The sequence below is a fragment of the Desulfomonilaceae bacterium genome (genome assembly GCA_041662605.1).
GTDB lineage: Bacteria > Desulfobacterota > Desulfomonilia > Desulfomonilales > Desulfomonilaceae > CAJBEZ01.
Genome location: JBAZSD010000006.1, coordinates 1 through 56,367 on the forward strand (window position 1 = coordinate 1; position 56,367 = coordinate 56,367).

The 56,367-nt window shown below is 46.4% G+C and carries 67 protein-coding genes (1 of these 67 only partly in view); 43 read left to right on the forward strand and 24 right to left on the reverse strand.

The genetic code is table 11. From position 1 onward, the window contains the following. The 4 genes from WC647_06490 to WC647_06505 all read left to right on the forward strand — a co-directional run. Positions 1–155, forward strand: a 155-nt coding sequence (locus tag WC647_06490; protein ID MFA6221945.1) for an IS5/IS1182 family transposase, incomplete at its 5' end; no start/stop codon positions are given. A gap of 434 nt (positions 156–589) precedes the next feature. Beyond that, positions 590–1,450 carry a sulfide/dihydroorotate dehydrogenase-like FAD/NAD-binding protein gene (locus tag WC647_06495; protein ID MFA6221946.1) on the forward strand — a complete coding sequence of 287 codons (861 nt, stop codon included), beginning with the start codon at positions 590–592 and terminating at the stop codon, positions 1,448–1,450. Beyond that, on the forward strand, positions 1,450–2,877 hold the full coding sequence (gene gltA / locus WC647_06500; GenBank protein ID MFA6221947.1) for an NADPH-dependent glutamate synthase: 1,428 nt from the start codon (positions 1,450–1,452) through the stop codon (positions 2,875–2,877). Before WC647_06495 ends, gltA begins: the two co-directional genes overlap by 1 nt. 99 nt (positions 2,878–2,976) lie before the next feature. Continuing rightward, positions 2,977–3,285 (forward strand): hypothetical protein, encoded by a 309-nt coding sequence (locus tag WC647_06505; GenBank protein MFA6221948.1) that lies wholly within the window; start codon positions 2,977–2,979, stop codon positions 3,283–3,285. Positions 3,286–3,360: 75 nt separating this feature from the next. Here the strand turns inward: WC647_06505 and hpt are convergent, their stop codons facing one another. The 3 genes from hpt to WC647_06520 form a co-directional block, all read right to left on the reverse strand. Further along, entirely contained in the window at positions 3,361–3,885 is a 525-nt protein-coding gene (gene hpt, locus WC647_06510) for a hypoxanthine phosphoribosyltransferase (protein ID MFA6221949.1), read from the reverse strand. 63 nt (positions 3,886–3,948) lie between these two features. Then, positions 3,949–5,004, reverse strand: a complete 1,056-nt coding sequence (gene tsaD, locus WC647_06515) for a tRNA (adenosine(37)-N6)-threonylcarbamoyltransferase complex transferase subunit TsaD (protein ID MFA6221950.1) — start codon at positions 5,002–5,004, stop codon at positions 3,949–3,951. Between the two features lie 17 nt (positions 5,005–5,021). Further along, a complete protein-coding gene (locus WC647_06520; protein ID MFA6221951.1) occupies positions 5,022–5,579 on the reverse strand; it encodes a hypothetical protein in 558 nt (185 codons plus the stop codon). Positions 5,580–5,733: 154 nt separating this feature from the next. Between WC647_06520 and WC647_06525 the strand changes: the two genes are divergently transcribed. The 5 genes from WC647_06525 to WC647_06545 all read left to right on the forward strand — a co-directional run bounded on the left by WC647_06525 (position 5,734) and on the right by WC647_06545 (position 8,997). Continuing rightward, a complete protein-coding gene (locus tag WC647_06525; protein MFA6221952.1) occupies positions 5,734–6,738 on the forward strand; it encodes a potassium channel protein in 1,005 nt (334 codons plus the stop codon). 21 nt (positions 6,739–6,759) lie between these two features. Then, positions 6,760–7,179 carry a hypothetical protein gene (locus tag WC647_06530; protein ID MFA6221953.1) on the forward strand — a complete coding sequence of 140 codons (420 nt, stop codon included), beginning with the start codon at positions 6,760–6,762 and terminating at the stop codon, positions 7,177–7,179. Positions 7,180–7,210: 31 nt separating this feature from the next. Then, a complete protein-coding gene (locus tag WC647_06535) occupies positions 7,211–7,972 on the forward strand; it encodes a gamma-glutamyl-gamma-aminobutyrate hydrolase family protein (protein ID MFA6221954.1) in 762 nt (253 codons plus the stop codon). Positions 7,973–8,041: 69 nt separating this feature from the next. Continuing rightward, positions 8,042–8,329, forward strand: coding sequence for a hypothetical protein (locus WC647_06540; protein MFA6221955.1), 288 nt, complete (start codon positions 8,042–8,044; stop codon positions 8,327–8,329). A gap of 134 nt (positions 8,330–8,463) precedes the next feature. Next, positions 8,464–8,997, forward strand: coding sequence for a hypothetical protein (locus tag WC647_06545; GenBank protein MFA6221956.1), 534 nt, complete (start codon positions 8,464–8,466; stop codon positions 8,995–8,997). A 113-nt stretch (positions 8,998–9,110) separates the two neighbouring features. On the opposite strand, the gene WC647_06550 is transcribed toward WC647_06545, so the two are convergent. Beyond that, a complete protein-coding gene (locus WC647_06550; protein ID MFA6221957.1) occupies positions 9,111–10,016 on the reverse strand; it encodes a hypothetical protein in 906 nt (301 codons plus the stop codon). A 262-nt stretch (positions 10,017–10,278) separates the two neighbouring features. On the opposite strand from WC647_06550, the gene WC647_06555 reads away from it, so the two are divergent. From WC647_06555 to WC647_06565, 3 genes are all read left to right on the forward strand, one after another. Beyond that, positions 10,279–10,629, forward strand: a complete 351-nt coding sequence (locus WC647_06555) for a hypothetical protein (protein ID MFA6221958.1) — start codon at positions 10,279–10,281, stop codon at positions 10,627–10,629. After that, the gene (locus tag WC647_06560) at positions 10,626–11,183 is read left to right on the forward strand and encodes a glutaredoxin domain-containing protein (protein MFA6221959.1); all 558 of its coding nucleotides are present in this window, start codon (positions 10,626–10,628) and stop codon (positions 11,181–11,183) included. The genes WC647_06555 and WC647_06560 overlap by 4 nt, the downstream gene beginning before the upstream one ends. 189 nt (positions 11,184–11,372) lie before the next feature. Continuing rightward, a complete protein-coding gene (locus WC647_06565) occupies positions 11,373–11,564 on the forward strand; it encodes a hypothetical protein (protein ID MFA6221960.1) in 192 nt (63 codons plus the stop codon). 294 nt (positions 11,565–11,858) lie between these two features. On the opposite strand, the gene WC647_06570 is transcribed toward WC647_06565, so the two are convergent. Further along, positions 11,859–13,133, reverse strand: a complete 1,275-nt coding sequence (locus WC647_06570; GenBank protein MFA6221961.1) for an AMP-binding protein — start codon at positions 13,131–13,133, stop codon at positions 11,859–11,861. 113 nt (positions 13,134–13,246) lie between these two features. Continuing rightward, positions 13,247–13,390, reverse strand: a complete 144-nt coding sequence (locus WC647_06575) for a methylmalonyl-CoA mutase family protein (protein ID MFA6221962.1) — start codon at positions 13,388–13,390, stop codon at positions 13,247–13,249. A gap of 241 nt (positions 13,391–13,631) precedes the next feature. On the opposite strand from WC647_06575, the gene WC647_06580 reads away from it, so the two are divergent. From WC647_06580 to WC647_06590, 3 genes are all read left to right on the forward strand, one after another. Then, positions 13,632–13,949 (forward strand): hypothetical protein, encoded by a 318-nt coding sequence (locus WC647_06580; GenBank protein MFA6221963.1) that lies wholly within the window; start codon positions 13,632–13,634, stop codon positions 13,947–13,949. A 47-nt stretch (positions 13,950–13,996) separates the two neighbouring features. Continuing rightward, positions 13,997–15,586, forward strand: a complete 1,590-nt coding sequence (locus WC647_06585; protein MFA6221964.1) for an AMP-binding protein — start codon at positions 13,997–13,999, stop codon at positions 15,584–15,586. 187 nt (positions 15,587–15,773) lie between these two features. Continuing rightward, positions 15,774–16,043 (forward strand): hypothetical protein, encoded by a 270-nt coding sequence (locus tag WC647_06590; protein MFA6221965.1) that lies wholly within the window; start codon positions 15,774–15,776, stop codon positions 16,041–16,043. A 47-nt stretch (positions 16,044–16,090) separates the two neighbouring features. Here the strand turns inward: WC647_06590 and WC647_06595 are convergent, their stop codons facing one another. The 4 genes from WC647_06595 to WC647_06610 are packed head-to-tail and all read right to left on the reverse strand — an operon-like array spanning position 16,091 to position 18,919. Further along, entirely contained in the window at positions 16,091–16,876 is a 786-nt protein-coding gene (locus WC647_06595) for a methyltransferase domain-containing protein (GenBank protein MFA6221966.1), read from the reverse strand. Beyond that, the gene (locus WC647_06600; protein MFA6221967.1) at positions 16,854–17,606 is read right to left on the reverse strand and encodes a cupin domain-containing protein; all 753 of its coding nucleotides are present in this window, start codon (positions 17,604–17,606) and stop codon (positions 16,854–16,856) included. The genes WC647_06595 and WC647_06600 overlap by 23 nt, the downstream gene beginning before the upstream one ends. A gap of 41 nt (positions 17,607–17,647) precedes the next feature. Continuing rightward, the gene (gene coaE / locus WC647_06605) at positions 17,648–18,322 is read right to left on the reverse strand and encodes a dephospho-CoA kinase (protein ID MFA6221968.1); all 675 of its coding nucleotides are present in this window, start codon (positions 18,320–18,322) and stop codon (positions 17,648–17,650) included. Between the two features lie 42 nt (positions 18,323–18,364). Beyond that, a complete protein-coding gene (locus WC647_06610) occupies positions 18,365–18,919 on the reverse strand; it encodes a hypothetical protein (protein ID MFA6221969.1) in 555 nt (184 codons plus the stop codon). 305 nt (positions 18,920–19,224) lie between these two features. On the opposite strand from WC647_06610, the gene WC647_06615 reads away from it, so the two are divergent. From WC647_06615 to WC647_06635, 5 genes are all read left to right on the forward strand, one after another. Further along, complete coding sequence (locus WC647_06615) at positions 19,225–19,575, forward strand: hypothetical protein (GenBank protein MFA6221970.1); 351 nt, start codon at positions 19,225–19,227, stop codon at positions 19,573–19,575. A 282-nt stretch (positions 19,576–19,857) separates the two neighbouring features. Further along, positions 19,858–21,438 carry a phosphoglycerate dehydrogenase gene (serA, locus tag WC647_06620; protein ID MFA6221971.1) on the forward strand — a complete coding sequence of 527 codons (1,581 nt, stop codon included), beginning with the start codon at positions 19,858–19,860 and terminating at the stop codon, positions 21,436–21,438. Between the two features lie 137 nt (positions 21,439–21,575). Further along, a complete protein-coding gene (locus WC647_06625; GenBank protein ID MFA6221972.1) occupies positions 21,576–22,193 on the forward strand; it encodes a DUF3786 domain-containing protein in 618 nt (205 codons plus the stop codon). 64 nt (positions 22,194–22,257) lie between these two features. After that, positions 22,258–23,028, forward strand: coding sequence for a carbon monoxide dehydrogenase accessory protein CooC (locus WC647_06630; GenBank protein ID MFA6221973.1), 771 nt, complete (start codon positions 22,258–22,260; stop codon positions 23,026–23,028). 102 nt (positions 23,029–23,130) lie between these two features. Further along, positions 23,131–24,012: a tetrahydrofolate dehydrogenase/cyclohydrolase catalytic domain-containing protein gene (locus WC647_06635; protein ID MFA6221974.1), complete on the forward strand. Its 882-nt coding sequence runs from the start codon at positions 23,131–23,133 to the stop codon at positions 24,010–24,012. Positions 24,013–24,162: 150 nt separating this feature from the next. On the opposite strand, the gene WC647_06640 is transcribed toward WC647_06635, so the two are convergent. From WC647_06640 to WC647_06660, 5 genes are all read right to left on the reverse strand, one after another. Next, positions 24,163–25,116 (reverse strand): bifunctional riboflavin kinase/FAD synthetase, encoded by a 954-nt coding sequence (locus WC647_06640; protein MFA6221975.1) that lies wholly within the window; start codon positions 25,114–25,116, stop codon positions 24,163–24,165. A gap of 146 nt (positions 25,117–25,262) precedes the next feature. Then, complete coding sequence (locus tag WC647_06645) at positions 25,263–25,676, reverse strand: hypothetical protein (protein MFA6221976.1); 414 nt, start codon at positions 25,674–25,676, stop codon at positions 25,263–25,265. Beyond that, complete coding sequence (locus WC647_06650; protein MFA6221977.1) at positions 25,673–26,188, reverse strand: HIT domain-containing protein; 516 nt, start codon at positions 26,186–26,188, stop codon at positions 25,673–25,675. The genes WC647_06645 and WC647_06650 overlap by 4 nt, the downstream gene beginning before the upstream one ends. 111 nt (positions 26,189–26,299) lie before the next feature. Beyond that, on the reverse strand, positions 26,300–26,797 hold the full coding sequence (locus tag WC647_06655) for a metallophosphoesterase family protein (GenBank protein MFA6221978.1): 498 nt from the start codon (positions 26,795–26,797) through the stop codon (positions 26,300–26,302). A gap of 11 nt (positions 26,798–26,808) precedes the next feature. Beyond that, on the reverse strand, positions 26,809–27,555 hold the full coding sequence (locus WC647_06660) for a hypothetical protein (protein ID MFA6221979.1): 747 nt from the start codon (positions 27,553–27,555) through the stop codon (positions 26,809–26,811). A 329-nt stretch (positions 27,556–27,884) separates the two neighbouring features. On the opposite strand from WC647_06660, the gene WC647_06665 reads away from it, so the two are divergent. Beyond that, positions 27,885–29,486: a B12-binding domain-containing radical SAM protein gene (locus WC647_06665; GenBank protein ID MFA6221980.1), complete on the forward strand. Its 1,602-nt coding sequence runs from the start codon at positions 27,885–27,887 to the stop codon at positions 29,484–29,486. 57 nt (positions 29,487–29,543) lie between these two features. Here WC647_06665 and WC647_06670 read toward each other — a convergent pair whose 3' ends face one another. From WC647_06670 to WC647_06680, 3 genes are all read right to left on the reverse strand, one after another. Beyond that, positions 29,544–30,779 (reverse strand): VCBS repeat-containing protein, encoded by a 1,236-nt coding sequence (locus WC647_06670; GenBank protein MFA6221981.1) that lies wholly within the window; start codon positions 30,777–30,779, stop codon positions 29,544–29,546. A 186-nt stretch (positions 30,780–30,965) separates the two neighbouring features. Then, positions 30,966–31,874, reverse strand: coding sequence for a cysteine synthase A (gene cysK / locus WC647_06675; protein MFA6221982.1), 909 nt, complete (start codon positions 31,872–31,874; stop codon positions 30,966–30,968). A 39-nt stretch (positions 31,875–31,913) separates the two neighbouring features. Beyond that, positions 31,914–32,381, reverse strand: coding sequence for an RrF2 family transcriptional regulator (locus tag WC647_06680; GenBank protein MFA6221983.1), 468 nt, complete (start codon positions 32,379–32,381; stop codon positions 31,914–31,916). Between the two features lie 383 nt (positions 32,382–32,764). Here WC647_06680 and WC647_06685 point away from each other — a divergent pair, with 383 nt between their 5' ends. The 10 genes from WC647_06685 to nagZ all read left to right on the forward strand — a co-directional run bounded on the left by WC647_06685 (position 32,765) and on the right by nagZ (position 41,270). Continuing rightward, the gene (locus tag WC647_06685; protein MFA6221984.1) at positions 32,765–32,854 is read left to right on the forward strand and encodes an AURKAIP1/COX24 domain-containing protein; all 90 of its coding nucleotides are present in this window, start codon (positions 32,765–32,767) and stop codon (positions 32,852–32,854) included. An 11-nt stretch (positions 32,855–32,865) separates the two neighbouring features. Further along, positions 32,866–33,408 (forward strand): hypothetical protein, encoded by a 543-nt coding sequence (locus tag WC647_06690; protein MFA6221985.1) that lies wholly within the window; start codon positions 32,866–32,868, stop codon positions 33,406–33,408. Positions 33,409–33,435: 27 nt separating this feature from the next. Then, positions 33,436–33,738 carry a zinc ribbon domain-containing protein gene (locus WC647_06695; GenBank protein MFA6221986.1) on the forward strand — a complete coding sequence of 101 codons (303 nt, stop codon included), beginning with the start codon at positions 33,436–33,438 and terminating at the stop codon, positions 33,736–33,738. 46 nt (positions 33,739–33,784) lie between these two features. Beyond that, on the forward strand, positions 33,785–34,195 hold the full coding sequence (gene mce / locus WC647_06700; protein ID MFA6221987.1) for a methylmalonyl-CoA epimerase: 411 nt from the start codon (positions 33,785–33,787) through the stop codon (positions 34,193–34,195). 268 nt (positions 34,196–34,463) lie between these two features. Further along, entirely contained in the window at positions 34,464–34,676 is a 213-nt protein-coding gene (locus WC647_06705) for a biotin/lipoyl-containing protein (protein MFA6221988.1), read from the forward strand. 269 nt (positions 34,677–34,945) lie between these two features. Beyond that, entirely contained in the window at positions 34,946–36,064 is a 1,119-nt protein-coding gene (locus WC647_06710) for an NADH:flavin oxidoreductase (GenBank protein ID MFA6221989.1), read from the forward strand. 136 nt (positions 36,065–36,200) lie between these two features. Further along, the gene (locus tag WC647_06715) at positions 36,201–37,862 is read left to right on the forward strand and encodes a methylmalonyl-CoA mutase family protein (GenBank protein MFA6221990.1); all 1,662 of its coding nucleotides are present in this window, start codon (positions 36,201–36,203) and stop codon (positions 37,860–37,862) included. A gap of 82 nt (positions 37,863–37,944) precedes the next feature. Continuing rightward, a complete protein-coding gene (locus WC647_06720) occupies positions 37,945–39,303 on the forward strand; it encodes a cytochrome c biogenesis protein ResB (GenBank protein MFA6221991.1) in 1,359 nt (452 codons plus the stop codon). Between the two features lie 48 nt (positions 39,304–39,351). Next, complete coding sequence (gene ccsB, locus WC647_06725) at positions 39,352–40,170, forward strand: c-type cytochrome biogenesis protein CcsB (GenBank protein MFA6221992.1); 819 nt, start codon at positions 39,352–39,354, stop codon at positions 40,168–40,170. Positions 40,171–40,202: 32 nt separating this feature from the next. Beyond that, positions 40,203–41,270 (forward strand): beta-N-acetylhexosaminidase, encoded by a 1,068-nt coding sequence (gene nagZ / locus WC647_06730; protein MFA6221993.1) that lies wholly within the window; start codon positions 40,203–40,205, stop codon positions 41,268–41,270. A gap of 82 nt (positions 41,271–41,352) precedes the next feature. Here the strand turns inward: nagZ and WC647_06735 are convergent, their stop codons facing one another. Beyond that, positions 41,353–41,625 (reverse strand): hypothetical protein, encoded by a 273-nt coding sequence (locus tag WC647_06735; GenBank protein ID MFA6221994.1) that lies wholly within the window; start codon positions 41,623–41,625, stop codon positions 41,353–41,355. Positions 41,626–41,883: 258 nt separating this feature from the next. Here WC647_06735 and WC647_06740 point away from each other — a divergent pair, with 258 nt between their 5' ends. From WC647_06740 to WC647_06750, 3 genes are all read left to right on the forward strand, one after another. Continuing rightward, positions 41,884–42,918 (forward strand): PDDEXK nuclease domain-containing protein, encoded by a 1,035-nt coding sequence (locus tag WC647_06740; protein ID MFA6221995.1) that lies wholly within the window; start codon positions 41,884–41,886, stop codon positions 42,916–42,918. Positions 42,919–43,160: 242 nt separating this feature from the next. Beyond that, positions 43,161–43,577, forward strand: coding sequence for a cupin domain-containing protein (locus WC647_06745; protein MFA6221996.1), 417 nt, complete (start codon positions 43,161–43,163; stop codon positions 43,575–43,577). A gap of 33 nt (positions 43,578–43,610) precedes the next feature. Next, positions 43,611–43,985 (forward strand): protease inhibitor I42 family protein, encoded by a 375-nt coding sequence (locus WC647_06750; protein ID MFA6221997.1) that lies wholly within the window; start codon positions 43,611–43,613, stop codon positions 43,983–43,985. A 52-nt stretch (positions 43,986–44,037) separates the two neighbouring features. Here WC647_06750 and WC647_06755 read toward each other — a convergent pair whose 3' ends face one another. The 5 genes from WC647_06755 to WC647_06775 all read right to left on the reverse strand — a co-directional run bounded on the left by WC647_06755 (position 44,038) and on the right by WC647_06775 (position 46,773). Continuing rightward, the gene (locus tag WC647_06755; protein MFA6221998.1) at positions 44,038–44,283 is read right to left on the reverse strand and encodes a hypothetical protein; all 246 of its coding nucleotides are present in this window, start codon (positions 44,281–44,283) and stop codon (positions 44,038–44,040) included. A gap of 116 nt (positions 44,284–44,399) precedes the next feature. Then, on the reverse strand, positions 44,400–44,714 hold the full coding sequence (locus WC647_06760) for a hypothetical protein (GenBank protein MFA6221999.1): 315 nt from the start codon (positions 44,712–44,714) through the stop codon (positions 44,400–44,402). A gap of 41 nt (positions 44,715–44,755) precedes the next feature. After that, a complete protein-coding gene (locus WC647_06765; GenBank protein MFA6222000.1) occupies positions 44,756–45,208 on the reverse strand; it encodes a transposase in 453 nt (150 codons plus the stop codon). Positions 45,209–45,807: 599 nt separating this feature from the next. Further along, entirely contained in the window at positions 45,808–45,975 is a 168-nt protein-coding gene (locus WC647_06770; GenBank protein ID MFA6222001.1) for a hypothetical protein, read from the reverse strand. 15 nt (positions 45,976–45,990) lie between these two features. Next, complete coding sequence (locus WC647_06775) at positions 45,991–46,773, reverse strand: DUF6569 family protein (protein ID MFA6222002.1); 783 nt, start codon at positions 46,771–46,773, stop codon at positions 45,991–45,993. Positions 46,774–47,083: 310 nt separating this feature from the next. On the opposite strand from WC647_06775, the gene WC647_06780 reads away from it, so the two are divergent. From WC647_06780 to nifE, 9 genes are all read left to right on the forward strand, one after another. Continuing rightward, positions 47,084–47,629 carry a hypothetical protein gene (locus tag WC647_06780; GenBank protein MFA6222003.1) on the forward strand — a complete coding sequence of 182 codons (546 nt, stop codon included), beginning with the start codon at positions 47,084–47,086 and terminating at the stop codon, positions 47,627–47,629. Positions 47,630–48,157: 528 nt separating this feature from the next. Then, complete coding sequence (locus tag WC647_06785; protein ID MFA6222004.1) at positions 48,158–49,708, forward strand: sigma 54-interacting transcriptional regulator; 1,551 nt, start codon at positions 48,158–48,160, stop codon at positions 49,706–49,708. Positions 49,709–50,198: 490 nt separating this feature from the next. Then, positions 50,199–51,017 (forward strand): nitrogenase iron protein, encoded by an 819-nt coding sequence (gene nifH, locus WC647_06790; protein MFA6222005.1) that lies wholly within the window; start codon positions 50,199–50,201, stop codon positions 51,015–51,017. Positions 51,018–51,064: 47 nt separating this feature from the next. Then, positions 51,065–51,421: a P-II family nitrogen regulator gene (locus WC647_06795; protein ID MFA6222006.1), complete on the forward strand. Its 357-nt coding sequence runs from the start codon at positions 51,065–51,067 to the stop codon at positions 51,419–51,421. Continuing rightward, the gene (locus WC647_06800) at positions 51,418–51,798 is read left to right on the forward strand and encodes a P-II family nitrogen regulator (protein MFA6222007.1); all 381 of its coding nucleotides are present in this window, start codon (positions 51,418–51,420) and stop codon (positions 51,796–51,798) included. Before WC647_06795 ends, WC647_06800 begins: the two co-directional genes overlap by 4 nt. 25 nt (positions 51,799–51,823) lie before the next feature. Then, a complete protein-coding gene (gene nifD, locus WC647_06805) occupies positions 51,824–53,476 on the forward strand; it encodes a nitrogenase molybdenum-iron protein alpha chain (protein ID MFA6222008.1) in 1,653 nt (550 codons plus the stop codon). A gap of 23 nt (positions 53,477–53,499) precedes the next feature. Then, a complete protein-coding gene (gene nifK, locus WC647_06810) occupies positions 53,500–54,876 on the forward strand; it encodes a nitrogenase molybdenum-iron protein subunit beta (GenBank protein ID MFA6222009.1) in 1,377 nt (458 codons plus the stop codon). A gap of 13 nt (positions 54,877–54,889) precedes the next feature. Then, positions 54,890–55,192, forward strand: a complete 303-nt coding sequence (locus WC647_06815; protein ID MFA6222010.1) for a (2Fe-2S) ferredoxin domain-containing protein — start codon at positions 54,890–54,892, stop codon at positions 55,190–55,192. A gap of 25 nt (positions 55,193–55,217) precedes the next feature. Beyond that, on the forward strand, positions 55,218–56,367 hold the 5' portion of the coding sequence (gene nifE / locus WC647_06820; protein ID MFA6222011.1) for a nitrogenase iron-molybdenum cofactor biosynthesis protein NifE. Its footprint extends 257 nt past the window's final position; only the first 1,150 of its 1,407 coding nucleotides appear in the window; the start codon lies at positions 55,218–55,220; the stop codon falls past the right edge of the window.

Genomic DNA, 56,367 nt, shown 5'->3' on the forward strand with positions numbered 1-56,367 from the left:
AAGAAAGAACAGCGGCGGAGCGGTTCTATAGTCGTTTAAAGGAAGAGTTCGGAGCAAACAACATTATGGTTCGAGGAGCCTTGAAGGTAAAGGCTCATTTAATGTTTGGTGTGATTGCGATCTTTGCGGACCAGTTGATCAAATTAGTAAACTGATCAGCTACAAACACAAACGAAGAAACGATCAACAGGATAGTCGCGCCTAGAAACAGAAAAATTGTGAGCTAAACCCACAAAATTTGAATGACTGATTATTTTGACCTATAAAATTGCCATAAAAGGCTTGATGGACCCTGAAAACACTAATTCCTAGGGGAGTTTTGCAAAAGGCTCAATTGGTTCGACAATTCATGCTAGTGAACTTGAAAGTCTGACAACGAGGGTTTGTTAGCCCTGTTTGGAAGAGAAATTTCACAAATATCTTGCTGCCCCGACATTAGAACTCAATTCAGCTCGATAAACTTGTTGCCCCATTTACTTTTGTTGTGGTAGAAATTTCAATAATAACTCTGCTTTCGACACTTCATACCAGCCGAGCGAGTTTTCCAGGAAAAAATTTCCGCGAATAGAAGTCCGAGGAGGTCAATTTCATGTTTGAAATTCTTGAAAAAGAACGCATAGGCCCGGGCGTGAATCGGGCAGTAATCTCGGCCCCCGAAATTGCAGCGGCCCATCGACCGGGCCAGTTCATCATATTGCGCACCCACAAGGATGGAGAGAGAATTCCCCTTACAGTTGCGGATAAGGATACGGAAAAGGGCACTATAACTCTTGTCTGGCAAGAAGTGGGCGCAACCACCTATTACATGAGCACTATGTGTATAGGGGAAAAATTTCAGGATATTTGTGGTCCCTTGGGAAAGCCCACACATATCGAAAATTTCGGCACAGTTGTCGGAGTTGGCGGTGGCATAGGCGTAGCCCCTCTTTACCCGATCACCAAAGGTTTGCATGACGCCGGAAACCATATGGTAAGCATCATCGGCGCCCGTACCGAAGGCCTGCTGATTATGACAGAGGACATCAGGAAGGTTAGTGACGAACTTATTATTTCAACCGACGATGGTTCGTTTGGGGTCCACGGGTTTGTAACCCAGGTTCTGCAAGGTCTTATCGACAAGGGAACCAAAATTGATCTTGTCGTGGCGATTGGACCAGTGCCAATGATGAAAGCTGTTTGCAATGTTACCAGGAAAGCCAGCCTTCCCACTGTAGTCAGCTTGAATCCGATCATGGTTGATGGCACTGGCATGTGTGGAGCATGTAGAGTTGAGGTTGCCGGTAAAACACTGTTCGGGTGTGTTGACGGTCCCGAGTTTGATGGCCTTCAGGTTGACTTCGACTTGCTGATGAAACGACTGGCCATGTACAAAGGGCCTGAGCTTATAGCCCTCAACAACTTCCGCGAAACACCGCGCGGTTGCCAGTGTACTTTCCCTGGAGGCGCATAATGAGCGATCTAGAACCTAAACCCACAAAAAAGCCTAAGATTCCTCGCCAGAAAATGCCTGAGCAGGATCCGATCCAGCGAGCCCATAATTTTTATGAAGTAGCTCTAGGATATGAAAACGATCTGGCTTTGTTGGAAGCAAGCCGCTGCCTTCAGTGCAAGAAACCGTCGTGCATGAAAGGCTGTCCTGTTGAAGTTGACATCCCTGATTTTATCCAACTGGTTAAGAGTGGTGACCTTATGGGCGCCGCATGGAAAATTAAGGAAAAAAACAGTTTGCCAAGGATAGCAGGAAGGGTTTGTCCTCAGGAAAGTCAGTGCGAATCAAAGTGTGTTGTGGGAGCCAAAGGCAAGGGTGAACCTTGCGCCATTGGAAGGCTCGAAAGGTACGTGGCCGATTACGCCGCTACTCATGACGACGGGAAGAGACCGGAACTTCCTAAACCAACCGGCTTGAAAGTCGGCGTAGTCGGTTCCGGTCCGGCCGGCCTGACTCTTGCTGGCGCTTTGATCAAAAAGGGAGTGGGGGTAACGGTTTTTGAGGCCTTACACGAACTTGGTGGCGTTCTCGTTTACGGCATCCCTGAATTTCGACTTCCTAAGGCAATCGTCCGTTCTGAGGTCGATGAGCTTAGAAAGTTGGGAGTTGAATTTAAAACCAACTGGGTCATCGGTCGGATAGAAACAGTTGATGATCTTCTTGAAAAGCGTAAGTACGATGGCGTATTTATTGGATCCGGAGCAGGCGCCCCGTTGTTTCTGAAAATACCAGGGGAAAACCTGAACGGTGTTTACTCGGCCAATGAGTTTTTGACCCGCGCTAATCTTATGAAAGCGTACATGTTCCCGCAAGCCGATACACCCGTGGCGAAAGGCCGCAGGGTTGTGGTTTTTGGCGGGGGTAATGTGGCGATGGATTCGGCTCGTACCGCCCTACGCCTCGGCGCCGAGGAAGTAACGATAGTTTATCGGCGCACAATGGACGAATTACCAGCTAGAACGGAAGAGGTGCATCACGCGATAGAAGAGGGAGTGAAATTCCAGCTTTTGAACTCCCCAACGGAAATCGTTGGAAACGACTCCGGCTGGGCGATAGCGGTAAACCTGCAAAAGATGCAGCTAGGAGAACCGGACGCTTCTGGACGTAGGCGGCCGGTGGCTATTCCAGGGGATACTGCTCAGATAGAGTGTGACACTATTATTGTCGCCATAGGAAACGGAGCGAATCCATTGGTCCCAACAAGCACCAAGAACCTGGAAACAAACAAATGGGGAAATATCGTCGCTGATCTGGAAACCGGCACGACTTCCCGTGATAGAGTTTGGGCCGGTGGTGACATTGTTACAGGAGCAGCGACAGTTATTTTGGCTATGGGCGCCGGTCGCAAGGCGGCTTTAGCAATGTTGAACACTTTTGGAATCAGTTGATCCGAGCAATCTAGTGACTAATCCCTGTTAATTCCGGGGCGGTTCTTGGGCTTTTCCAGATAGGAACCGCCTCGCTCTCTATGTCATAGTAGCAGTTTTATGGACTACAATTTATTGATTAAAGCTGGTTTTATGGGATTTGCCGCCTCAACCGGGGCGATTTGTATTGTCTTCTTAGTGACGGGAAATCTGCTGAAAATCACGAGGAGAAAATTCAGCAGCGTTTATTTGCTGGCAGGGGTCGTATCCTTTATCACTGTCTATCTACTACTTTATTTCAAGATAAGACCTTCTGAAATGGAGAACCCTCAATTTTTTTTGACTGGAGTAATTGGAGGATGGCTGGCGAGTATTCTGTTCGGGGTAACACAATTCAAAAATTTTCTTAGAAGTTTCCTTCAGCCTTGAGAAATATGGCTTCCATCACATTCAATCTCTTATCCTCATTCTTCATTAAGCTTTGATTGCTTCCTTGGCGACTATTCAATCTTCCAGTATATAAAGACCATTCAGGTTTCGAAATTCTTCACCACAGTCAAGTCCGTAACCAACAATAAAACCGTCTTCCACCTGAAAACCACAGTAATCCAGTTCTACAAATTTCTCTCTTCTAGCTTTCTTGTCTATCAGTGCGGCTGTTTTCAGAGAATTCGGGTTTCGGCTCTTCAGATATTCGCCGTATTGATGGAGAGTCAAGCCGGTATCAACTATATCGTCTACAAGGATCACATCTTTGCCTTCTATGGGCAGACTGACATCCATTATTATTTTCAGGTTTCCACTGGTCACTGTTTGATCTCCATATGACGAGATCCTGACGAAATCCACGTGACACGGTAGATTTATGTTTCTCGCAAGGTCCGCCATAAAAACAAACGCCCCTTTAAGTATTCCCACCAGCAGGATCGGTTTGTCCCCATAATCTTGGGATATTTGTTTACCCAGTTCCTTTACCCGCTCATCAATTTTCTTGTGACTAAATAATTCTTTCCTGGTCCTGGTGTTCATAAAGAATGCTCCAAAATTAATGTGGTCCGTTTGAAACAGTTCAATTGCCTGTTCCGCTTACCTTTACCAACGACTCTTAGCTCCAAACCCAAGCGAATCCGTCAAACCCTCTTTGAATAAGAAATAACCTCGCGCCGCTATCATTGCCCCATTGTCTGTGCACAAACGCGCCTGAGGTATCACAACGTCAACCCCCTTTTTAATACCCTCCGCCGTGATCCCTTCTCTTAACGCCGAATTAGCGGCTACGCCACCGCAAACAACAAGCCGAGGGATTTTAAGTGTCTGCGCAGCCGTAAAGAGCTTTCCGACCAGTGTGTCTATCACCGCTTCCTGAAAAGCTGCGGCTATCTTGCGAATCATGTCAAGATCGTCGGTTGACGGGTTCGAAGGAGCAATCTTGTGGAAACTCCCATGGACAGCATTATCCACGGAAGTTGCAAAAGTATTTTGGGCATGCCTCAGCACGGCGGTTTTCAATCCCGAGAACGAAAAATCCATATTTCCCGGCTCCATCAGGGCTCTAGGAAATCGAAGGCCGTTTGTGCAAACCCCTTCAGCCAGCTTCTCAATGACTGGTCCACCTGGATATCCCAACCCTAATAGTTTTGCCACCTTGTCATAGGCTTCACCGGCAGCGTCGTCGCGAGTCTTTCCTATTATTCGAATATCAAGCGGAGTCCGTACTTCGAACAAGCTCGTGTGGCCACCGGAAACAACCAATCCTATAAAAGGGAAAACAGGTCGATTATGTTCAAACCACGCGGCGAAAAGGTGTCCATGGAGATGATTGACCCCGCATATCGGTTTCCCGAGCGCCAGCGCTAAACCTTTGGCCGCGCCTATTCCTACCAGTAAAGAGCCTATCAGACCCGGTCCTCTTGTTACTGCTATTGCGTCGACATCGTTCAATTCCAGTGACGCATCGTTCAGGGCTTGTGAAATTACAACTGAGATAGCCTCGATATGTTTTCTCGACGCGAGTTCGGGAACCACCCCTCCAAATTCCTTGTGAATATCTATCTGAGAAACTACTACGTCAGAAAGAATGTTAGTTCCATCGGCCACAATCGCTGCAGCGGTTTCATCACAGGATGTCTCAATACCCAATACAATCATTTGAGAACTTTGGAGACTCATGCGCAATTTTTTGTTACCCAACGTTCCACATCGGACCACCCATGAAAACGGGCTGTGACCGGGGCTTCACAGCGTTTGTTCCAGGGTTGTATCATTAATCCGACGCCCACTCCTTCAGAAAGATAATCCCGCAAGTGTAATTCGTCGTCTTCGATGATAAATTTGGCGCCCGTTTCTTTCAAATAGACGCGTTTGTCACGCGAACCCCCTGTTACAATCATTTCCGGGGTCGTGGGGTTCCATGGCAACGCTTCAAGTTGACGTCTTGCGCTTTCCAGGTCTGACCTTCCTGTTATGAACAAGAGTGGCGATGCGGTTAGTTCATATACCATCTCAAGAGTCCGGACGGCTCCTTCGTATGAATCAATGCTTTCCATTGAATACATGTTGTCCACGGCTTCCAGTAACTGTTTAGGATTGAGGCCAAGTGGCTCAAGATCCCAAGTTAAAAGATCTGCAGGTGATATCTTTTTACCGGTTGCTTCGTTAAGATGACCCAGAATCATGTCTATTGACTTTAACACGACACCATCAACGTCAAAAGCTATTCTCATCTGTTGGACCTCGACCAAGTTCAGAATCAGTGTTCTTAAATTTAATTCCTTTGTTGAATTAATCCTAAAAGCCTTATACTAAATATTTGGTTCTAAATCACTGGGTTACAACTTTCCACGATCATTGAAGCTATTAACGGGAGAAAGACCGACCTTGAATCCGAATATTCTCTTGCGTTCAATCATAGGATTGGTCTCGGTCATAGTTTTCGGGACTATAGGCTATATTTGGATTGAGCATTGGTCCGTCATAGATGGGTTGTATATGACGGTAATCACCATATCTTCTATCGGATACGGGGAAGTCCACAAGCTTAGCGACACAGGACGTGTTTTCACTATGGGGCTGATCTTTGTCGGCTTTGGGGTGGTCGGTTATGTCTTGGTCGCCGCGAGCAGGTTGATAATTGAAGGCGAAGTACAAAAAATACTAACTAGGCGACGTTTCATGAAAGCAATAGAAAAAATTAAGGACCATTTTGTGATATGTGGTTTTGGCCGCATGGGAGCGTTCGTGTGTCAACAGTTCCATGCGAGAGGAATCCCATTTGTGGTCGTAGAAAATGATCAGGAGACACAATTGAGGATCATGGAAGCAGGTTATTTCCTGTCTCCCGGAGACGCCACTCAAGAGAGTGTGCTCCAGGGAGCAAACATAAAAACAGCCCGGGGGCTAGTCTCGGTACTGAATTCCGATGCTGCGAACGTTTACGTTGTGCTCACTGCGAGAGAATTAAATTCGAATTTGGAAATTATTGCTCGCGCCGGCGAAGAAAGCGCGCAAAAAAAGCTGATGAGAGCCGGAGCAAATCGCGTAATCAGCCCGTATCAGGTTGGGGGCATGAGAATGGTCATGGCTATACTAAAACCCGAAGTAATGAACTTTCTCGAAGTAGCGATGGATTATCGCGACCTCAACATAGAAATAGAGGAAATTAAGGTCTTAGAGGGCTCGGAGTACGTCGGAAAGGGGTTAATTGACACGGATATAAGGAAAGACTTAAATCTGATTGTTATCGCAGTGAAGAAGCCTAACGGCAAAATGGTCTTTAATCCTGGTCCGCGAACGGAAATTGAAGAGGGCGACACATTGATTGCAATGGGAGAGAAAAAGAGTCTGGAGATCCTTATGAAAAAATCCCGCTTACCAAGCTCATGAGAAATGTGATATAATTGAAACATGAGTGCAAAGTCATTAACAAAAACGGTGCTATATTTCGTTGTCTTCGTCCTGTTCGTTCTCGTTGGACTTCAGGAAGCGTCGGCCTATGATATCAGAGGCGTATGGGAGGGAAACGCAAAGGGTTCTATCTTCGGCGCTAAGGGGTCGGTCACGATTACGTCTCAACGGGGTGAGGAAATCGAGGGTGTTATTGAAGGGGGAAATATTTTTGGGCGCGTTAAATTTAAGATTAGCGGTAAAATTCAGGGAAATTTCATTTTTGGCGCCTTAGAGGGAAACTCATTTCAGGGATACATTTATCCGGATTGGTCCATCCGAGGTGTTTTCAAAGGCATAGACGGGGACAGTTACCAGGTTTTTCTCAAGCGACCATATAACTATTGGGGGATGCCTCAGGAGGGTTGGCCGTACAACTAAATATTGAGCCCGCCTGCGCTGTGGTAAGGTTGTGATAGCGACGACATTACACGGATTGATCATTGATATTGACCGCAAACACTCTGATGTCTCTCGATATAATGAACTCAGGTTGGGGATAGTTGATTCCATTCGTTTGCCAAAATCATCATGGGAAGCTGTGTCGATTGATGTCGGTTACATTCACTTTACAGACATCAAAAGCCATATAGGCGCAATAAATAGCTATGATTTTTTCATTCTCAGTCCACAAGGATCTCCGTGGAGTTCGTACAGGGGCGCGGAAATGGAAAGTCTTAACTTTCTGGCGCATTGGACACGCGAACTTATTGTCTGTAAGCGCGCCCCTTTCCTGGGGATCTGCGGCGGCCATCAATTCTTAGGAATGGCGTTCGGGGGAGAAGTAGGTTTCATAGATAACAACCTGAGGGACTTTTCGGCTGAAAAGTATCCTCCGGATTGCCTTGCGGAACGTGATCGTGTCAATATAACGACGGTTCACGATGACCCTATTTTAGATGGATTTCCACCGCATCCTACCGACTTGTTCGTAATGGAAAACCATGTTGAAGAAATAAAGACGGTTCCTCCGGGTTTTGTAAACCTTGCGTCTAGTAGACTGTCAAAGATACAGATCATGAGATTTCCAGGAAGAATTGTTTACGGAATGGCTTTTCACCCCGAACGCGGCTGGGGCCTAGATGACCAGAAAGAAGAAAACTCTGCTTGGCATGGTAGAATGATGCTGGCAAATTTTGTAAAGATGGTTTGCAGAGCGAAAGGCGTTCTATAATAGAATCGCATCGTCTAAATTGTTCTTTGTAGTCGTTCAATTCACAATTTGAATAAGAAAGGCCATCAGATGGAAGAACTCGAAAAAATAGCGATTAGACTTAAGCACTGGGCGGGACACAACCTCGAACACGCAAAAGCATACGAAGAGGTGGCGGAAAAGTTGACTAATTTAGGATTGGATGACGCGTCGAGGGATGTTCGTCAGGCTATAGAATTGAATTCGAAGGCTAACGAAAAATTCGCATCCGCTTTAGCCATGATAGAGTCCAGAGTTGGCCAGGTTTCAGAGTGTTGTAAAGATCATGGGTCCGGCCACTGTTGTTCGGATCATGACCATGGTCATCACTCACACTGAGATTTAAAAGCGAATAGTCTCAAGAATTCGGAATCAATTCTGCTATTCAGGGAATCTTTTACGTTGATAATTTATTTATTTAGGTGTCTTTTTTTACTGACGTGTTTCAGGTTTTGTGGCTGAAGGAGGGATGAATGGAAGCCAGAACTTTTGAAATGGAGTTTGCAAAATTTATTCAACGGTTTCACCAGGATATCAGAGACGCTTTTATAGATGACGCATTTCACAAAAGAGAAATCCTTTCGCACTACCAACTCGCGAAAGATATGCTTCAAGAACTGGCCGACAACGTGCTCTCAGAATTCACCACGAATATAGATAAAAAAACATCGGTAGAGACAATAGCGGACAGATATGTACAGCTAGGCATAAGATGCTGCGAAGATGGCTTGAGCTATTCTGAGATGGTAAGAGTCTTTATTCTACTAAAACGCCATACATGGCTTTTTTTTCAGGAAAGCAATTTTGCTGGACAGCCTTTTGACGTGAGATCCATCGTGGCTTTGAATAACAGGACCGCATTATTTTTTGACCGCGCCATGTACTATTTTTTGGTAGGGTTTGAGCAGACACAATCGGAAATTAAGACTGAACTCGATGATATGTATAATGTCTTCGTCGACAGGCTTTATCGGGACTTGAAAAATCGTCTCCAGCCTCAATCCTGAACCAGACTATTCGCTGCATTCTCTGTTGGGAATTGGCGCTGAAAAAGGGTAGCTAACCGCTACCCTTTTTCAGACTACTTGGAGGAAGACCCCACGGGAAGGATTGAACTCATTTATTGCACCACCTGCACGGTGTACCCGAATTTTTCGCCGTTCTCCACTCGATAGTCAACTTTAACTTTTTCACCCACTGCCGGCCTTCTGAAAGGTATAAACTTTGTCTTCAGACCGACTTTGACATTGACTACCTCGGCAGATTCGCCATCTTCAGAGCTTCTTACCGACAGGCTTTTTGGAGAGGATGCCACCACTTCGCCTAAGAGAGTCTTGACGGTTTTTTCTTCCTTGACCGGTTCCTCTTTGATTTCTTCTTTTACTTCCGGCTTTACTTTTTCAGGAGGAGTTGTCTTCGTAATCACCTTTTGTTCCGCAGGAGGGACTGGCTTTTTTGTAACCGGTTTTTTCACCGGCGCAGGCCCTGAGGGCTCGGTTCTTGTCGCGCCCTGCGGAGGAGTAACAGCCGAGGAATGTTTTGGAGCAGGCTCCTGTTTTCCCGGGGCCCAGTTTCGGTCATATACGTGGGCCGGCGGCTTTGTTGAACAAATTGGTTTAGGAGGACCGCACGAATCAGTTGTCGGACCCGCTTCTTCTCCTCCCACGGTGCGGCAGACAGTTCCTGAAGGTGGAGCTGGAGGATAACATTGAGCCGCAGCCGGTGTAGGAGAAAGACTTACTACTTTTGTGGCTTTCATATACCCGTCTTCGAGTATGAAATCCACAGCCACTATTTCACCGAGGCACGGCCTGCGGTTGGGCACATATTTCGTGCGCCAGCCAACGTTGACCTCTGCGCATTGACCATTGGACTTGACCGTCATCGATCTCCATCCGTGGTCTACCACGGCGCCTTTGAAGGTGCAAATGCGGTATGCGTCGGCAGAAACCGCTCCCATGACAACAATGGCCATCGTTAAGGAAATAATGGCCGCAAAATTGATAACAGATGTCTTCCCGGACATAGGGAACCTCCTCACTCGGGGGCGTAAGGATTTTCGCGCTGAATTTTCTGGATGGCGGCGAAAAAACCGTTACCAGCATCCTTATGCTGAAATTAGCCCTTGTAATAGTAGGTTATTGCTAAAATGTCAAGTAATTTAAAGCTGTCAATCGTATTTCATTGAATTACAATAATATTATCTATTAATATGCCATAACTGCACGGCATTGTCATTGTTTTGTCGTTATGCTATGTATTTAAAATCCTCTGTGGAGGCTCGATATATGGGTGTTTGCCGTGACGCCACTGAATGCGAAATAGAATTTGTCAAAGAGATGGCTGAAGGGCTCGGTAGTTCGGGGTTAATCCTGGACAACCTTTTGGAAAAGGCCTGTGTGGCCAGGATGATAGCCTTAGACCTTATTGAGAAATACCAAGCTTCTTCGCCGAACGCGCCTAATAGGCTGGTAGCCATTACCAACGAGCGTATCAAAGAGTATAACTCTTTAGTGGACAAAGCTGAAGAGGCTTTGAGGTGGCTCTTAATTCAACGAGAAGCTTGCGGTTTCAGAAACCACAAGAATGTTAGCCAGCACTATCCTATCCCTCTTAGGCTGCCCCTGATAAAAAGATGACCAATGCCTCACGTTTTAAAGCCATTCTAATATTAGTAGCCTGCCTGGCCTTCATAGCGGGCACGGTAGGTTCGGCGCCAGCCCAGAAATCATCAAAGGCGGGACCAGATATTGACAAGACGGTTGTTGTCACTGTGTTCACATCGTCAGAATGTCCATTTTGCGAAAACGTCAAAGAACTTGTGGATGACCTCAAGACAACACTTCCAATAAAAATTGAAATGTTCGACATAAACGAACCTGCAGATTATGATCTGTTTTCCAAAATCGAGGCGACCCACAAAGGGGAAAGATTCGCAGTACCCCTGATTATAGTCGGTGACACGGTGTTAATGGGTCAATCCCAAATTTTCAGCAAACTTGAGGACACCATAAGAAAAGCTGAGATTAATGGAACTTCCAAGAACGGCACAAAGCTCAACCATAAAAAGATTGCCGCTGATGAGGCGCCGTCAGGTCACGGCGCTCAATCTAATACGCATCAATTAGAATCTAACAAAATGAAGATAATAAATGATGACGCAAAAGCTGAACCTTCCCCGTCAATTAGATAAATAACACACAACCAAAACCGAACACTTGACTATATAGGATTATATGAATATATTCTTGACATACAAATTGTGAAGGGGTGCAACATGTTTTCAATAGATGAAGAATCAAAAAATTTTCTAAAAGACAAATTGGAGCCTAATCAATATCTCAGGATTTTCTTTGGCGGTCATGGTTGAGGCGGACCCAGCATGGGTTTGGCTCTGGATGAGCCTAAAGAAGGCGACGAACATTACACCGTAAACGAATTGCCTGTCATCGTTGATCCTTTCGCGATGAAAATGATTAAGGACTCCGGTGGGTTGAACATAAAAAACAGTATGTTCGGTCCTACGGCTGAACTGGCTGGCGCTGGGTGTGGAACAGGTTGTAGCTGCAGCTAGTGGGTTTAAAGATGCCAATTTTTGAATTTGTTTGTGAAGATTGTGGCCGGCAGTTTGAACGAATTTTCTTTATATCCGAGTGTGATGATCCCGCGCCTTGCCCGTCATGTGGTGGTGAACGAACAAAAAAGAGTTTTTCCGTTTTTTCTCACACAGGAATTGAGAAAAGCTTGAGTTCTTCTTGTGGATCTTCTGGATCCAAGGGCTTTTCTTGAGGATAGAAACCAAACGCCGTGAGCGTTATCTCTGATATAATAGGGACCCTCAAGGTCCCTATTATTCGTTATGCGGTTTTTAATCCCATTTCCGTCTATCTTCTATAATCTTTTGTTCATCGGTCAATGTTCCACTTTCAAGAATGCAAACGGAACCTTTGAGTTTTAATGAATCGCGAATCGTTGCTTCCACTTTTGACAGAAAACCCTCCGCTACGGCTCCTTTGAGTTCCACCTCAAGCTTCATTATGTCTTGATCACCAGGTCTTTCTACGACAAGACGCGCTTTGGCGATTTCCGGATGGGTTTCGACAACCTTCTGCACCTGTGAGGGATGAACAAACATGCCCTTGACTTTGGTAACCTGATCAACGCGACCCATGATTCGAGTTAAGCGTGGGGATTTTCTGCCGCAAGAGCATTCTTCTGTTGTAATGGCTGAGACATCCCCTGTCCCAAACCTCACCAGGGGATAAATCCTGTTGTTACAAGTAACTACGACCTCACCCGGTTCTCCTTCCGGCAGAGCCTTCCCGGAATCCGGATCTACAATTTCGACTATCACGTCGTAGTGAATATGCATTCCGTTGGTCGCAGGGCATTCATATGAAAGACACCCAACGTCGGCCGTCCCATATGCCTGACGCCCTATAATTCCATATTCTTCCAAAAATCGCTTACGCATTGACTCAGGCAACATCTCGGCCGCAAGGAAAGCTACCTCGAGCTTTAAGTCCTCCTTTGGCTTCAATCCAACTTCTTCAGCCTTTTTAAGGATAGCCATCAGAAAACTTGGAGTCCCGATATATCCAGTTACACCCAGCGCCTTTACAATCTGAACCTGCGTTTCCGTATTTCCAACACCGGTTGGAACGATGACGCCTCCCAACTCCACTATGCCCTCTTCGAACATATGCCCCGCAGGTGTGAGGTGGTATGCGAATGTGTTGACTACAATATCGCCAGCCCGAAATCCCACTGAATACAGGGCTGTTCTCCATCGCCAATAGTCACGCTCTGCTCCTACCGGATCGTAGATAGGACCAGGAGATTGATGAATCCTGGCAAGATTCGTCACCGGAACAGTCAAGAAGCCGCCAAATGGTGGATTTGATTTCTGCGCTTCAGAAAGATCCTTCTTCTTGGTTATTGGTAACTTTTGAAGATCCCCAACCGAATTTATGTCCGCAGGAATCTGTCCGAGGCTGTCCATACTTCTCCTCAGCGGTGTTCCTGAGGCATATGCGTGTTCAACCACTTCTTTGAGGAATTTCTCTTGATAAGCTTTCCTGTCTCCCGCCGAAAAAGCCTCCTTTTCGGTTAGAAAGCCTCTGTTTCGGTCCTCAGACGCCATACTTACCTCCATCCCCTGATTTATTTAACAAACTTGAAATGTTCTAATCCCTATGAAGCTGACTCAACTTCAAAGGGCGCCAATTCCTTAAAACAAATTCAGAATATGCTGGGCTATTGAAATTCTCCGAATACGTCTCGAAAAACGTCCGCCATTTCCCCCACTGTCGCATAAGCTTGGCAACATTCTACCAAAGCCGGCATTATCTTTTTCTTCGATCTCGCGACTCTTTCCAATTCGTGAAGCAAGCGCTTCACGTTTGATGAGCTTCTTTACAACTTGACCTGATTTAGCTCTTTTGCTGCTGGACATTGGTGTTGACACGGTTTCCAGGACCGCCTATGATACCGAAATGATTCATAGACAAACTGTTCTCAGTTAATCCGAAGAAATCAATTGTGTCAAGTTGAATGGGCTCCTCTTTGTGACTTCTCTCCGGCTCTGAATCTCCCAGACGTAGCCACTGTTTGGGCAAAACCGTTCTTTTGAGGAGAGCGTATGCTATTACCCACCTTTGATCACCATGCGCCTAAGTCGTTTCAAGAACTCGTCAAAATCAATGGCGATTTTGGGAGATCGGCAGTGATCATGCCTGGAGACCCCACTGTTATTAGAGCGGCTGAAGGCAAGGGGGAAGCCCTATATACTGTCGATTCGCCGGCGTCTCGATCCCTTGTTGGAAAGATTCTGCCTAGCCCTTATTCCCACACAGTAATTAATGAATATTATTCAGGATATGCCCAATATAGACGCCATAGGACATCGCAAGTCTGGCCCAGAAACAACTTGGGTCTGCTAGCCTGCGCGAGTCATTGAATTGTAGAGATGACTTGGGCCACATTTTATATTTCGAGGAGGATTTGATGACCGTTAGCAAGTGGATTCACATGGGGACTCTCTTGAGCCGGCAAGCGGAGCAGTATCCCGACAAGCTAGGTTGCCAGGACAAACACAAGGACCTTTCATTCAAACAGTGGAACGAAAGAAGCTGCCGGCTGGCGAACGCCCTGACTTCGATGGGATGTGGCCATGGAGACAGATTCGCGATAATAGCTTACAACCGGGTGGAATGGATGGAAATTTACGCTGGGTCCGCAAAAGGTGGACAAATCTGCGTACCTATAATGTTCAGATTGGCGGGACCTGAAATAGAATACATAACTAACGACGCCGGATGTAGGGTGTTTATTGTAGAGAAGCCTTTCGTCGACGCTATCAATTCCATCCGAGATAAGATATCCGCGCCGAAATCAAACTTTGTTTATCTTGGGGCCCCAGGTGACAATGTCCCCGATGGTTACGTCGGTTATGAAGAATGGCTGGCGTCAGCCAAAAGTTCCGAACCCAATGTCCTTGTAGATTCGAATGATCCTTGGACCTTTATGTACACTTCAGGCACCACCGGAAAACCTAAAGGCGTTGTGAGAACCCACGAAAGCTACCTTGCCATGTATTACCTGGACGTTGCCAACATGGGGATAAGACCTACGGACAAGGCTCTCATGGTCATGCCGATGTGCCATGTAAATTCTATTTATTATTCTTTTCCATACACTCTGATTTCCGCGCCGGTGTGCGTATATAATGAATCAAGTTTCAGCCCTGACGATTTCCTTACAACTGTCGAAAAATTCAGGATCACTTTTACTTCCCTGGTTCCGACACATTACATAATGATACTTTCTCTGCCGGATGAGTTGAAGAAACAATACGACGTCTCGAGCATGAGACAACTTCTGATCTCCTCAGCCCCAGCGCGAAAAGAGACTAAAGTCGCTATCCTTGAGTTCTTCAAAAACGCAGAATTGTGGGAGGCCTACGGTTCCACAGAAGCGGGACTTGTTACACTCTGTCGGCCGGAAGACCAACTTAGAAAACTTGGGACAATAGGACGCGAAATTTTTGGCATAGACCGAATCAAGGTCCTCGACGAAGAGGGAAATGAAGTTCCCGATGGACAGGTTGGAGAACTTTATGCGCGGACTCCGATGTTGTTCAAGGAATATTGGAATCTTCCCGAAAAAACCAAAGAGGTTTTCAGTGGAGAATGGTTCACAGCGGGCGATATGTGTTTCAGAGATCCTGAAGGATTTTATGTTCTGGTTGATCGCAAGGCCAATATGATCATAACCGGCGGAGAGAATGTGTTCCCATCGGAAGTTGAAAATGCCCTTGCATCTCACACTACGGTAAAAGATGTTGCAGTGATAGGCGTGCCCCATGAGAAATGGGGAGAATCCGTCCACGCTTTTATTATATTAAAATCTGGAGTAGACCCCTCTGATGGGCTAAAAGACGAGATCAGACGATTGGCCAAGACAAAAATAGCAGGATATAAGGTTCCGAAATCCATAGACTTTATCTCGGATGAAGACATGCCTCGAACAGGAACTGGAAAAATCCTTCATAGAGTGTTGAGAGAACAATATGGCTCCTGGAGTGACAATAAGTAATTTCTTACGTATATAATTTAGACCTTCTTCTGATTGAACAGAGTTTCATTAATCGATAGGATTCCGGAGGAAGCGGCTCAAAGCCGCTTCTTTTTTTGTGATTCACAGTTGCGGCTCATGGGCTGCTGTGGTATTTCTCACCTTGATTTCCGGCTTTGGAAGCACTCGCATATATTCGGGAGAAACAATGAGATTCACCATATTGCCCGCCATGCTCATGTTTACGTTTGCATTGCTGGTATTTCCTGATCACACAGTCGGCCAATCGGCGTCAAATTTGGAGACCCCGTCGTCGAAACAGGGACTCAGTCATCAAATGTTTCAGCCTGCTCCACGGAACGGTGACAAACAGCGAATATCAGAGAAAACTATTGAAGATATCAGGCGGCTCTATCTGGAAGCAGAGAAAGAAATAGAAGCGAAAAATCCATCCAAGGCTCACCAGCAAAAACAATAGCCCGAATTCAGGGAGGGCGGAACATACTAGCCTAGCTACTCGGATCTTTATTTACTGGCAGTAATGAGGTTCCAGCGAAACGCCAACTTGTCGCAGGATAAGTGGGAAAACAAAGTCTCCAGCATTTTCAATCGGTCTTCGTAACAAAGAGTAGGGTACAAGCCAGCCGACATAGCCTGAATCGAAAAGAATTCCTTCAACATTTCAACATCATATAAAAAATCTACAATATCAACCCTAACTGCGCTGAAAAGATTTTTCAAGGCAGCGATCAGGTTGTCAAGTTCGACTGGTTTTTTTTGACTGAGGTTGGTCTGGGCAGACTGGTCTGCGCGAACAAGGGCGTTTTCGTTATTATCGAAAACTCCTACCATAAAGGTTAACCCTAATGCCCCTCTTGGCTCGAGAAGGTCCTTGGCTTGGGACAAACTGGCCTGGTAATCAGGAATCAGAAATATAGATGCGCTATAAATAATCGCGTCCACTTTCTCGCTGACACATGCAGTGAGGTTACCAGCGTCCCCTTCTATGTACTTGAGCCTTTTCGAATCGGGATTGTTATTTCTCGCGACCTCCAGCATAGAAGGCGAATTGTCCAATCCCCAGATGATTGCGTCTGGAATCGCCTGAAGTATCTGCCTTGCGCTGGCTCCTGTTCCACATCCTATATCCAGGATCCGGGCATTCGACTGTATTTGCATCCTATCAAGGAGATTGGCGTTGAGTATTGAAAAGAATCCATATTTATTTTCAAAAATAAAATATTTGTCCGGACTCTGTTCAAAATTTCTCTTTACGGCGTCTTTAATCTTATGAATCTTTTTCTCGTCCATCTTTTTCCTTGGGAGCCTGATGTTCGGAACTTGGGGGCGGACAAGCCTTTTGAAAGACAGCGGGTATAATTACAACTCGCTCGAGGCTCCTTTTATAACTCGACTCGCTGTGATCATCACCATGTTTCCATGTCCGTAACATGTCTTTAGCCTGTTTTTTATCAATTTTCAGAATGTTCCGGAGTTGCCCCATGGTCACACATTGTTTTTCATATGCATATCGCGCCAGGGTCTCCAAAGGATATTCCCGCAATTTTTCAATAGGTACCCTCACCCCTACACCGGCAAGAAAACCGTGCAATTCGGAGTATGGGTCATTCCTCGTGGTATCTTTCGCAAGTTCCAGATCCAGTTTCCGTTCATTGGTGGTTTGAGATTGGCCACTAATGTAACCGGCTGAGCCATCTATAAAATCCTGCCTTATTGGTGAGAAAAAATCCACGGCCTCACAACCTTCCGGACCTGAAGAGACTGAGTGAGGAACCATTGAAGGTATCAGCAACATTTCATTGGGAAGCAGCGTTATTTCCCCACGTTCAGGAAAATGCAGGGTAATTTGTCCTTTTTGAACCGTTGTGAATTGTTCAGACTCGTGCTCATGCACTGGTATGGAGGAATTAGGAGCGATCTCGATTCTAACCGCCATCAGTTTCTTGCCCCAAATCATTTGACGGTTAATCTTGTCAGACAATTTCTCTTTACCTATGAGATCCCATGATCGCTTTTCCATTAATACGCCTCGCTGTTAAAGTCATGTGACGGCGCCAGCCGTCAGCGCTCCTGATTGAGCCGCTCTTCATCGAGCAACATAGACCTAAGTTTATCTACAATGCCGGATACTTGTTTTTCAGTTTGTTCCAGAGGACCACTGTTGTCAATTATGATGTCGGCTAAAGTTTTTTTCGATTCTATATCCATTTGCGCGTTTAGCCGGGATGACGCCTCGTCAGATGTAATCCCGTCTCTTTTCATCAACCGCTTCTTTTGAAGCTTTCGGGGAGTGTAAACCAAAATTATGATGTCGAAATCTGTTTCCCAGCCCGCTTCAAACAATAGCGGCACATTTACCACAACAATCAGATTTCCGTTTTTTTGATGCTCTTTTACAAGACGTTCCTTCTCACGTGATACTCTTGGGTGAATAATCGCCTCCAGAAGTCTTCTCTTGGAAGGATCGGAAAAAACTATCCTGGCTAGTTCTGGTCTGTTTAACGCGCCTTGTGGATCCACGACGGAACCACCGAATGTGGTCCTTATCTCGTTCAATCCCTTAGATCCGGGCTTGACTGCCTCGCGAGCAAGCTCATCAGCGCAAATAACAGGGATCCCGTGGTTCCTGAAAATACCACTGACAGCGCTCTTGCCGCTACCTATTCCCCCTGTAAGTCCTACTGTCAACGAGCGCCTAGCGCCCACATCATCATTTCTTTTTTGATTGGCTCTCATTATGGACCAGACCCACTATCCTTAATAATCTATCAAATTTGTTTAATCTTTCTTCTTCATTTCCTGCCAAGCAGCGTCCAAAGCTCGGTCAAGCTTTTTCCCAGTCTTCTGTATGGTCTCAAAAAGCTCTCCAACCCTATCTTTTAAGACCTTGGCCATTTCATCAGAATGTTCCTGAGCTTGCTTCACCCTGTTTTCGCCAATTCTCCCAAACGCCGTCCACTGTTTATCAAGAAGTTCCATGGCCTGATTAACGCACAAACTGAGCGTGTCCCTGCTTACCGCCCCGAGAGTCTTGAACCTATGTTTAAGGTCATTCAGGAAACTGTCCCAATCGAGATTTCTCTCGCGATCGAGAGTTTCCCACGCGTCCTTTATTTTAGTAGACGCTGTTTCTATGTCTACCACCGCCAACTTTCCGGAACGTTTGAGATTTCTTGCCGTTTGATCTACCGCGGAGAAAAATTCTTCCCTGGAAGAGCCCCAGCTCTTTTTGAGAAAAACCCGGATTTCTCCTAGCATAAAAACACCTATCGTTCCCAGGTTTGACATCAGTTCAGTCAAGGAATCTCTTACGTCAGGCACCTTCTTATCCATAGAAGCCTCCAAGAATATTCGTAAGGTTCATCAGTCGCTTAGACACCACAAGGCGTAATTTTGATTCAATCGTTTTGAGTCGCTCGTTAGACTTGGTTCTACAAGTACTACGCCGGCAACAGCTACGCAACAAATTTGATGTTTTTAGCCAAACTGCTGCGTTCCGCGAGCCACGTACGATCAACAAAAGAATTTAAACCGTGACTTTTTTCAAGAATTTATTATAATTTGTTAAGTTAACTGATTGGATCAGCTTTTGAATTCTTGTGAATAATAATTCGCGGCCCGAGGTGGTTTAAGAAGTCATGGGTTCAAACTCCAACGTGAAAATCCTGCAACCATCTGGAACTTTACCGCTTTTTGAGAAAGTGGATCATGAATTGACAGCGGGAAATGAGCTTCTGGATGAGGCCATAATCCTGGATGGGGATTCTGAGGGCTCCGGTTCTTTGTTCATTGAGGCAACCTTACTGGAAACGACATCCCCATCCGATGAAACGTCCCACGATAGCGCCGGCTCCGCTCCCCACATCGTTGCGCTAGAGCCCCTCCGAACCTACGTGGGGCTGGAAAGCGATATCTTACCAGCTCCTCTAATTCCTATGAGCTTGGCGGTCATTCTTTTCATGCTCATGATCACTTTTGGGAATGTCTGACAATTGCATCAACACATCCTGGAGAAGCTTCATCTATACGGACGGGAGCCGATTCTTGACATATAGTGGCCTTCTTGGTAAAAAAAAGCGGAGCGTTGTGACCGACTCATAGATCCTTACAAACAACTAGAGATTCCTGGACAAAGAACGGCTAGGTTAAGACGAGCGTGTTTCCTGGTTTTGGGAAAAGTGGAAACGTTTGTGCGAATGCCCTATAGTCGTGGGCTTTTCAATGCGCTCATGCCGTTGACTCATATTTTATAATAAGGGAGGAATGTCCCCGTGAAAGTCCTTGTATCGGACAATTTATCTGAGTTAGGCGTCCAAATTTTAAGGGACTCGCCTGGTATCGAAGTCGACGTGAAGGTTGGCTTGAGCCCGGAAGAACTAATCAAGACAATACCAGATTATCATGGTCTCGTGGTAAGAGGGGCGACAAAAGTAACCGCAGAAGTTATAGCCGCCGCTGATAACTTGAAAGTAGTAGGACGCGCGGGCACTGGTTTGGATAACGTGGACATTAGATCAGCATCCAAAAGGGGAATCGTTGTAATGAACACCCCCGGAGGAAATACGGTAACCACGGCGGAACATACCATATCCATGATGATGTCCCTGGTGCGTAATATCCCCCAGGCAAGCGTCTCAATGAAGCAGGGGAAATGGGAAAAAAAGAAATTCTCCGGATCGGAAATTTTCAACAAGACCCTTGGCGTCGTGGGATTGGGAAAGATCGGCGCTGTCGTCGCTGACAGGGCGATGGGCCTGGGAATGAAAGTGATCGCCTATGATCCTTTCTTGTCAGTTGACCAGGCAAAGCAAATGGGGGTCAAACTTGGCTCAATGGATGAAGTCTTCAAGGAATCGGACCTGATAACACTTCATGTTCCGTTGACTGACGAGACCAGAGCCCTAATAAGCGCTAAAAACATAGCCAAGATGAAGACCGGAGTCAGGATAATCAACTGCTCGAGAGGACCGGTGGTAAACGAAGAGGATCTTGCCGACGCAGTCGAATCCGGTAAAGTCGCAGGAGCTGCTCTGGACGTTTTCGCACAGGAACCTCCTGGTTTGAGTCGTTTAATTCAGCTCGATCGGGTTATATGCACACCCCACCTTGGAGCGTCAACCAGGGAGGCCCAGGATAACGTAGCTATTGCGGTTGCGAACCAGATCCGGGATTATCTCATTAATGGCACGATCCAGAATGCCGTGAACGCTCCTGCAGTATCTGGGGAGGCCTTGGAAAACCTTAAGCCTTATCTGGAACTGGCACAGCGTTTAGGATTGTTTCTGGGGACCATGGTTCAGACTGGCATTAAGACTGTGGAGGCGCAGTATTCCGGCGACGTCCTTGAAATGGAACTGAAGCCACTTACCACATGTTTTCTTACTGGTCTTCTCACGCCTATAATGCAAGACGACGTAAACCAGGTTAATGCCCCGATGGTTGCTGAAGAAAGAGGCATATTGGTGTCCGAGACCAGGGTTAGCCGTTCGGAGAATTTTATCTCTTTGCTGCGTTTTAGAGTGGTAACTCAAAATCGGGAACATGTTGTGGAAGGAACTTTGTTCGGCAAGTCTGAGCCCCGCATGGTCAGATACGGTCATTTTCGGGGAGAATTTGATCTCTCCGGCGAGTTGATCCTGATTCATGCCATGGACCAACCCGGTCTCATAGGTCAAGTCGGTTCCTCCATTGGTAACAGTGGAATAAACATTTCACATTTTCAATTCGCTCGTTATCAACCAGGCGGTGAAGCGCTACTGTTTCTGACTACGGATACCAAGGCCGACGATGTAGTTCTTGATAATTTGCAGGCGCTAAGTAACATTGTATCGGTTCGACGAATTACCATATAGAATCTTTGAATCAGGTTTGATTCCTGGCCGATGCCTTGTCTCGTCAACTCAGGTCCGGAATCTTCCTCGATTCCATTAGCTTAGTTCACTGAAGGTGTCAGGTTTATCAAATGTTGACAGTAAAAGACGTCAATAAAATGGACCTTCCTAAACAGGATAATTACGAAAGGGCTCTTGCGATTGGTCTCGAAAAGTTTGGGAGGAAGGATCCGAATTGGGTAGCTGAGAAATCGGGAGCGCATATTTTCGGTGGCAATCTCGTGATACCTCACCTGAACATGAATATCGTTCTAGATCTACAGACGCAGAAGTTCACAATTCAAGAGACAGGCCAGGAAGCTCCTATATGGTTGTCCATCCTGTGTGTCCATTATTTGATTTCCGCTGAAGGGAAAAAGCCCACGGGGAAACTCAAACATTTTAGAGAATTCAAGGAAGGGGTTTTTTACGAACCTGCATTTAACAGAAGGACAAAAGAAATTCTGATTGCCGTGTTCGGTCAGGACCCTGTTCCTATGTTGGAAGCGGGTAAGAGTCTCAATGGCAAGGTTCTTGACAGCGCCGACGCAGCGCTGGAATTATCATATTTCCCGTTCCTGCCGATCGTTTGCATGCTCTGGAAAGGTGACGAAGAATTTCCTCCAGAGGCCAGCGTCTTGTTTGATGAAACCGCGGAACTTTATTTCAGCGCGGAGGATATGGCGGTAGCCGCTCAAATGGCGGTCCTGGAGTTGATGAGACTCTCGAAAAGATAGTTTGCTTATAGCCGCAACCTAGCGGCTAAAATTCGTTGATTTTTTTGCTTGCTCTGAGGTCAAAATGAAAATTGCTGTCTCGGGTAAAGGAGGCGTGGGTAAAACTACGTTAAGCAGCCTTTTAGCGCGTTACTGGGCGAAAAAGGGATATCGGGTACTGGCTGTAGACGCTGATCCTGACGCAAATCTCGGTTCGGCGTTGGGAATCGACACTTCAGGTATTACCCCGATAGCCAAGATGGAAGATTTGATATTTGAGCGCACTGAATCGAAACCGGGGACGGTTGGTGGATTCTTCAAAATGAATCCAAAAGTTGACGACTTGCCGGAATCTTTAGGCAAGGACAAGGATGGCGTCAAACTCCTCGTAATGGGAACAGTAAAGAAGGGCGGTGGGGGCTGTATTTGTCCGGAGAGCGTGCTTCTCAAGGCGCTGATAAGCCATCTGGTCCTCTACGAGAAAGACCTGGTTATAATGGATATGGAGGCTGGCATAGAACACCTTGGACGTGGTACTGCTAGAGGAGTAGATACATTCCTGATAGTCGTTGAACCAGGGCAAAGAAGTATTGAAACCGCATCGAAAGTCCTCCAACTTACCCGAGACATCGGGCTCGCAAAAGTCGCCGCCGTCGGCAGCAAAGTCCGTAACAAAGAACAGGAAGAATTCCTAAGACAGAACTTGGGCGTAATTCCTTTGATCGGTATTATACCGTTTTCCGAGGAAATAGCCTTGGCAGATCTTGAAAATCGTCCGCCTTCTTTGGAGGACCCTGAAATTTTCTCCGCTATAGAACAAATAGCCACAACAATCGAGACCAATTCGGGAAAATAGTTCACAGGCGTCGAAAAACTCTTGCTGAAAACTTTAAGGCCGTCAAATCATCAAGAGCGGCCAGCAACGCGCATATAACCTAAAAACTCTAAGGAGGATCGCATGTCAGCCAAGATTATTAGCGGTAACGAAGTTTCTCAACAACTAAAAGATGAAATGAAGGAAGAGGTTGTCAAGCTAAAAGCTCAGGGACTGGAACCCTGCCTTGCGGTTATTCTGGTCGGAGAGGACCCAGCGTCAAAAGTATATGTACTGAACAAGAAAAAGGCATGCGAGTATATCGGTATCAAGTCCCTGGAAACCAGATTACCTGCGGCCACTACAACTGAAGAATTACTTAAGGTCATAGAGGGTTACAACAACGATAAAACGGTCCATGGCATTCTTTGCCAGTTACCTTTACCCAAGCATATTCCGGAAACTAAAATCTTGCGCTCTATTCTCCCTGAAAAAGACGTAGATTGCTTCCACCCCTTTAATGTCGGTCTTATAAGTATTGGTGAAGTTAGATTCCTTCCGTGTACCCCCGCCGGTGTTATAGAACTGATCAAAAGAGGCGGATTCGAGACATCCGGTAAGGACGTGGTGATTCTTGGAAGAAGCAATATTGTAGGCAGACCCCTATCAAACATGCTTGACCAGAGAGACATGAACGCGACTGTCACAATGTGTCATACCAAAACCAAGAACCTAAAAGGTCGTTGCCTGGAAGCTGACATCGTGATTGGCGCCATCGGCGTTCCAGAATTCTTGAAAGGTGACATGGTCAAAGAAGGGGCAGTGGTTATAGACGTAGGAATAAACAGAGTAGAAGCTCCCGGCACTGAAAAAGGATTCAAGCTGGTAGGAGATGTGGCGTTTAACGAAGTGAAAGAAAAAGCAGCGGCAATAACCCCGGTTCCAGGTGGAGTGGGGCCTATGACGATCGCAATGCTTATGAAGAATACCCTTACAGCGGCAAGAGAAGCTTTTTTTAAAAAATAGCCGGTTTTCACGTGATATTTGATGGAAGAAGCTAACCGACTCCCATCAACAATAAAAAACGCGGGCCGCACAGTGATTGTCGTTTCACAGCGTCCCGCGTTATTAGTTCTAAATTGTTGAGTTGAGCCCCTTGCAAAGCTCACTTATATCTCAAGCATAGGCTGTTGTATTATTTATACGTTTATCGGCAAGCTCGGATCGAGCGTTTTCCACATCCCTGCCTATTTGGGCTTTCAGTTCTTCCACCGAAGTGAACGCTCGCTCCGGTCGCAATCTTTTAACAAAGAAAAGCTTTATCGTAGATCCATAAATTTCACCTGAGAAATCAAGAAGATGGGCTTCAAAGGAAGTTCTGCGATCCTGAAAAGTGGGATTATTTCCTATGTTCATCACAGCCTTATAAATTCTGTCCTGAAATTCGCAAAAAACAGCATACACTCCGTCCGGGGGTCTTAATTTTCTGTCAGGTTTTATGTTCGCCGTCGGATATCCTAAACCCTTTCCCCTGTTGTGTCCGTGTATCACATTTCCCCGAATGGAAAACGGACGCCCCAGCATTTCGTTTGCTGCCTCTATTTTTCCGCTCATGAGAAGTTTACGGATCAGGGTTGATGATACGACTTCGCCTCCCACCCTGACCGAGGGAACGATATGGACGAAAAAACCCATTTCCTGTCCCATGCGTTTTAACTGAGATGCAGTTCCAGCTCGCCCACTCCCGAAGCGATAATTTTCACCAACGAAGAGATTTCTAATAGCCATCTCTTCTATGAGAGTATTCTCTACAAAATCCTCTGGAGTCTGCTTGGCGAATTCCTTTGTGAACTCAGCCAGTACCAGGACATCGATGCCAAGAGACTCGAGCAGGTCAGCCTTCTCTTGAGCGGTGGTGATTTGTGGAATTTCCGGGGCCTGGTTTAAAACCAACCGTGGATGGGGATCAAAAGTGTAAACGACCGCTTCTCTACCTTTGCTGTGGGCAGTTTCAACCGTACGTTTGAGAATTTCCTGGTGTCCCCGATGAACACCATCAAAATTACCTAAAGCTACCGAAGGATTGGAAAAGGTCTGAAATATTTTTTCGCGGACGCGAATAAGTTCCATAGTAAGTACCCGGCGTATATCGCCACCCTCCAGAAAACAGTTCTAAAATTGACTCGTGAAGAGAACGCCTCTCTTGTCCCGACGGATTGGTTTCCATCGCTGTGGTCCGTAGACTCTCTTCCAGGCACAAAGAGGACTAAGACTGTTTATGCGTCGGATGAAGGAGTGGAAGTGACTCCGGGCTCAATATCAGTCGAGGCGCGTTCCAATTCGACTATTCTGGAACTTTTCTCTTGAACGTCTTTTTGTAATCTCTGGTTCTCGGATTCCAACTGGCTAATCTTGGCGTTCAGGCCATCCACCTCACCAGAGTGTTGCCGATCAGTCTTTATCATGCGACGGCGTTCACGCACCCACTTTAGCTGTGTTATGAAATCCCCGACCGCTGCTATGATTATGCCCAGTGAAACACATATAGTGACCAATTCCCAGAAAGCCAGTTTGATCGGTTCTTTGAGTCCGAAATAATTTATAGTCAGTTCAACATCCTTGTTTTTCATAAATAAGGATATGATAAGTATCACGAAGGCCAGCTCTATTAGCCTTTTGATAAGTCTCATGACAGCTCCTGTTCTAGATTTGCGGGAAAAAGTTTATCAAACGTTTTAGAAAGTTTTTCGCGTGTTTTTCTTAAATGTTCCGGGATAACCCGAATATCGGCCAGCACCGCCATCAGGTTAGTGTCACCAGCCCAACGCGGCACAATATGATAGTGAAGGTGCTCAGCAATACCGGCCCCGGCGATGGACCCGACGTTTATCCCAATGTTAAAACCGTCCGGTTTCATGACCTTCCGAAGAACCTGCACAGCTTTACATACCTCTTGAATCAAAAGGCCGTTTTCTTCTCCGTTCAAATCGCATATTTCAGCGGCGTGTCGGTACGGGGCTACCAGCACATGTCCGTTATTATATGGAAATTTGTTCATTATTGTATAAGCTTGCACACCTCTGTGGACAATCAGATTTTCTTCATCCATAGTTGATTGGGGCTTATCACAGAAAATACAGCCGGCTTCTTTCTCCGCTCCTAGAATGTAATCGATACGCCATGGGGCCCAAATTTGTTCCATATCACATCTACTCTAACAAAGCCTATTGAGGCCGTTCCTACTTTCAAAGAACGTGTTTCACTTTATTAACTTATTAAAATACAACGAATGGAGTTCCGTTGAAAACCCTTTTCATCGATTCGTTGAAACTTTTATAAATTTTGCAAAGACCTCACCGTCGAGAATTTCTAAAATACCCACGTGTGACTCGTCAGAAAATACGTCATGACCGGCTGAACCGGGGTTGAACATCATGAATCCATTAATCTTTCCCCAGAACGGAACATGAGAATGGCCGTAAACGACCAAGTCCGGGGATTCATTTTCCAGCCTCGCCAAAATCCGTTCCTGGAGACCGTGTTTAGACCCCCAACCATGAATTAGAGCTATCCTCTTGGATTCAAGGGTTATCATTCTGAGTTGTGGAATTGATTCGGCTATCTGGAAATCATCCATGTTGCCGCAAACCGCAAGAGCGCCGCGTTCTTCCAGCCGATCAAGAACCGCCGCTGAAACAATGTCACCAGCATGCAAGATGTGGTCGACGTCTCGAAATATGTCGTCCAGTATATAGTTCAGGACAATATCGGGAACCTTCAGATGGGTGTCCGACAACACTCCTATCTTCATCTAGGACCACCTCACGAATCCCGTTCCCCTCGGTCTCCATCTGCACTGACAAGTAAGAAACTTCCTCCGACAACTATCTTGGGTCCGGCTATGATGATCAATCCACCCACGTCTGAATAGGCCTCAGCTCTATTTAAGGTGGATTTTATCGATTCTCCTGAGATCAATCTCATGCCGATGTCCTTTGCGAATGAGGCGGCCCAGCATGCGGACCTCGAAAGAATAGTAACAGCGTGAATCCCTCTGCCTGGAGAATACGTGGATATGCCAAAAACATTCTTAAGATTTTCGAGTTTGAGAATAAGATGTCCGTGAAACGGAGATCCTTCTGAATGAAGATGCACTTCAAGCGGCCCATTTGTGTGAATAAATGAATCTGCGCCGCTGCTCACAATGACGGTGTCCGACGATGGAGCCAGATCGCGGCCGACAAAGTCCGCCATGGCTCCACTCATACAACTCATTGGAGCCACACCTGTATTTCGACTCGACAGATCACAATACCTAACGATCTCCGGGGCTGATGAGTATATCTGTATGGGGCTCTGAGTTTCTCTCAACGCCGGATGTTGTCTGAGGTACTCTTCTATTTGGTAGCGGTAACGGAAAACCGACTCTTTCGCTTTGGCCGACAGATCAACTTGAGCTTGAATATGAATATTGGTCTCTCGTACATCCACGTTGAAGCTCACGGAATTGGGCAGCGGAATCCGGTTTTTGTAATCTTTTATCTCATATATATTTTGGACGGCAGGCATTGGAGTTCCCAAACCACATCGCTTTAATAATTAAACGAGACTCTTTTTAACACAAACAGAAGCTACCAAATACACATTTGGCGACAATCGGGATCAATCTCCCGTAACTAGGCAGAAGTCCTTGCATCGGCTCTGAAACCTAGTCCAACCTGCCGGGGATTATTAATGAGGCTCACGTTGCTGTCAAGGATAATTTCCTGCTGGTTCAAGCCAATTATAAACCTTTACTAAATGGTCCAAAATCTTAACAAACTATTTATACGAAGTTACTAGTTGATGTCTCTCAAAAGTTTTGTTAAGTTGGCTGATATTCATTTTCTGGACAATTAATGCGTGTTTTGTTGGTAAATCCTAGTCATTCCCAGACATTTTGGTCTTTTGACAAGGTCTTGGAAATGACCCGCAAGAAAGCGTTGCTGCCGCCTTTGGGCTTGTTGACGCTAGCCTCTCTATTGCCGAGCGACTGGAACGTCGAGCTTGTCGACATGGTGTTCCAGGAAATATCGGAATCACAATGGAATCAATCAGACTTGATAATGGTATCGGGGATGTCCGTCCAACAAGACGGAATTCTACAGGTGATAAAACAGGCGAAATGGCGTGGGAAAACGGTTGTTGTAGGGGGACCATGGTCATTCCATGTTCCTGAACAGGCTCTAGAGGCGGGAGCGGACCTTGTAATGAGAGGTGAAGCGGAGGTCCAAATTCAAAACCTTCTTGACGCCTTGAAGAAGAAGAATTTCGGACAAATCCTAGAGTCGGCTGAAAGGGCTGACATGACGAAGAGCCCTCCGCCCAGGTTCGACCTCTTAAACATGGGGGCCTACGTGGACATGGAGGTGCAATTCACTAGGGGCTGTCCGTTTAAATGTGAATTTTGCGATGTTACTTTGATGCTTGGTCGAAAGGTGCGCGCTAAAAAACCTGAACAAATCCTTCAGGAATTGGAACTTCTTTATAACTTGGGCTGGCGTCGTCTGGTTTTTTTTGTGGACGACAATTTTATAGGAAGCGGTCAAAAAACCAAGGAACTTTTGAAGGAATTGATTCCATGGATGGATGCAAGAAATCGGCCTTTCAATTTCTACACACAAGCGTCAGTAAACATGGCGGCTGATGACAAACTCATGCAAGACATGTATCTGGCTGGATTTCAGAGGGTTTTTCTAGGCGTTGAAACCCCTGACGAGGCATGTCTCAAAGATGCGGGAAAACTTCAAAATACCAACATAGACCTGAATGAAGTTTGTAAGAAGATTGCAGGGGGTGGGTTCCAGGTCATTGCCGGCGCTATCTTGGGATTTGATGAAGAAACGACAGGGGCTGGGTCACGTCTGATAAAATTCGCCGAGAAAAACCATATCCCGGAATTGTTCACCACCCTGCTTCAGGCGGGAAAAGGCACTGATCTGTGTGTGAGACTGGAGTCGGAAGATCGCCTGTTGACGATGGATGTAACCAATCTCAGCAATCAGACAGGCTTGGTAAATTTCGTACCCACCAGGCCTTTGGAAGAAATAGCCCATGAGTTTGTCTCGGTTTACGAAGAGCTGTATAAACCTGAAACATACATTGAAAGATCATATTACCATTTCAAGGGCATGAATCCTCCCCACGTCAAGAAACCCCTGAGGCTACCGTATTCTTGGGAAATCCGGGCCGTGGCCATCATGCTGTTCAGGAACAGTGTTGTATATCCAACGAGATTAAAGTTCTGGAAATATCTTCTCAAAGCTCTTTGGAACTTCCCGTCCAGATTTGACCGATATCTAGTCTCATTCGTCGTAGCGGAACATTATTATGACTTTAAGGATAAAATTCGAGAAGGAATCGAATCACAATTAGAAGCCTTGGGTCCAAAGATAAAGACCACCTGTTACACGAAACCCTGCGCCGCGCTCGAATGCGCTCCCGTAACGGAGAATGGATAATGGTCATGGCGACTTCGGGCGACGCGTAGAAGCGTCAATTCCTCCGGGACACACCGATCAATCATCTGACTCTTTAGCGCCTCCCTTTGCCATCTCGGAAACAAGGTAATCGATATCATAGACTTTTATCTGACTTCGAGACAGCAAGAAAGATAACCAGTCTGTCTTCTTGCGCTCCAGCACAATCAGCCTCTGGCCTGACATCCCGGACAAGGAATCGATAGCAAAGTCAGCCACCATCCCCTGTGCCTTAGGGGTGCTCCATTTTTCTTCGAGCGCGTCTCCGTTCCAGACCAGCCCCTTTATACGGCCCTCTTCAAGCATCTTGGTTCTGCTCAACATCCTCATGGTCGTCGAACTATGAGAAATTGTCAGGATCTGGGCGGGCGCCCCAAGGGATGGGCTCCACCAAAGGATCCGTGGACGGACGTAAATCGGATCCATGGCGAAATCTTTGCCTTTGTCACGCATCTCCTCAGGTCCGAACCAGCGCAAAATTATGTCGGATCCTCCATAGTAATTCTTGGAGACATACAATCGTTTTCCAAGAGGATTATAAATCCTGAGATGATCTTCTTTGTCGTAAACAGCTATTAGAGGCTTCCGTTTGCCTTCAAAATCCCCAATGGTAAAACCAAAAATCGGTATCTTGAGAGGAACGCCAAACCTGCCGGCAGACTCTATAGTCGTTCCCCGATCCTCCATTTGCTCTATGGGACCATCGTACATCTTGCTAAGGCCTTTTCTCTGGCCTAGAAGAATCGGACCACGCGTAGGATAGTTAATGACCCTTAAGAAGTATCCCACTCCGTCAACTGCGGAGATAAGAGTTCCGCCTTTGTATTCCAGAGCAAAAGAAGCCACTGATCCCCTATTTTGCGCGGTAACGTAAATTCTGGCATTACCGGTTTTTGCGATTTTCGCTACATCTATCGCTTTGATTTCCAGGCTACCAGCAGAATACTCAGTGACCAGAGTAAGGTTATTTTCTGAATATTTGTAAAGATAGATCGTTGATGGGCTAGCAACCGCGATTTCATTTTTGCCGTCTCCGTCAACATCCCCTACTCCCAGACCGATAGCCAACAAACTAAGTTCCTGGCTTCTCCAAACGTTTTCAGATCCTGACTTCTTGGAATTCGAATCAGTCTCGGACTTTGACACCACTGTTGTAAAAACGGCGTCTGGCCCATCCATCCCAATAGCGGACGGAAGCGAATAGGATTGAACGAGCCCTGCGATGATCAAGATCAACAGCAGACGTAGCGTGGAATTTCCAGGATAAGGAATCATCGTGTCCTCCAATAAAAACGGACCATCGAAAAATATTCCAACATGGCCGGCGTGTCTAGCAAAAGTAGTCTTGCGTGCTAACTACCGGTGATTTTTGTAAGCTTTGATTGCACGAATATGGAAGTGTTGTAAAGATTGCCGTGCGGAGTTCCCCGACGCTAGATGAGGTTGTTCCCTTTGAAATACTCAGAAAAATGACACGTACCTTTCCCCTGCGTCGCAAATTACGGTAACGACGATTTTCTCAGGCCCCAATCTGGAGGCTTGCTCCAAAGCCGCGCAAAATGCGGCGCCGGACGATAATCCGGCATAAATACCATGTTGGATCGCCAAAGTTCTAACGGCTTCTTCGGCCTGATCATATCCTACTTTGGTTACTTCGTCGATCAGGCTCAAATTCAAATTCTTTGGCACAAAGCCGGCCCCAATACCGGCGAAGTTGTGAGGTCCCGGATTCCCTCCACCCAAAACAGCGGACTCCGCCGGCTCAACCGCCACTATTTTGACATCCTTGTTTTTCTTTTTGAGAACCTCACCTACACCCGTGATTGTGCCTCCTGTGCCAACTCCCATCACGAAAACATCCGGTGGTCTTTTTAAGTCCTTTAGAATTTCTACGGCCGTGGTCAGTTTGTGGGCTTCGGGATTTGCGGGGTTTTCAAATTGATTGAGCATCCTGCAGTGATGAGACTTGTCCGCTATGTCACTGGCTTTGTCGATCGCCCCGCGCATTCCTGCAGAAGCCGGAGTGAAAACTATTTCCGCTCCGTACGACGTCAATAGCTGTACCCTGGCGTGGTGAACAGTTTCAGGCATAACAAGAGTCAGAGCGTAACCTCTAGACGCCGAGATAAGCGCCAGACTGATCGCCGTGTTACCGCATGAAGCCTCAACGAGTCGACCGCCTGCCTTCAAAAGGCCGTCTCGCTCCATTGAACGAATGATATTCAAGCACATACGATCTTTGAGGGATGAGCCCGGGTTCAACAGTTCCAGCTTAGCCCAGATCTGAGCCCTCTTTTCCATTTCAGCGCTTCTAAGGCGAACCATTGGAGTTCTACCTATGTAATCGAGTATTGTGGGATCATTTCGCATATAACAGCTCAACCAATCGCAGACATTTTGATAAGTACTTTAAATAAAGTACATATATTTGTGATCCAATTCACGAGAAATTCCTTCTTTACGCGCCATGGCGCACAAGTCCGCAATACTGACCGAATTGTAATAATCTATAAGGATCTGTTGTGTTTTTTTCCAAACGTGTCGGGTTATACAGCCTTGACAAATTTCACAATTCCCACGCTTGCAGTCGTCTTCACCCAGACAGCGAACAGGGATTATGGGGCCTTGCGCGGCCTGAATGATATCGCCGACTGTTATTTCGGAAGCGTCCTTGGCAAGCATGTACCCGCCTCTAGGACCTCTACGGCTTCTCAGGAGACCAGCTTTCAGCAATTTATTGAATATTTGTTCCAAGTAGCGTTGAGAAATTCTCTGTCGCCTTGAAATGTCTTTAATTTGAGTGGGATCGCCTCCACCGTGATAGGATACGTCAAAAAGGGCTCTTACACCATATCGGCTTGTTGTAGTAATTCGCATGTTTTTCCCCGCAAAAAAACTACTGGACTCAGAAGAATCACCATTGCTGAGGTTAAGTAACTTTACTATTGATGTCAAGATAATTTTCTAGCTACAATCCATACCTTTTCTGTGTATCCTGTCGGTTCTTTTCAACTTATCTGATATCAAACAAGACATGTCGGGGATCAATGTAACTAACCCTTTCAAAGGATACGGAGTCGCGGCGAAGTCTAATTATACTCAACAAAAATGGAAAATAGCGCAAATGGACTCTTGACACAGGCTCTTGTAAGATTATCTGTACCATAGACTAGATGTATTACTTCGATTTTTGACTAACTTTGTTGACACCCGGTACCCAAGGTGGTAGTTAAATAGTTTTGAAATTTGGCGAGGTCAAAATGGGTAGCATTATCAAGAAGAGAAGAAAGAAGATGCGCAAGCATAAACACAAAAAGCTTCGCGCAAAACAGCGGCACAAGAATAAGTAGGTTAGGTTGAAATGACCATAGAGGGCTTTTTTACCGAGTCCGATCGCACTACGGTGGTCAAAGCCGCCCGCTTGGCAGAAGGTCTTGTCATGCGTTATTTCAACTTAGCCTCCGACGAATGGGCTACAAATCCCTATTCGCTCCTCACTTGGAAAGAAACCGCCCCCTGGCTTCGAGACTCCAATGTGTTCGCTCAGACAGTTCGAATAGGACCGAGAAAGCGGACGGCGCCACGTCGGTCCGAGAAAGATCCAATCTCCTATGGGGTAGTTCTTCAGGATCCCGCCATTTTGCGAGCCTTGCTGAGGCCTGCGCGACATGATCTGTGGACTCTGGGGCTTTTTGTTTTGACCCACGAACTAGTTCATATTGTCAGGTTCAGGAAATTTGAAGTGGATTTCTTTGGATCTGTTGATGAAAAACAAGCGGAAGAAAATCTGGTACACGGGTATACTAAAGAAATATTGTCCGGAGTCGAAACGATGGATAATCTGTTTCATCTTTATGAATCCGGATTGAAAATTAAACATCAAACATTATTTGAAGCGGTATGACATTACATACCAGGAGGTTTTCCAATAATGCCAATTTACGAATATTGTTGTGAACAATGCGGCAAAGAATTTGAAGCCTGGCAGCGAATTTCGGACGATCCAATTGAAAAGTGTTCAATGTGTGGCGGAAAAGCCAGAAAGTTGATATCTCAGTCTACTTTTGTCCTCAAGGGCTCAGGATGGTACGTTACCGATTACGGCAAAAGCAGTTCCTGCGCTTCCAGTCCTTCGACCGGCAAATCTTCGGGTTCATCGGGTTCGGAGTCCAACAGTACGGCGCCATCAGACTCCACGTCGGCCGCTAAGTCAACTTCTGATTCTGAGGCTTAGTTTTACGTTTCGGTCAAACTGTTCCGCCAGTTGAATAGAGGTTGACATGAAGATCAAGAAAATTGCTCATCTAGGTGTTGCGGTTCAGGATCTCGAATCAGCGATGAAATTCTTCACCGAAGACCTTCCCCTTGAAGTTACACATACTGAGGACTACCAAGGCATGAAAATTGCCTTCATTCCTATAGGTGACAGTTCAGTAGAACTCCTTCAGGACGTTTCAGGCGCCTCGGCCATAAGAAAATTTTTGGACAAGAACGGTGAAGGCATCCATCACATCGCTTACGAGGTCGATGACATCAACGAGGCGATATCCGAACTAAAAGCCAAAGGGGTTAAGCTGATAGACGAAAAACCGCGGCAGGGAGCCCACGGCATGTCTGTAGCTTTCATGCATCCAAAGGCTACCCACGGTATCCTGATGGAACTATGTCAACCATCAGAAGAAAAACATTAGGAACGAATTTTGCTTTAGACGCGTTTCCAAGACTTTTTTCAAAATAATAATTTAAAAATCTTTTCGGTGTTTTCACGCCAATATATCTTGCGTGTCCTGGAGTTGGGCACGTTTTTTATTGGAGACGGCTTCTGCAGTAGAGGTTTGCCTTTGCAATTTGTTAGCCTCTAATCGTATACTGCTTGGGTCGACCCAATACCGTCCCTGGGGATATTTTTACGAAAATCCCTTTATATTTAAATGAAAGATCGTTCTGGAGGTTATGCTGATGGCCGAAGTTACCATGCCGATGAATGGAAAAGTGATCAACATATTGGCTAGTGTGGGAGACTCAGTTCAAGAAGACGCTGAGCTTGTTGTCATTGAAGCTATGAAAATGGAACTCCCCATAGTGGCTACGGCAAGTGGGAGCGTGAAAGAAATCAAGGCGAAAGTCGGGGAATCCTACCAGGTAGGCGATGTTCTAGTTGTTATTGAATAATCGTGAGCGAGCGGGGGACATATTTTTCACTTAAATTTGTATCCATAGGGACCATGCTCGCAATTTGAGACATGGGCTGATGGTCGCTCGCTTCGTCGGTGAGTGTCCATCAGCGTCAACATTCCAAAATTGTTTTAATAAATGGGGGACCGGATTTTCCATAGATCAAGTCTTAGAAGCGAATTCACATTACGAAAAGAAATTGTAACGCTTCTAACAGACTATCCAAATACCTGCATGATTTTTGAACAGAGCTAGAGGCTGCTTTTATGAGTGAACTTTTCGATAGAACCTGGATAAATTCAATTGAACTCGACAACAGAGCTGTAAGGTCCGCTACCTGGACAGGGACCGCCGATCCGCAGGGCTTTGCGACAGATCACACTTTTGATCTTTACGACCGTCTTGCCCGCGGAGGCATGGGCCTCATTATTACCGGTTATCAATATATTCTGCCCAACGCCATTCAATTGCCACACATGCTTGGAAACTATGACGACGCGTTAATACCGGGATTGAAGAAATTGGCGGATACCATTCACGAAGCGGGAAACAAAGTTGTGGGGCAAATTGTCCACACGGGATTTCGCGCTAATCCAAAACTCTTCTCACGCGAAGGCGCTTTGTGGGCGCCATCTGAAATATCAGACCCTACCCTCAAATATCCCGTAAAATCACTAACCAGACAGGAGATTACGGAACTGATTCAAGCCTATGCGGATGCTGCGAGACGTTTGAAGGAAGCCGGCTTTGACGGCGTTCAACTGCATGGGGCTCACGGCTATGGAATAAATCAGTTCCTTTCGCCATGCTGGAACCTGAGAGGTGATGGCTACGGTGGCAGCGTTTCGAATCGTTACCGTTTTTTGGGCGAAACTATGGAAGCGGTTCGAGGCGCTATTGGAAAAGACATGACCTTAATGATTAAACTGAATGGTCGTGATTTCGTGGAAAATGGTCTCGAGATTGATGAAACCCTGAACGTAGCCCAAAGGTTGGAGGATGACAGTATAGACGCCATAGAGATAAGCGGAGGCAGCGCTTCGTCAGGCAAAAACCAGGGGCCAGTGAGGACTAAAATTCTGGAAGAATCTGACGAGGGATATTTCGCCGAGATCGCGGCTCAGTTCAAGGCCAAGGTCAAGGTTCCCATAATTACGGTGGGTGGTTTGAGATCCCCTCAGAAAATTGACGGGATTCTAAGAAACCATAAGGCGGATTACGTCGCCATGGCCAGGCCGTTTATCAGGGAACCCGGGCTTATCAACAGATGGAAAACGGGTGACCTTTCGAAAGCCACCTGCATTTCTTGCAACGGGTGTTTTGAGACGGGCATGAAGGGCGCTGGGATTTCCTGCAAAATTGATCGAGAGCAAAAAGAATCTTAGTAATCGACACGGACTATCTTCCGTTCGTTAGATTTAGCGTCCATGGTGCGGAGGCTTTGGGAATTGGCCGAATCTACGTTTGTTTGACATTTTTGAATTGTTTTTCAATACATGATTCGTAGAAATGAGGTGCGCAGTGAATCAAGAATTCCAAAACAAATGTCTCAAGTCTGACCAAAAATTCAAGGAGAGCCTAACTAAGCGCCCAGAGCGCAAATCAGAGTTCACCACTGTTTCCGGACTACCCATGGAAAGGATTTATTGGCCCTGGGACTCTCCGGATTTTGAATTGGAGAATGATCTTGGTCTGCCGGGGGCTTTTCCTTTCACGAGAGGTGTCCAGCCGAATATGTATCGTGGAAGATTCTGGACGATGAGACAATATGCAGGGTTCGGAAGCGCGGAAGAGACAAACGCAAGGTTCAAATACCTTATTGATCAAGGCCAAACCGGATTGTCAGTCGCTTTTGATCTGCCCACCCAGATAGGCTACAATTCAGATCACGAACTTGCAGCCGGAGAAGTCGGCAAAGTTGGAGTGGCGATTGATACCGTGGAAGACATCAAGATGCTATTCAACGGGATAGATTTAAGCGTTGTCAGCACTTCCATGACTATCAACTCCCCGGCGTCCATCTTGCTGGCCATGTACATAGTGACCGCCGAAGAACAGGGCTTGGATGTATCGAAAATTCGAGGCACTATTCAAAACGACATCCTCAAGGAGTATCCAGCGCGTGGGACATACATTTTCCCGCCCCAACCATCCATGAGGATCATCACCGACATATTCGAATTCTGCAATACAAACGTGCCCCAATGGAACACAATCAGTATTAGTGGTTACCACATTAGAGAAGCCGGTTCGACTGCGGTTCAGGAAGTGGCGTTTACCCTGGCTAATGGCATAGCCTATGTTGAAGCGGCAATCAAGGCCGACCTCAATGTTGATTCCTTTGGCGAAAGACTGAGCTTCTTTTTCAACGCTCATCAGGATTTTTTCGAAGAAATTGCAAAGTTCAGGGCCGCCAGGCGGATGTGGGCCCGAATAATGAGAGATCGCTTCGGCGCCACCAATCCCAGAGCCATGATGTTGCGTTTCCACACACAGACCGCCGGCTGCACACTTACAGCGCCTCAACCGGATAACAACGTCGTCAGGGTGGCCTATCAGGCTCTGTCAGCCGCGTTGGGCGGAACCCAGTCTTTGCATACAAACTCTCGAGATGAAGCGTACGCCCTGCCCTCGCAGGATTCAGTCCAAATAGCCTTGAGGACTCAACAAATAGTGGCTTATGAGACAGGAGTCGCAGATACCGTAGATCCACTGGCCGGTTCATATTTTGTGGAGTCTCTTACAAACGAGATAGAAAGACTTGCGTTAGATTACATCAAAAAAATAGACGAAATGGGTGGAGCGGTCAGGGCCGTGGAATGCGGTTTCATAGAACAGGAAATTCAGGATTCAGCTTACAAATTCCAGAAAGCGGTCGAATCTGGGGCGCAAGTTATCGTCGGTGTCAATCGATTTCAAACGGTCGGGGCACCTCCTAAGGGCCTCCTTAAAGTTGACCCCAAAGTCCGTGAAAATCAGATTCAAAGGTTAGAAAAGATTTACGCAGAGCGTGATTCCGACGCGGTCAAGAGATCTCTCGACACATTGAAAATTGCAGCGATGAGCGACAAGAACCTCATGGTTCCTATCATGGACGCTGTAAAAAAACGTGTCTCTTTGGGAGAAATCTGTGACGTTTTGCGAGGAGTATTCGGTGAATACCTTCACGCTTCTCAATGTTGACATCGTTCGGACTTGAAGCAAATTATTATATAGACTAAATCTAAAAGAGGTGATTGATTAGTTCGTTTGGAGTTCACATTTAATGAATAAACCGAAATCTCCAGAGACTGGTTTGTCTGAATCAGTCTCTATTTTGTTTGAGCTAAAGGTCTTTTTTACCTCGGTCAGAACCACTTTATTCCTTCTTTTCTCTATCGCTGTCGGCGCAATCCTTGGAACAATCATTCCTCAAGCGGAATCGCTTGATCGAATTGCCATTTCGGGGCATCCGTTCCTGTACAAGGTTGCGGTGATCCTGGACCTCAACAATGTTTTCAGAAGTTGGTGGTTCACCGCTCTGCTGGGTCTTCTCACTTTAAACATCGTCGGATGCCTGCTTCAAAAAATTCCTATCCTACTTAACGAGTGGCGCGGGAAAACATCTAAAGTCAATTTCCAGCTTCATTATAAGTCATCAAGCGCTTCAAGAGATTTATATGACACATTGGTCAATGCAGGTCGGTCTGTCATGCGTTCCGATCCGGTTAAAAAAGACACTGATGGGAAGCTGTTTCTCTCATGGGATAAGCACAAGATTTACCTCCTTGGGTTTCCCATGATGCACATCGGAATTATTGTTATTCTTCTAGGTGGCGTGATAGGATCTTACTGGGGCTTTAAGGGGCACGTTCTAATTAAAGAGGGTGAAACCACAGACAAATTCTCTTTGATGTCCTCCAACCAAACTGGAACCCTACCTTTCTCAATTACGGTAGACGATTTCAAGCTGGAAAAGTACTCTACCGGCGAGCCAAGGGAATTTCGAAGCAACGTCAGGTTGTCTCAAGACGGCAAGGAAGTTTTGAAAGGCTCAATTCTGGTTAACCATCCTGTGACCTGGGCTGGAATATCGTTGTTTCAATCCGATTATAGGGTCTTGGGAGTCAAGGATGTCAAACTTCAATTCAAGACCAAGGATGGTCAGGTTCTGGAAAAAGTCGCCAACCCAAGGGAAGATATAGATATCCCAGGAACTGACGCAAAATTGAAAACCAGGAGCCTTGATCCGGGGACACTTGCTCAAGGGTCCGGGATTCAGGTTAATGTTGTCGGGAAACCTGAACCTCCACCATTGTTTAATATTTATCAAAAAGATAAGAAACCTCTTGATGTTGAGGGCGTGGAAATTCGTTTCCTCGGATTTACTCCGTTATACGCCACGGGCCTGCAAATCGGATATGACCCTGGGGTCCGAATAGTGTGGCTTGGATGTTCAATGCTGGTCATCGGCTTTATCCTGTCCCTGTTTACCAATCTTCGGAAAATTGCGGTTGAGATTACATCCTCCGTCGATGGAACTCTTGTTCTTGTCCAGGGCAGGAGCCGAAAATTGCGCCGGGAATTCAGGCAAGCGGTTGAACATGAATTTTCAAAAATCAGCGACTTGAAAAAATTAAAATGACCTTTCGTAACAAACATCTTAAAGGGATTTCTGAACTGGGATTGACGCATGATTAACGTTGAAATAAACACATATCTATGTTTCGGCTATTTATTGTGGATTATTGGCTACTTGATAACCTTCGTGACCGCCAGGGAACGATCCGAAATCAACAGGACATTCTGGTTCGCTTTGATTTTTCTGTGGTGTGTTCACACAGGATCGATTGCTCTTAGGTGGGTCGAGTCGTATCAATTGGGGATCGGTCATGCGCCGCTTTCCAATTTGTATGAGTCCCTGGTTTTTTTCTCCTGGTCTGTGTCGTTGGCCCTTATTATCGTTTGGCGAAGGTTTAAAGCTGACCTCGTGGCCCTTTTTGGCGTTCCGATAGTGTTCCTCATCCTGGGGTCGACTTTCCTTATTGATCCATCAATTAGACCGTTAATACCTGCGCTTCAATCCAACTGGCTTGTGGCGCACGTTTTTACATGTTTTCTGGGTTACGCCGGATTCGCTGTATCTTTCGTGGCCGCTCTGCTCTTGCTGCTTTCCAGGTGGTCCGGCAAGGCGTCTTCCATGCTTCCACGAAAGGAAATCCTGGACGAAATAGTGTACCGCTCAATATTGATCGGGTTCCCGTTACTATCTCTCGGGATTATTACAGGCGCCGCATGGGCCGAGCACGCGTGGGGCACTTATTGGTCCTGGGACCCGAAAGAAACTTGGTCTCTGATAACATGGCTGGTATACGCCGGTTTTCTGCATGCGAGACTGACGCGTGGCTGGTCTGGCGGGAAGACGGCCATTCTTTCCGTCGTTGGATTCTGCGCCGTCCTTTTCACATATTTCGGGGTGAATTATCTGCCCGGACTTCACAGTTATTTTTAGATCCGCATTTTTTAGAGGAGCTTTCATTGGGCATGATGGAACGCGATTTTGGGCGTCTTTTTATGGTAGGTTTCTACGGATCGGCATTCTGTCCTGAGTTGCAGAGCTTCCTTGATGCGCTCAACCCTGCCGGCGTAATCCTGTTTAGCAGGAATATACTTGAACCTCGCCAGGTGGCTGAACTTAATTTCTCGATTCAGCAGTTTTCAATCGAAAAGTTGGGCAGACCGTTATTAATAGGGGTAGATCAGGAAGGCGGAAGAGTAAAAAGACTTACGTCGGCATTTTCTGAATTTCCTCCGGTAATGACCATAGCGGAATCAGAGTTTCCTGAAGAAGCCATACGACGTTTTGCGGAAACAACCGCCCGGGAATTGAGCCTTGTGGGATTCAACCTGGATTTTGTTCCAGTCCTTGATGTTCTGGGAGAAGGCATTGACACTAAAAACACGGTAATCGGAGATCGTTCGTTCGGCCCTGATCCAATACAGGTCGCCAATTTAGGGACTGTCCTGATTCGCGCAATGAGGTCCGAGGGGATCCTGACTTGCGGCAAACATTTTCCTGGCCATGGCGGTATAGCTGTGGATTCACATTTGGATCTACCGATTGATTCAAGGCCTTCCAGTGTGATCATGGAGAGGGATATTTTTCCTTTCATTAAGGCGATCGAAGCAGGAACAGACATGATCATGACGGCCCATGTTGTTTTTCCTGCATTTGACGAGACTTATCCCGCGTCTCTCTCCCCTACCCTAATTGACGATGTGCTTAGACAGGAATTAAAATTTCATGGCCTCGTAGTTACCGATGACCTTGATATGGGGGCCATCTCAAAACATTACAGGCCCGAAGAAGCTGCTCTCCTGGCGTATCAGGCAGGCACGGACATAATGTTGATCTGCAATTCTCCTGAAACCGCGTTTACAGCGCGACAACATGTTTATGAGTCGACAAAAGATGGACCACTTGCCAAGATGAGATTCAATCGCACGATCACCGCAACTGAATCGCTATTTTCGAACCTCTGCAAGGCTCATGAGTCCTGTGACCTTACAAAAGTTGCAAATTACTTTAGTGCAAGCTCCATCAACTCATGATGAGAGGTTGAATCAATTAGACCTATTCGCGTTTAATCCGGGATTTCTTTTACAATAGATTGTTTCCGGGCTCAGAAACAAATTACCAACGTATTTTGCCCTTGAAGCCGGGAACATTTATTCTAACCCCGCCGTTACCCTGGTTGTCCCACCTCACACCTCCACCAGGAAAATTCACGACGCCATTGCTGATGCCCCAGTTCACATTACCGCCTGGATATTTTACCCTTCCGTCTTGTCCCCATTGAACTGATCCTCCTGGATATGTCACACCTTGAGCGTAAGAATCCTGAGCCGCGCTCATAAATAAACAAGAAGCAATAAAAATAAATATCAAGTTAGTCGTAAATTTCATTATTGCGCTCCGTAATTGGACACTCTATCGCACAGATGAATAGTATATGACAATGAACGGACTGGTCGTTTACTCCCGGCAAATCAATCAGCCAACCAATCCACCAGTCTCCAGACTTCTTGACGATTGCTCGGAATTTCATTTTTGCCTCAAGAATGGTATTTTAACATCTTCGTGTATCTTAATAAAATGTAGTTGAACAGGGCAATGACAAAGCCAACAGGCGGCAATAAAAAAGACTGTACAGAAGACTCAACATTGCAGACGGAATTCTACCAGGCCGTTGCTGCAATACTCAAGACTGCGCGTTCCAACGCTTATCGGGCGATCAACTTCGCCATGGTCGAAGCATACTGGGAAATTGGACGCATCATCGTCGATGAGGAACAGAAAGGCAAGGAGCGGGCGGGCTATGGAGATTATCTGATCAGGAACTTATCGATTCGTTTAACCAGGGATTTCGGCCGGGGATTCACTGAAACAAACCTTCGAAACTTCAGGCAGTTCTTTTTGGCTTTTCCTTTTCAAGATACTGGCGAGATTCGCTACGCACTGCGTAGCGAATTGTCATGGACGCACTACCGGGCATTGATGCGATTAGAGAAACCAGACGCCAGACGCTACTATATGAAAGAAGCGGCTGAACAAAACTGGAGTTCACGGGCCCTGGAACGTCAGATAAACTCCTTGTATTACGAGCGACTTGTCTTGAGTCGCGAAAGAGAGCCGGTCGAGGCGGAGGCCAGGAATGCGACAGCATCTCTTGTCGCCCGACCTGAAGACTTCATAAAGGATCCCTATGTGCTGGAGTTCTTGAATATCGAGGACAATGCGTCCTATCGTGAATCCGAACTGGAACAGGCCATCATTCAGCAACTGCAAGCATTCATGCTCGAATTAGGTCGAGGGTTCGCTTTCGTCGCACGCCAGAAGCGTGTCTCGACCGAAACTATGGATTTTTATGTCGATCTGGTTTTCTACAACTACATCCTAAAGGCTTTCGTCCTCATCGACTTGCAGATCGGGCCATTGACACCTCAGGATATTGGCCAGATGGACCTGTATATCCGCCTTTTCGAAGACACAGTTAAAGGGGATGGTGACAATCCAACCATCGGTATCATCCTATGTTCAGCGAAGGACCAGACTGTGGTAAAATATTCCGTCTTGAACGAAAGCCGACAACTCTTCGCCTCCAAATACACACTATACCTCCCTACCGAGGAGGAGCTTCGACAGGAACTAGATAGGGAGAAGGCGGCGATTACTAGCAAAATTAAGACCAAAAAATAAGGATAGACAGTGAGAATAGTTTATAGTTCATTCAGTTCAGGACAAGCAAAAAATCCATCCAGCGCCTAATAAGATTTCTCGTCGCTGGAATCCGCGAAATGACAATTCCCGCGGTCGAGATTATAACAAAGCGGGATATTCTGGAACGTCCGTTTGATCCAGGTCCACATTATGTCGAGGTATGGCTGTTTTGTATATGTCTTTCTGAAATATACGTTTTCACTAAAACTGAGGAGATAACAATGATCGCAATGAATTCCGCTGACGTTGAAAATGTCCAGGTAGGGTCAGTGCCATACAGGGGAAAATCCAGCGACGCCAAACAGGTGGGCGTTCGGTGGCTTTCGAAGGTTGGGCAGGACGCTGAAGGTTCTCCAGCCTATGGCTTGAGACTGTTTACAGTGGGTCCGGCGGGTGAAATTCCCATCCACAATCATGCCTACGTTCAGACGATGTACTTCATTTCAGGCAAATTTGAATGTTGGGCTTTTGATCCAGATACGGACAAAATGGTCGACAAAAGAATTTGTGGCCCGGGCGACATGGTTTATATTCCCAGTCAGGAACCCCATGGGATGCGGAACTTGAGCGAGACAGAATCTGGAGAGTTTCTGTGTTGCATCTGTACGCTGGAAGCGTCGACAGTTTGTCCCGGTTAATTTTGCCGGAGATATTAATGGAGGAACAGTTCATTGATTAACATCACAAGGACGTTGGCAAGCTTGTTTCTCTTTATTGTTCTGTGTTTCGGCGCCTGGCAAAAAAGTTACGCCACAGAGCATGAAATCACGACAAGATTAAATCAGCCTTTCCGCATTGTACTTTCCGCCGCCATCGGAAGCACTGGATATAGCTGGTCCGCACGTTTTGATGAGTCTTTTTTCAAACTCAAGAAATCCTGGTACGAAAAGCCGGAGTCCAAACTCGTGGGAGCGTCTGGCAAACAAATCTTCATGTTCGTTCCATTGAAGCCGGGAAACGCCAAAATAGAAATGCTATTGAAAAGACCATGGGAATCTTCTGCCGTCAAAACTGAGTCTTACGAAATTACAGTGCCGTCTCAATAGGGAACCTCGTGCCTCCCTAGGGTCGTTATTCGGCGACAATTATACTTTCGCCTCAATCGTCATCAAAATTATAGAGCGTGCCGGTAGGTCTATTATTCCTGTCAAAAGTGGTATTGGTATCCCGGTCATACCAGCCTTTGGGATTGTTAGATTTGTCATAAAATCTCAAAGTGTCACCATCGTCCGTTGCTCGTCCTTTGATTTGGCCTTTCTTGTCCAGATACAAATAATCAGCGCCATTGGAAACAGCGGGCAACAATGTAAATGCGATGACCAGCATGAACATAAAATGTCGCATGACTAATTCCTCCTCATCGAAAAAAAATCCAGGTAGGCAATCCGTTCAAATCGTGTCCCCTCGTCAGTCCTGGAAGGGCGCAGCCCCAGTCATACGTTTAGCGTCTCCTATGATCGTCATCGTCTCGCCAACCATAGCCCCAATTGGTACCGAGGCCAATCAGGGTCCATACAATCCAGATTACCAAGAATAATTCCATGACTCACATCATAGATGGATGCCCTTTCGGGATCGTCCCTGAGGGCAAGGTTGAGTTCGGAAATTACCTCATCGACTAATGCTAACTCCTCTAAAACATCGGCCCATGCAAGATGGAGATCGGCGTTGACAAGTTCGCATGTCTGTCTTTCCTTTGCGATATTGAGGGCTTGATCAGCCAGACCTGTATCCAGCGCTGCTCTGACTTGGGCAAGTGTAGAATCGTTATCCATTTGATTTATTCCGCTCCGGCTCAAACCAATAAGATATGCAATCACTCCCAGAAGTATTTTTCGTTGTATTCAAGTTGATGGGCAAGAAAAATCTGTCTGATTTCTTCTTTGAACGAAAACCGCTGGTGATGGGTTTGCTGGTTAACAACGTATCGGACAGTCGAATCCAGACCGGACTGTCCTATCGAAAACGCGCCATAACCGTTTTGCCAGGCAAAATCCTCGAAATTCTTTCCCCTGCTTTTTATCCACGAGGATGAATCTGTTTTGACACGTTCAATGACCTTGCTCAAGGCATAGGTTTTGGAAAGCCTGAAAACCAGATGCGTATGGTCCGGCATTCCACCAATGCGCACCGACTGGGAATCAACGAGTTTGAGAGACCCTGCCATAAATGCGTAAAGTTCTGGTCTAACTCTTTCAATTAGCCATGGAACACGATGTTTTGTTCCAAATACGACATGAACGTAAATTTTCGATAATGATTGCGGCATTTTTACCCCCCGATGTTTGGTGATTTTGATGTATTCCCACGTCATGGCATAGGATTGGTATCCGTCATCCGATTATTGTCTCCCATTGCGCCAGACCTTCACACTTGGCGTCCAATTGTCCTAGGGCTTCACCCTAGGCTGGCTTGATGCGCCCCTTCAGGGCTCAAATTCTGATCCACATAAAGCCCTGTAAGGGCGTTTTATGTCAGCCCAGGCTGGAGGCCTGGGTAAGGAATGCGTATCATGTAGGATTAATTTTTTAAAACCAGGGTTCTTGCTTGCGAAATCAGTTGGTTCAACCCATCAATTAATGTTTTTGGATCCGAGAGGCTCTTCCTGACACCGGCATGGTTTATATCATTTCGATAATCATAGACACGGCCAAACAAATCGAGTAGTCCCGGCTTTCCTTTGAGCATCATCAATGGCGGTTCTGTGTCAGACTTTTCAGGTTTCTCACGTTTGTTTTTCTCGTGGTCCCACCCCCAGCCAAGTTGGGAAATAAATTTCCAACATACTTAGCGCTTTCGTAAGGTGCGGTCAAACACAATCTTGCCTAGATCATCTTCCTTGAGGTTCCCTCCTGGCCGAGGCTCTCCTCATCTTGCTCTTGCCCCCGTTCCGTTACCATTTTCGGCGCTAAAGATGCTCAACTGTAATATCTGGTCCTCGAATTCCAACCCCGAACCCAGCAACCGTTCGGATTCCATTCTCAAATCGTTTCCAAGCGAAACTGATTTGCGCTTCTCGATTCTGGATAGCTGCATTGATTCGACTATCTTTTAAGTTGTACCCCTTAATGACCGGTGATTGGGTTTTATCTCGCCATTGGAAGTTTCGAGAGCATCCATCACATAACTGTTAACTAGCTTGGAATGATTTTCCCTGAAGGATTGAAACTTGTTAAGGATCTCAATCCCGGCAACCATTCCATCAATAAAGACTATTATCCCCACCTGATTGAACACCGGTCGGAATGCCGACAGATAAGACTCCGTCTGGTCCCTGTGAGATTCATATAGATCCGCCATTGCCATTGTTGGGGAAGGGGATGCAGACATCCTTTCATGTTTTTTCTCTATCTCGTCCCACACCACCCCTTGATTGGACATGAAGTTTCGTCCCCTACGAAGGTTCACGTTTACGGTTTCTGATTTCCGTTTTCGGAGATTAGCGCTCATTGCCCTGGGCTGACTTCCGAAATGTTTGCTTCGATATGACCATCTTCCCTTCTCGACACACGATACTGGAATGTTTGTCTCAGACTGCGGCGCAATCAGTATCGTTGTATTTAAGACCCAATGCTGTTTAGCTCCCACAAACTCTTCCCCATCCATAAGAAGCACGTTCTGGTCGGATTTGTTCAGGACTCTTAATTCAGGGACTGAACCGCCTTCGGTTAGCTCTGAAATAGCAAGCGCGTCATTTGCAAGAGCGTTGTCCAGAGTGAGGAAATCGACAGCGGCCTCATGCTCTGAAAGCAGGCAATAGAGCGCCATATTCTTGTGATTCTGTTTCGCTCCGACCTTTATTTGACTGAAAAAATCACCTAATGGGGCATTCATGGGAGGCTCCTTTTGATCATGATGACCCCATTATTTCCTACACGTGTGTCAAATAAGGACAAACGTAAAAGCAATTTCACAATTTTTTCTAAATCATTGGGAGTTGCTTAACTCAAGAGGCTGTCAAATCCCATCAGAACCCGAGAATTCCGCAACATTGTCTTATTCAGTGTGTTGAATCTATATTGGGATATAGAGAGAGCGTCGTAGAGAGTTCACCAAAGGCACATTTGGTGATTCGCTCACAACTTAACATTTCAGGATCTTCACGGAACTTGGACTACATGTCATCTAAAAGAGGGCGTTATAGATGAAAATAGCGAACGTCAAAAAGGCTGAACTGAAAACTGAATTTTATGAAGAGACAAAAAAGTATATTTTGCTCACCGTCTACATAGCCATGATCTTGGCTGGATTGAAAATTTACAAGAGAATGATTCTGACGGAATATCACATCAGCTATTTCAATTGCGGGTTTGGTCTCTTCGAATCCATGATGCTGGCCAAAATCATTTTGCTCGGAAATTTTCTAGGCCTTGGCGAGCGTTTTGGGGACAGGCCTTTGATGGTAAAAATATTATACAAGGCATTTGTCATGAGCGTTCTAGCCCTGGTCTTCTCCATCCTGGAGTATGCCGCCGAAGGATTTTATTACAACAGAGACATCACGGGCATTTTCAAGGAAATAGTTTTCAAAAGCAAAGGAGAGCTGCTGTCCCATGCCGCAGTCATGTTTGTCAACTTCATCCCATTGTTTGCCATCTGGGAAACTGGAAAGGTAATGGGGGGAAACAGGCTATTTCACTTGCTGTTCAAAGGGACGCCGCCATTGACTGCCGAACCCGAGGGTTCTTGATTTTAACCCGCTATGCCCGACGTCAATTACATTTGTGCACTGGCGACAATTACACTTGTGCATGTTGATAATTAATTCCCTGTTCCTGATGCTGGAGCAGGGTCGTTTGAACCATCATTTGTAATTTCCCAAACCTGTTTTTTGTTTAGGGCCTTTGAAGATTCTGTCCCACTGGGAGAAAACTCCAAATAGTTGTAAAAAACACAACCACAACATGTTACGGTCGGGCAATCCTTGAGGTTCGAAAACTTATAGAGTTCTTAATTATTTTGAACCATCGAATTCAGTTACCCAAATTTTATAGCACGGGCCACGTTACTCCATCTCGCCAAGTATTCCTACATTCACGTAGCTCTTCTGGCAAATCAATACCATTGTGTTGCAAACAACAGCCCTTCCCGATCAAATTCTATGGCTAACTGTTTATAAATATTGGCTTAGTGAGTTAATTCAGGTCCATGGCTTGGATATTGCATCATTTTGAAGAGCCTGTGGCTGCATGAATCCTGAAATTGCTGTGAGAATGACATGAAGGCTCTTATAAATCAGCTAGAACTCAAGGCTTTATACAAAATTAGTCAAGTAATAGGACAGGCTTTGAATCTGGACCAAACGCTGGCAATTATTCTTTCCACACTGTCGGAAGATTTGTCAATGAAACGTGGGGCCATCACCATAATTGATTTCGAAACGGGAAAACTGACGATTCGAGCGTCACACGGTTTGACACATCAGGAGAAAAAACGGGGAGTGTACAGGTTCGATGAAGGGATAACCGGAAAGATATTCAGTTCAAATGAGCCGTTTGTTGTTCCTGACATAAGTAGGGACCCTCTCTTTCTAAATAAAACAGGCGCAAGAACCCCGGAAAAAGGCAGAATCTCTTTCATCGGCGTTCCAATTGGCCTCAATGGCTATCCTATTGGCGTTCTAAGCGCTGACAAACTGTTTGAGGCAGACTTGTCGTTTGAGGAGGACGTTCGCTTCCTTAGCATTCTCGCCGCTTTCATCGGCCAACTGATAAGTCTCAATGAACAGGTTAAAGCGAGAGAGAAAACTTTGGTCAGGGCAAATCTCTTTCTCAAGGAAAAAATATCCAGAAAAAGTGATGGTTTTTTTTCTATCGCCAGAAGCCCCGCGATACTGGAAGCGCAACAGCTTGTAAAAAAAGTGGCCCCAACCAGGGCCACGGTCCTGATCCTCGGAGAATCCGGAACGGGCAAAACCCTTGTGGCGCAAATAATTCACGAACTGAGTTCACGATCAAGGAATCCATTCATTAAGGTGAACAGCGCCGCTCTACCGGAAAACCTCTTGGAGGCCGAACTTTTCGGATACGAAAGAGGCGCTTTTACGGGAGCTACGGAAGCCAGGACAGGTCGTGTCGAAGAAGCTGAAGGAGGCACCCTGTTTCTTGATGAGATTGGTGAAATGTCCCTACCTGTTCAGGCCAAACTTCTCAGGTTTCTCCAGGACAAGGAATTTGAGAGACTCGGGAGTTCCAAGACTCGGAAAGTAGACGCTCGAATCATAGCGGCTACAAACAGGGACCTATCTTCGGCCACCTCCTCGGGCGAATTCAGGCAGGATCTTTATTATCGACTCAATGTGTTTCCAATCCGTGTCCCTCCTCTTCGTGAAAGACAGGAAGACATAGTGGGGCTTCTCACTTTTTTCACCAGGTCACTTGTGCGGGAATATGGAGCTGAACTGCATTTTTCTCCGAAAGCGATTGAGGCGCTCATCAGGTATTCCTGGCCTGGAAATGTCAGGGAGCTTGAGAATCTCCTGGAAAGGTTGGCCATAATGTCTGAGAACGGCCTTATTGATATTGGTGATTTGACTCCCTATCTAGCGCATGTCGTGAAGGATCATCACACCCCTGTGGCCCCAACATTATCAAGGCTGGATTCATTGACTGAGATGGAAAAAAGAGGCGTCGTGGCCGCTCTCGAGCGCAACGGCTGGATTCAGTCGCGTGCCGCCAGAGATCTGGGAATTACGCTTAGGCAAATGGGATACAGGGTAAGAAAATTTGGATTGGAGGACTATTTGAAGAGAAAGAAGCTATTTATTTAGCATGGAGCCGACGGCATTACGACCGTTCGATAATGTCGTCACATATATTGAAATCTTAAGATTTTTCAGAGCGTCGATTTTCTCTCCCCCTCCTTTACCTACCTGAAGGACATAGACCTTTCTGTGAAGATGGTCTTTTGACAAAATTGACGCTCATATTTACATTGTCATTTCCGAAACCATCCTGTTAACATCAATTCCTTCATACAGTTCTTCCTGTCCTGATTATCCCCTGTTTCGTAACTCAGTTCTGATAACTGGGATAGAATCACCAAATTGGACAATGTTGTTACAATTTTGTGAATACACATAACAATTTTGTAAACATTGTCGATTTCGACTTTCTCTTTCCTCGCTGATTCTCGACATATCTATATTAACTAATCCAATAAATACAGAGTATTACAACTAATTTGCCTCCGTCCCGTCCAAATGGCGCCGAACTTGCCTTTACTTCTTCAAAAACAGTGAGAGGTAAAAACAAGACAAAATGAGAAAAATAGCGATTTACGGCAAAGGCGGCATCGGAAAATCGACTACTACGCAAAATACAGTAGCGGGCCTGGCTGAAATGGGACGTAAAGTCATGGTAGTGGGTTGCGACCCGAAGTCGGACTCGACCCGTCTTCTGCTGGGAGGCCTTGCCCAAAAGACCGTACTCGACACATTGCGAGCGGAAGGTGAAGACGTGGAACTTGATGAAATCCGCAAGGTCGGTTTCAAAGGCACAATTTGCGTGGAATCAGGTGGACCGGAACCGGGGGTAGGTTGCGCTGGACGTGGAATTATAACCTCCATCAACCTGCTCGAACAGCTAGGAGCCTACGATGAAACGCTCGATTACGCCTTCTACGATGTCTTGGGCGACGTTGTCTGCGGTGGTTTTGCGATGCCTATTCGAGAAGGCAAAGCCCAGGAAATCTACATCGTCGTCTCGGGTGAAATGATGGCCATGTACGCCGCCAACAACATCTGTAAGGGTATCGTAAAATTTGCTGAAGCCGGTGGTGTTCGCCTGGGAGGCCTCATCTGCAACAGCAGAAAAGTCGACTTTGAACAGGAAATGATTGAGGCCTTCGCCGAACAGTTAGGTACCCAGATGATCCACTTCGTGCCCCGGGACAACATGGTGCAAAAGGCTGAAATCAACAGGAAAACAGTAATAGAATTCGAGCCTACACATTCTCAGGCGGAGGAATACAGGACTTTGGCAAATAAAATTGAAGAGAACAAGATGCACGTTGTTCCAAAGATCATGAGCACTGACGATCTCGAGAAACTCCTTATAAAACATGGTTTGGCCGGTTAAACAGCGACTAGATTCCAAAATCCAAATAACGAAACGAGGTAACGAACATGTTGATGATCAGATCCATCGTCAGGCCCACTAAGGTGGACGACGTACTGGCGGCCCTGATGGAGGCCGGCTTCCCCGCAGTGACCAAAATATCAGTAGTTGGCCGTGGAAAGCAGCGTGGCATAAAAATCGGTGAAATCACTTACGACGAGATCCCAAAAGAAATGCTTCTAACGGTAGTGCCTGATACTGACAAGGATTTTGTTATCAAAACGGTGATCAAGGCTGCCAGAACAGGCGATAAGGGCGCTTATGGCGACGGAAAGATCTTCGTGAGCCCGGTAGATGAAGTCTACACGATTAGTTCGGGCATCAAGGAGACAGCTTCCGGGGAAATTGAAGAGGTAAAGATATGAGAGCAATTATGGCTATCATACGCATTAACATGATGAACAAAACCAAAAAGGCGCTTTCCGACGCAGGGATACCGTCTATGACCGCCAAGGACGTCCTGGGCAGGGGTAAGGGCCTGGTTGATTACAGCTTACTTGAAGGCGCTGAAAAAGGTTACGAAGAGGCAATAGCTCAACTTGGTCACAGTCAACGCCTGATTCCCAAGAGGCTGCTGTTTATGGTGGTCCCGGAGAAACTGAAGAATAAAGCGGTGACAACCATTATGACCGTTAACAAAACAGGCAAATCTGGGGACGGTAAAATATTCGTAATGCCGGTCGCCGGTTCCTTTAGTGTGCGCACCGGCGAAGGCGGCGATAAAGTCCTCGATGAAATGTGAATCTGGCCTCTCTCAGGAGAAAATAATGAAAGCTTTGAATGAAAATATATCGCTCGAAACCGAGCAAATTGATCCGCAGGAAGTCAAACAGGAACTGCTGAAAAAGTATCCGACTAAAGTGGCTCGCAAACGGGCGAAGCAGATCATCGTAAACAGGGTTTCCGAAGAACAGGAATTGCCGGAAATCGGAGCCAACACCAGGACAATCCCTGGGATAATTACACAGCGAGGATGTACATACGCCGGGTGCAAAGGGGTCATTATGGGCCCGACCCGCGACATAGTAAATATCACCCATGGACCTATCGGTTGCGGTTTTTACAGTTGGCTCACACGTCGTAATCAGACCCGTCCGGATGGACCGGAAGACGATAACTTCATGACTTACTGTTTTTCCACGGACATGCAGGAAGAAAACATCGTTTTTGGTGGTGAGAAGAAGCTGCGGGCGGCCATCCAGGAAGCGTATGACCTTTTCAAACCCAAGGCTATCAGCATTTTTTCAACGTGCCCCGTAGGGCTAATTGGCGATGACGTGCACTCGGTAGCTCGCGAAATGAAGGAAAAGCTCGGAATCAATGTTTTCGGGTTCAGTTGTGAGGGATACAAGGGGGTGAGCCAGTCGGCAGGCCATCACATCGCTAACAACGGAATTTTCAAGAACGTAGTTGGCCTCAATGACAACGTTAAGGAAGGAAAATACAGGATTAACCTGCTCGGCGAGTACAACATAGGAGGTGACGCGTTCGAGATCGACCGTATCCTCGATGAATGTGAAATATCAGTAGTATCGACTTTCAGCGGTAACTCCACCTATGACCAGTTTGCCAACGCTCATACAGCCGATTTGAACACAATTATGTGCCACCGTTCGATCAACTACGTCGCTGAGATGATGGAGACCAAGTTCGGCATCCCATGGATCAAGATTAATTTCATCGGGGCTCAGGCCACTGCAAAATCGTTACGAAAGATCGCCAATTATTTCGAGAACGACGAACTTAAACAGCGAGTCGAAGATGTCATCGCTCGTGAGATGCCCGAAGTGATCAAAGTCCGTGACGACGTCAGGGCCCGCTGTGAGGGAAAGGTAGCCATGCTTTTTGTGGGTGGATCCCGCGCTCACCATTATCAGGAACTATTCAGGGAAATCGGGATGAAAACCATTTCCGCGGGATACGAGTTCGCCCATCGTGACGACTATGAAGGTCGGAAAGTTCTGCCATCCATAAAAGTTGACGCGGATAGCCGTAACATCGAAGAACTTGAAATCCACCCTGACCCCGAACGATTCCGGCCCCGTAAAACGGATGAACAACTGAAGAAACTCCAGGATGAAGGTTTCCGTTTCAAAGACTATGACGGAATGATGAGAGAGATGTCCGATCGGAGCCTGGTGATTGACGACATAAGCCAATACGAATCGGAACAACTAATTGAAATCTACAAACCAGACATCTTTTGCGCAGGCATCAAGGAAAAATTCGCCATACAAAAAAAAGGTATCCCGATGAAACAGCTCCATAGCTACGATTCAGGAGGCCCATACGCCGGCTTCAAAGGCGCCATTAACTTTTATCGGGAGATTGACAGAATGGTGAATAGCCAGATTTGGAAACATATCAAGGCTCCCTGGCAGGAAAGCCCTGAGCTTGCGGCAAAATACGCCTGCGATTGAGACTCGAAGGAAGGAACCGACTAATGTTACTGCGACATACTTCAAAAGAAATTACTGAACGAAGCGCCTTGACTATCAACCCCGCAAAAACCTGCCAGCCCATTGGCGCCATGTACGCCGCTCTGGGTATTCACGGTTGCCTCCCGCACAGTCATGGTTCTCAGGGTTGCTGCGCATATCATCGAAGCGCTCTTACACGCCATTACAAGGAACCGGTAATGGCCGCCACCAGTTCCTTCACCGAAGGGGCGTCCGTCTTCGGCGGACAGGCGAACCTGGTGCAGGCGATAGATAACATTTTCACCATCTACGAACCTGAGGTGATAGCTGTTCACACTACATGTCTGTCCGAGACAATCGGTGACGACATTCCCCAGATTGCACGCAAGGCCGAGGCGGATGGCAAAATCCCTGAAGGTAAATACGTAATACATGTGAATACACCTAGCTACGTTGGGACCCACGTCACCGGATTTGCGAACATGACTAAAGCAATGGTGGATTATTTCGCGGAGTCCAATGGGCAAAAGATTGATCAGATCAATATTATACCAGGCTACGTAGAGCCATCCGATATGGAGGAAGTTAGACGAATAGCTGAAATGATGGGCGTGCGTGTTGTTATGTTTCCCGATACGTCCAAGGTGCTCAATCGGCCTCAAACCGGTAAGTACGAAATGTTTCCCTCCGGCGGCGTAACAGTGGAAGCCCTCAAGACCACTGGCGCCAGTATGGCTACCATTGGCCTCGGACAACTGGCTTCGGGACCGGCGGCGCGAGCGCTTGACACGAAATGCGGTGTGTCCTGTGAAATACTCGATCTGCCGATCGGGTTCAAGGCAACCGACCGGTTCGTGGATACACTGAGAAAAACACTCGGAATAACCGTTCCCGAGAGTCTAAATGAAGAGCGTGGTCAGTTATTGGATATCGTTACTGACATGCATCAGTACTTCTACGGGAAAAAGGTTGCGCTGGCAGGCGACCCGGATCATCTGATCGCCCTTACTGAATTTCTTGTTTCGATAGACATGTGGCCGATTCACATTGTTACCGGCACATCCGGCAAGAAGTTCGAATCCCGTATTCGGGAAATTACGAGTAATTCTCCTTATCCCATAAATATTAAGGCGCCGGGTGACCTGTTCCTGTTGCATCAGTGGATCAAGAATGAGCCGGTAGACTTACTTATGGGAAACACTTACCTGAAGTACATCGCCCGCGATGAGGACATTCCTCTGGTTCGTATGGGCTTTCCCATACTGGATCGAATTGGCCATAGTTACTTTCCGACGGTTGGATATCGCGGCGGCATGCGCCTGTTAGAAAAGATCCTTGACGCTATCCTGGACCGACAGGATCGAGACGCCCCTGAAGAAAGCTTTGAACTTGTTATGTAAGAGGAGACGATACATGAACAAACCGGATTATCATTTTTTCGTATGCGCCAGTTTTAGAGGCACAGAGGCCAAAGGGAAATGCATAAAAAAAGATTCGCTGCGGCTCATCCCCTATCTGGAAGAAGAACTCGCAGACCGTGGACTGAATGCAATGGTATCCAGCACGGGTTGTTTAAAACTTTGTGAGGAAGGACCGGTGATGATCATCTATCCACAGGGACATTGGTACCGGGATGTAAATAGTGAAAAAGTGGTGGATGAGATCCTCGACGCATTGGAAGATGGTCGCGTTGCCGAGTCCCATCTCCTCGCATGAAATTGTTACTTGGAAGGCCACTGCAATGACAAACACAATTTTTGCAGAGAGAAAAGATCAGGTCCATCGAAAAGGCGAAGAGCCTTTTCAGATGACCTGTGACAAAGAAAGCCTCGCTGGGGCGGTAAGTCAGAGGGCATGCGTCTTCTGCGGCTCCCGGGTGGTGCTTTACCCAATAACGGACGCCCTGCACCTCGTACACGGTCCAATTGGGTGCGCCGTATACACGTGGGACATCCGAGGCGCATTGTCTTCGGGCCCTGAGCTACATCGGCACAGCTATTCCACCGACTTGCAGGAGAGCGACGTCATATTTGGGGGTGAAGACAAACTTTACCGGGCCCTCATTCAATTGATAGAGCGAATTAATCCAAAAGCCGCATTTGTTTACTCAACGTGCATAGTGGGAATCATTGGTGATGACCTCAACGGTGTATGCAAGAAAGTGGAACGTGAGAAGGGCATCCCCGTGATCCCCGTGGAATCGGAAGGTTTTAAAGGCAATAAGAGAGCAGGATACAACGCCGCTTGCAGGGCCATGTTTCAGCTCGTCGGAACCGGCCCGATCGATGACATCAGTCCGTTGAGCGTGAACATTCTCGGTGATTTCAACCTTGCCGGCGAGATATGGATTGTGCGTGATTATTTTGAGCGGATGGGAATAAATGTCGTCGCCAACATCACTGGAGACGGCAGAGTGGATGACCTACGCCGAGCGCACGGCGCAGCATTGAATTTGGTCCAGTGTTCGGGTTCAACAATAGATCTGGCCAAAATGATGCAAGACGAATATCAGATACCTTTTTTACGGGTTTCGTATTTTGGTGTAGAAGACATGGCCGATTCACTCTACAAGGTCGCAGATTTTTTTAAGGACCTGGAGCCGGCAATCATGGAGAATACCAAAGAGTTGGTCCGGGATGAACTGAGTAAGCTGTACCCGAAATTGAAACAATACAGAAAGGCTCTGGAAGGGAAGAAAGCCGCAATTTACGTTGGCGGCGCTTTTAAAGCCTTTTCTCTGGTTAAAGCTTTCAGGCATCTGGGGATGACCGTTGAACTGGTTGGTTCCCAGACAGGAACTGAGGAAGACTACAAAGAACTCCATGAAATAACTGATCCTGGGACAATAATTGTGGACGACTCCAATCCGCTCGAACTCTCATCGTTCCTTC

Coding starts and splice junctions, on each gene's coding strand:
- WC647_06495 (MFA6221946.1), top strand. CDS start 590: ATGTTTGAAATTCTTGAAAAAGAACGCATAGGCCCGGGCGTGAATCGG.
- gltA (MFA6221947.1), top strand. CDS start 1,450: ATGAGCGATCTAGAACCTAAACCCACAAAAAAGCCTAAGATTCCTCGC.
- WC647_06505 (MFA6221948.1), top strand. CDS start 2,977: ATGGACTACAATTTATTGATTAAAGCTGGTTTTATGGGATTTGCCGCC.
- hpt (MFA6221949.1), bottom strand. CDS start 3,885: ATGAACACCAGGACCAGGAAAGAATTATTTAGTCACAAGAAAATTGAT.
- tsaD (MFA6221950.1), bottom strand. CDS start 5,004: ATGATTGTATTGGGTATTGAGACATCCTGTGATGAAACCGCTGCAGCG.
- WC647_06520 (MFA6221951.1), bottom strand. CDS start 5,579: ATGAGAATAGCTTTTGACGTTGATGGTGTCGTGTTAAAGTCAATAGAC.
- WC647_06530 (MFA6221953.1), top strand. CDS start 6,760: ATGAGTGCAAAGTCATTAACAAAAACGGTGCTATATTTCGTTGTCTTC.
- WC647_06540 (MFA6221955.1), top strand. CDS start 8,042: ATGGAAGAACTCGAAAAAATAGCGATTAGACTTAAGCACTGGGCGGGA.
- WC647_06545 (MFA6221956.1), top strand. CDS start 8,464: ATGGAAGCCAGAACTTTTGAAATGGAGTTTGCAAAATTTATTCAACGG.
- WC647_06550 (MFA6221957.1), bottom strand. CDS start 10,016: ATGTCCGGGAAGACATCTGTTATCAATTTTGCGGCCATTATTTCCTTA.
- WC647_06555 (MFA6221958.1), top strand. CDS start 10,279: ATGGGTGTTTGCCGTGACGCCACTGAATGCGAAATAGAATTTGTCAAA.
- WC647_06560 (MFA6221959.1), top strand. CDS start 10,626: ATGACCAATGCCTCACGTTTTAAAGCCATTCTAATATTAGTAGCCTGC.
- WC647_06565 (MFA6221960.1), top strand. CDS start 11,373: ATGGGTTTGGCTCTGGATGAGCCTAAAGAAGGCGACGAACATTACACC.
- WC647_06570 (MFA6221961.1), bottom strand. CDS start 13,133: ATGGCGTCTGAGGACCGAAACAGAGGCTTTCTAACCGAAAAGGAGGCT.
- WC647_06580 (MFA6221963.1), top strand. CDS start 13,632: ATGCTATTACCCACCTTTGATCACCATGCGCCTAAGTCGTTTCAAGAA.
- WC647_06585 (MFA6221964.1), top strand. CDS start 13,997: ATGACCGTTAGCAAGTGGATTCACATGGGGACTCTCTTGAGCCGGCAA.
- WC647_06590 (MFA6221965.1), top strand. CDS start 15,774: ATGAGATTCACCATATTGCCCGCCATGCTCATGTTTACGTTTGCATTG.
- WC647_06595 (MFA6221966.1), bottom strand. CDS start 16,876: ATGGACGAGAAAAAGATTCATAAGATTAAAGACGCCGTAAAGAGAAAT.
- WC647_06600 (MFA6221967.1), bottom strand. CDS start 17,606: ATGGAAAAGCGATCATGGGATCTCATAGGTAAAGAGAAATTGTCTGAC.
- coaE (MFA6221968.1), bottom strand. CDS start 18,322: ATGAGAGCCAATCAAAAAAGAAATGATGATGTGGGCGCTAGGCGCTCG.
- WC647_06610 (MFA6221969.1), bottom strand. CDS start 18,919: ATGGATAAGAAGGTGCCTGACGTAAGAGATTCCTTGACTGAACTGATG.
- WC647_06615 (MFA6221970.1), top strand. CDS start 19,225: ATGGGTTCAAACTCCAACGTGAAAATCCTGCAACCATCTGGAACTTTA.
- WC647_06625 (MFA6221972.1), top strand. CDS start 21,576: ATGGACCTTCCTAAACAGGATAATTACGAAAGGGCTCTTGCGATTGGT.
- WC647_06630 (MFA6221973.1), top strand. CDS start 22,258: ATGAAAATTGCTGTCTCGGGTAAAGGAGGCGTGGGTAAAACTACGTTA.
- WC647_06635 (MFA6221974.1), top strand. CDS start 23,131: ATGTCAGCCAAGATTATTAGCGGTAACGAAGTTTCTCAACAACTAAAA.
- WC647_06640 (MFA6221975.1), bottom strand. CDS start 25,116: ATGGAACTTATTCGCGTCCGCGAAAAAATATTTCAGACCTTTTCCAAT.
- WC647_06645 (MFA6221976.1), bottom strand. CDS start 25,676: ATGAGACTTATCAAAAGGCTAATAGAGCTGGCCTTCGTGATACTTATC.
- WC647_06650 (MFA6221977.1), bottom strand. CDS start 26,188: ATGGAACAAATTTGGGCCCCATGGCGTATCGATTACATTCTAGGAGCG.
- WC647_06655 (MFA6221978.1), bottom strand. CDS start 26,797: ATGAAGATAGGAGTGTTGTCGGACACCCATCTGAAGGTTCCCGATATT.
- WC647_06660 (MFA6221979.1), bottom strand. CDS start 27,555: ATGCCTGCCGTCCAAAATATATATGAGATAAAAGATTACAAAAACCGG.
- WC647_06665 (MFA6221980.1), top strand. CDS start 27,885: ATGCGTGTTTTGTTGGTAAATCCTAGTCATTCCCAGACATTTTGGTCT.
- WC647_06670 (MFA6221981.1), bottom strand. CDS start 30,779: ATGATTCCTTATCCTGGAAATTCCACGCTACGTCTGCTGTTGATCTTG.
- cysK (MFA6221982.1), bottom strand. CDS start 31,874: ATGCGAAATGATCCCACAATACTCGATTACATAGGTAGAACTCCAATG.
- WC647_06680 (MFA6221983.1), bottom strand. CDS start 32,381: ATGCGAATTACTACAACAAGCCGATATGGTGTAAGAGCCCTTTTTGAC.
- WC647_06685 (MFA6221984.1), top strand. CDS start 32,765: ATGGGTAGCATTATCAAGAAGAGAAGAAAGAAGATGCGCAAGCATAAA.
- WC647_06690 (MFA6221985.1), top strand. CDS start 32,866: ATGACCATAGAGGGCTTTTTTACCGAGTCCGATCGCACTACGGTGGTC.
- WC647_06695 (MFA6221986.1), top strand. CDS start 33,436: ATGCCAATTTACGAATATTGTTGTGAACAATGCGGCAAAGAATTTGAA.
- mce (MFA6221987.1), top strand. CDS start 33,785: ATGAAGATCAAGAAAATTGCTCATCTAGGTGTTGCGGTTCAGGATCTC.
- WC647_06705 (MFA6221988.1), top strand. CDS start 34,464: ATGGCCGAAGTTACCATGCCGATGAATGGAAAAGTGATCAACATATTG.
- WC647_06710 (MFA6221989.1), top strand. CDS start 34,946: ATGAGTGAACTTTTCGATAGAACCTGGATAAATTCAATTGAACTCGAC.
- WC647_06720 (MFA6221991.1), top strand. CDS start 37,945: ATGAATAAACCGAAATCTCCAGAGACTGGTTTGTCTGAATCAGTCTCT.
- ccsB (MFA6221992.1), top strand. CDS start 39,352: ATGATTAACGTTGAAATAAACACATATCTATGTTTCGGCTATTTATTG.
- nagZ (MFA6221993.1), top strand. CDS start 40,203: ATGATGGAACGCGATTTTGGGCGTCTTTTTATGGTAGGTTTCTACGGA.
- WC647_06735 (MFA6221994.1), bottom strand. CDS start 41,625: ATGAAATTTACGACTAACTTGATATTTATTTTTATTGCTTCTTGTTTA.
- WC647_06745 (MFA6221996.1), top strand. CDS start 43,161: ATGATCGCAATGAATTCCGCTGACGTTGAAAATGTCCAGGTAGGGTCA.
- WC647_06755 (MFA6221998.1), bottom strand. CDS start 44,283: ATGCGACATTTTATGTTCATGCTGGTCATCGCATTTACATTGTTGCCC.
- WC647_06760 (MFA6221999.1), bottom strand. CDS start 44,714: ATGGATAACGATTCTACACTTGCCCAAGTCAGAGCAGCGCTGGATACA.
- WC647_06765 (MFA6222000.1), bottom strand. CDS start 45,208: ATGCCGCAATCATTATCGAAAATTTACGTTCATGTCGTATTTGGAACA.
- WC647_06770 (MFA6222001.1), bottom strand. CDS start 45,975: ATGCAGCTATCCAGAATCGAGAAGCGCAAATCAGTTTCGCTTGGAAAC.
- WC647_06775 (MFA6222002.1), bottom strand. CDS start 46,773: ATGAATGCCCCATTAGGTGATTTTTTCAGTCAAATAAAGGTCGGAGCG.
- WC647_06780 (MFA6222003.1), top strand. CDS start 47,084: ATGAAAATAGCGAACGTCAAAAAGGCTGAACTGAAAACTGAATTTTAT.
- WC647_06785 (MFA6222004.1), top strand. CDS start 48,158: ATGAAGGCTCTTATAAATCAGCTAGAACTCAAGGCTTTATACAAAATT.
- nifH (MFA6222005.1), top strand. CDS start 50,199: ATGAGAAAAATAGCGATTTACGGCAAAGGCGGCATCGGAAAATCGACT.
- WC647_06795 (MFA6222006.1), top strand. CDS start 51,065: ATGTTGATGATCAGATCCATCGTCAGGCCCACTAAGGTGGACGACGTA.
- WC647_06800 (MFA6222007.1), top strand. CDS start 51,418: ATGAGAGCAATTATGGCTATCATACGCATTAACATGATGAACAAAACC.
- nifD (MFA6222008.1), top strand. CDS start 51,824: ATGAAAGCTTTGAATGAAAATATATCGCTCGAAACCGAGCAAATTGAT.
- nifK (MFA6222009.1), top strand. CDS start 53,500: ATGTTACTGCGACATACTTCAAAAGAAATTACTGAACGAAGCGCCTTG.
- WC647_06815 (MFA6222010.1), top strand. CDS start 54,890: ATGAACAAACCGGATTATCATTTTTTCGTATGCGCCAGTTTTAGAGGC.